General features: G+C 34.6%; 51 protein-coding genes and 1 other RNA gene (2 of these 52 cut by a window edge). 19 read left to right on the top strand and 33 right to left on the bottom strand.

Going from position 1 to position 57,671, the window contains the following annotated elements:
• A protein-coding gene (locus ACFSJT_RS17170; protein ID WP_378321571.1) for an OmpA family protein crosses the window boundary here: on the bottom strand, positions 1–175 show its 5' portion. Its footprint begins 911 nt before the window's first position; only the first 175 of its 1,086 coding nucleotides appear in the window; its start codon is at positions 173–175; its stop codon lies beyond the left edge, outside the window.
• 105 nt (positions 176–280) lie between these two features.
• On the bottom strand, positions 281–1,651 hold the full coding sequence (locus tag ACFSJT_RS17165; protein ID WP_378321570.1) for an MATE family efflux transporter: 1,371 nt from the start codon (positions 1,649–1,651) through the stop codon (positions 281–283).
• A gap of 87 nt (positions 1,652–1,738) precedes the next feature.
• Here ACFSJT_RS17165 and ACFSJT_RS17160 point away from each other — a divergent pair, with 87 nt between their 5' ends.
• Positions 1,739–2,104: a hypothetical protein gene (locus ACFSJT_RS17160; protein ID WP_378321569.1), complete on the top strand. Its 366-nt coding sequence runs from the start codon at positions 1,739–1,741 to the stop codon at positions 2,102–2,104.
• A 166-nt stretch (positions 2,105–2,270) separates the two neighbouring features.
• On the opposite strand, the gene ACFSJT_RS17155 is transcribed toward ACFSJT_RS17160, so the two are convergent.
• The 11 genes from ACFSJT_RS17155 to ACFSJT_RS17105 form a co-directional block, all read right to left on the bottom strand.
• Positions 2,271–2,669 (bottom strand): hypothetical protein, encoded by a 399-nt coding sequence (locus tag ACFSJT_RS17155; protein ID WP_378321568.1) that lies wholly within the window; start codon positions 2,667–2,669, stop codon positions 2,271–2,273.
• Positions 2,670–2,719: 50 nt separating this feature from the next.
• A complete protein-coding gene (locus tag ACFSJT_RS17150) occupies positions 2,720–4,066 on the bottom strand; it encodes a M20/M25/M40 family metallo-hydrolase (protein WP_378321697.1) in 1,347 nt (448 codons plus the stop codon).
• Positions 4,067–4,141: 75 nt separating this feature from the next.
• The gene (locus ACFSJT_RS17145; RefSeq protein WP_378321567.1) at positions 4,142–5,020 is read right to left on the bottom strand and encodes a PPK2 family polyphosphate kinase; all 879 of its coding nucleotides are present in this window, start codon (positions 5,018–5,020) and stop codon (positions 4,142–4,144) included.
• A 66-nt stretch (positions 5,021–5,086) separates the two neighbouring features.
• On the bottom strand, positions 5,087–5,608 hold the full coding sequence (locus ACFSJT_RS17140) for a hypothetical protein (protein ID WP_378321566.1): 522 nt from the start codon (positions 5,606–5,608) through the stop codon (positions 5,087–5,089).
• Between the two features lie 45 nt (positions 5,609–5,653).
• The gene (locus ACFSJT_RS17135) at positions 5,654–6,817 is read right to left on the bottom strand and encodes a sigma-54-dependent transcriptional regulator (protein WP_378321565.1); all 1,164 of its coding nucleotides are present in this window, start codon (positions 6,815–6,817) and stop codon (positions 5,654–5,656) included.
• Complete coding sequence (locus ACFSJT_RS17130) at positions 6,817–7,716, bottom strand: DUF6268 family outer membrane beta-barrel protein (RefSeq protein WP_378321564.1); 900 nt, start codon at positions 7,714–7,716, stop codon at positions 6,817–6,819. Before ACFSJT_RS17130 ends, ACFSJT_RS17135 begins: the two co-directional genes overlap by 1 nt.
• Before the next feature lie 40 nt (positions 7,717–7,756).
• Positions 7,757–8,650, bottom strand: coding sequence for a mechanosensitive ion channel family protein (locus ACFSJT_RS17125; protein WP_378321563.1), 894 nt, complete (start codon positions 8,648–8,650; stop codon positions 7,757–7,759).
• Between the two features lie 4 nt (positions 8,651–8,654).
• Positions 8,655–9,950: an ABC transporter permease gene (locus tag ACFSJT_RS17120; protein WP_378321562.1), complete on the bottom strand. Its 1,296-nt coding sequence runs from the start codon at positions 9,948–9,950 to the stop codon at positions 8,655–8,657.
• Positions 9,943–10,872, bottom strand: coding sequence for an ABC transporter ATP-binding protein (locus tag ACFSJT_RS17115; RefSeq protein WP_378321561.1), 930 nt, complete (start codon positions 10,870–10,872; stop codon positions 9,943–9,945). Before ACFSJT_RS17115 ends, ACFSJT_RS17120 begins: the two co-directional genes overlap by 8 nt.
• A gap of 305 nt (positions 10,873–11,177) precedes the next feature.
• The gene (gene dnaJ / locus ACFSJT_RS17110; protein WP_378321560.1) at positions 11,178–12,284 is read right to left on the bottom strand and encodes a molecular chaperone DnaJ; all 1,107 of its coding nucleotides are present in this window, start codon (positions 12,282–12,284) and stop codon (positions 11,178–11,180) included.
• A gap of 6 nt (positions 12,285–12,290) precedes the next feature.
• Positions 12,291–12,833, bottom strand: a complete 543-nt coding sequence (locus ACFSJT_RS17105) for a nucleotide exchange factor GrpE (protein WP_378321559.1) — start codon at positions 12,831–12,833, stop codon at positions 12,291–12,293.
• 163 nt (positions 12,834–12,996) lie between these two features.
• Here ACFSJT_RS17105 and ACFSJT_RS17100 point away from each other — a divergent pair, with 163 nt between their 5' ends.
• A complete protein-coding gene (locus ACFSJT_RS17100) occupies positions 12,997–13,668 on the top strand; it encodes a YceI family protein (protein WP_378321558.1) in 672 nt (223 codons plus the stop codon).
• A 71-nt stretch (positions 13,669–13,739) separates the two neighbouring features.
• Here ACFSJT_RS17100 and ACFSJT_RS17095 read toward each other — a convergent pair whose 3' ends face one another.
• From ACFSJT_RS17095 to ACFSJT_RS17085, 3 genes are all read right to left on the bottom strand, one after another.
• Complete coding sequence (locus ACFSJT_RS17095) at positions 13,740–14,654, bottom strand: TIGR01777 family oxidoreductase (protein WP_378321557.1); 915 nt, start codon at positions 14,652–14,654, stop codon at positions 13,740–13,742.
• Positions 14,655–14,728: 74 nt separating this feature from the next.
• The gene (mnmC2, locus tag ACFSJT_RS17090; protein ID WP_378321696.1) at positions 14,729–15,412 is read right to left on the bottom strand and encodes a tRNA (5-methylaminomethyl-2-thiouridine)(34)-methyltransferase MnmC2; all 684 of its coding nucleotides are present in this window, start codon (positions 15,410–15,412) and stop codon (positions 14,729–14,731) included.
• An 11-nt stretch (positions 15,413–15,423) separates the two neighbouring features.
• Positions 15,424–15,930 (bottom strand): DUF4920 domain-containing protein, encoded by a 507-nt coding sequence (locus ACFSJT_RS17085; RefSeq protein WP_378321556.1) that lies wholly within the window; start codon positions 15,928–15,930, stop codon positions 15,424–15,426.
• 167 nt (positions 15,931–16,097) lie between these two features.
• Here ACFSJT_RS17085 and ACFSJT_RS17080 point away from each other — a divergent pair, with 167 nt between their 5' ends.
• Positions 16,098–17,186 carry a branched-chain amino acid aminotransferase gene (locus ACFSJT_RS17080; protein ID WP_378321555.1) on the top strand — a complete coding sequence of 363 codons (1,089 nt, stop codon included), beginning with the start codon at positions 16,098–16,100 and terminating at the stop codon, positions 17,184–17,186.
• A 172-nt stretch (positions 17,187–17,358) separates the two neighbouring features.
• Here ACFSJT_RS17080 and ACFSJT_RS17075 read toward each other — a convergent pair whose 3' ends face one another.
• Positions 17,359–17,745, bottom strand: a complete 387-nt coding sequence (locus tag ACFSJT_RS17075) for a pyrophosphohydrolase domain-containing protein (protein ID WP_378321554.1) — start codon at positions 17,743–17,745, stop codon at positions 17,359–17,361.
• A 152-nt stretch (positions 17,746–17,897) separates the two neighbouring features.
• Here ACFSJT_RS17075 and ACFSJT_RS17070 point away from each other — a divergent pair, with 152 nt between their 5' ends.
• Complete coding sequence (locus ACFSJT_RS17070; RefSeq protein WP_378321553.1) at positions 17,898–18,089, top strand: hypothetical protein; 192 nt, start codon at positions 17,898–17,900, stop codon at positions 18,087–18,089.
• Positions 18,090–18,140: 51 nt separating this feature from the next.
• Here ACFSJT_RS17070 and ACFSJT_RS17065 read toward each other — a convergent pair whose 3' ends face one another.
• Positions 18,141–20,186, bottom strand: coding sequence for a dipeptidyl-peptidase 3 family protein (locus ACFSJT_RS17065; RefSeq protein ID WP_378321552.1), 2,046 nt, complete (start codon positions 20,184–20,186; stop codon positions 18,141–18,143).
• A gap of 92 nt (positions 20,187–20,278) precedes the next feature.
• On the opposite strand from ACFSJT_RS17065, the gene ACFSJT_RS17060 reads away from it, so the two are divergent.
• The 4 genes from ACFSJT_RS17060 to ACFSJT_RS17045 all read left to right on the top strand — a co-directional run bounded on the left by ACFSJT_RS17060 (position 20,279) and on the right by ACFSJT_RS17045 (position 23,838).
• Positions 20,279–21,313, top strand: coding sequence for an SRPBCC family protein (locus tag ACFSJT_RS17060; protein ID WP_378321551.1), 1,035 nt, complete (start codon positions 20,279–20,281; stop codon positions 21,311–21,313).
• 415 nt (positions 21,314–21,728) lie between these two features.
• Positions 21,729–22,094 (top strand): fluoride efflux transporter CrcB, encoded by a 366-nt coding sequence (gene crcB / locus ACFSJT_RS17055; RefSeq protein WP_378321550.1) that lies wholly within the window; start codon positions 21,729–21,731, stop codon positions 22,092–22,094.
• Positions 22,095–22,116: 22 nt separating this feature from the next.
• A complete protein-coding gene (locus ACFSJT_RS17050; protein WP_378321549.1) occupies positions 22,117–22,455 on the top strand; it encodes a P-II family nitrogen regulator in 339 nt (112 codons plus the stop codon).
• Positions 22,456–22,716: 261 nt separating this feature from the next.
• A complete protein-coding gene (locus tag ACFSJT_RS17045; protein ID WP_378321548.1) occupies positions 22,717–23,838 on the top strand; it encodes a porin in 1,122 nt (373 codons plus the stop codon).
• Positions 23,839–23,890: 52 nt separating this feature from the next.
• Here ACFSJT_RS17045 and ACFSJT_RS17040 read toward each other — a convergent pair whose 3' ends face one another.
• A complete protein-coding gene (locus ACFSJT_RS17040; protein ID WP_378321547.1) occupies positions 23,891–24,505 on the bottom strand; it encodes a DUF1684 domain-containing protein in 615 nt (204 codons plus the stop codon).
• Between the two features lie 130 nt (positions 24,506–24,635).
• Between ACFSJT_RS17040 and ACFSJT_RS17035 the strand changes: the two genes are divergently transcribed.
• Complete coding sequence (locus tag ACFSJT_RS17035) at positions 24,636–25,862, top strand: MFS transporter (protein ID WP_378321546.1); 1,227 nt, start codon at positions 24,636–24,638, stop codon at positions 25,860–25,862.
• Entirely contained in the window at positions 25,862–26,578 is a 717-nt protein-coding gene (locus ACFSJT_RS17030; protein WP_378321545.1) for a DJ-1/PfpI family protein, read from the top strand. Before ACFSJT_RS17035 ends, ACFSJT_RS17030 begins: the two co-directional genes overlap by 1 nt.
• 805 nt (positions 26,579–27,383) lie before the next feature.
• On the opposite strand, the gene ACFSJT_RS17025 is transcribed toward ACFSJT_RS17030, so the two are convergent.
• Together ACFSJT_RS17025 and ACFSJT_RS17020 are read right to left on the bottom strand one after the other, a co-directional pair.
• Entirely contained in the window at positions 27,384–28,802 is a 1,419-nt protein-coding gene (locus tag ACFSJT_RS17025) for an alpha/beta hydrolase family protein (RefSeq protein WP_378321544.1), read from the bottom strand.
• Positions 28,803–29,025: 223 nt separating this feature from the next.
• The gene (locus ACFSJT_RS17020; RefSeq protein ID WP_378321543.1) at positions 29,026–29,484 is read right to left on the bottom strand and encodes an Lrp/AsnC family transcriptional regulator; all 459 of its coding nucleotides are present in this window, start codon (positions 29,482–29,484) and stop codon (positions 29,026–29,028) included.
• A gap of 124 nt (positions 29,485–29,608) precedes the next feature.
• On the opposite strand from ACFSJT_RS17020, the gene ACFSJT_RS17015 reads away from it, so the two are divergent.
• Complete coding sequence (locus ACFSJT_RS17015; protein WP_378321542.1) at positions 29,609–29,992, top strand: hypothetical protein; 384 nt, start codon at positions 29,609–29,611, stop codon at positions 29,990–29,992.
• Between the two features lie 251 nt (positions 29,993–30,243).
• On the opposite strand, the gene ACFSJT_RS17010 is transcribed toward ACFSJT_RS17015, so the two are convergent.
• The 3 genes from ACFSJT_RS17010 to ACFSJT_RS17000 all read right to left on the bottom strand — a co-directional run bounded on the left by ACFSJT_RS17010 (position 30,244) and on the right by ACFSJT_RS17000 (position 36,611).
• Positions 30,244–31,749, bottom strand: coding sequence for an alanine/glycine:cation symporter family protein (locus tag ACFSJT_RS17010; protein WP_378321541.1), 1,506 nt, complete (start codon positions 31,747–31,749; stop codon positions 30,244–30,246).
• A 93-nt stretch (positions 31,750–31,842) separates the two neighbouring features.
• Positions 31,843–32,961: a helix-turn-helix transcriptional regulator gene (locus ACFSJT_RS17005; protein ID WP_378321540.1), complete on the bottom strand. Its 1,119-nt coding sequence runs from the start codon at positions 32,959–32,961 to the stop codon at positions 31,843–31,845.
• Positions 32,962–33,164: 203 nt separating this feature from the next.
• On the bottom strand, positions 33,165–36,611 hold the full coding sequence (locus ACFSJT_RS17000) for a methylmalonyl-CoA mutase family protein (protein ID WP_378321539.1): 3,447 nt from the start codon (positions 36,609–36,611) through the stop codon (positions 33,165–33,167).
• Positions 36,612–36,907: 296 nt separating this feature from the next.
• Here ACFSJT_RS17000 and purU point away from each other — a divergent pair, with 296 nt between their 5' ends.
• Positions 36,908–37,762, top strand: coding sequence for a formyltetrahydrofolate deformylase (gene purU / locus ACFSJT_RS16995; protein WP_378321538.1), 855 nt, complete (start codon positions 36,908–36,910; stop codon positions 37,760–37,762).
• Here purU and ACFSJT_RS16990 read toward each other — a convergent pair.
• On the bottom strand, positions 37,757–38,713 hold the full coding sequence (locus ACFSJT_RS16990; RefSeq protein WP_378321537.1) for an MBL fold metallo-hydrolase: 957 nt from the start codon (positions 38,711–38,713) through the stop codon (positions 37,757–37,759). The genes purU and ACFSJT_RS16990 overlap by 6 nt on opposite strands.
• A 37-nt stretch (positions 38,714–38,750) precedes the next feature.
• Between ACFSJT_RS16990 and ACFSJT_RS16985 the strand changes: the two genes are divergently transcribed.
• Positions 38,751–39,467, top strand: a complete 717-nt coding sequence (locus ACFSJT_RS16985; RefSeq protein ID WP_378321536.1) for a DUF4197 domain-containing protein — start codon at positions 38,751–38,753, stop codon at positions 39,465–39,467.
• Between the two features lie 151 nt (positions 39,468–39,618).
• Entirely contained in the window at positions 39,619–39,798 is a 180-nt protein-coding gene (locus tag ACFSJT_RS16980; protein WP_378321535.1) for a Lacal_2735 family protein, read from the top strand.
• Positions 39,799–39,809: 11 nt separating this feature from the next.
• On the opposite strand, the gene ACFSJT_RS16975 is transcribed toward ACFSJT_RS16980, so the two are convergent.
• The 4 genes from ACFSJT_RS16975 to ACFSJT_RS16960 all read right to left on the bottom strand — a co-directional run bounded on the left by ACFSJT_RS16975 (position 39,810) and on the right by ACFSJT_RS16960 (position 43,843).
• The gene (locus ACFSJT_RS16975) at positions 39,810–40,589 is read right to left on the bottom strand and encodes an alpha/beta fold hydrolase (protein WP_378321534.1); all 780 of its coding nucleotides are present in this window, start codon (positions 40,587–40,589) and stop codon (positions 39,810–39,812) included.
• An 88-nt stretch (positions 40,590–40,677) separates the two neighbouring features.
• Complete coding sequence (locus tag ACFSJT_RS16970) at positions 40,678–41,466, bottom strand: ABC transporter substrate-binding protein (protein ID WP_378321533.1); 789 nt, start codon at positions 41,464–41,466, stop codon at positions 40,678–40,680.
• A 322-nt stretch (positions 41,467–41,788) separates the two neighbouring features.
• Positions 41,789–42,610, bottom strand: coding sequence for an orotidine-5'-phosphate decarboxylase (gene pyrF / locus ACFSJT_RS16965; protein WP_378321532.1), 822 nt, complete (start codon positions 42,608–42,610; stop codon positions 41,789–41,791).
• Between the two features lie 27 nt (positions 42,611–42,637).
• Positions 42,638–43,843, bottom strand: coding sequence for an NAD(P)-dependent oxidoreductase (locus tag ACFSJT_RS16960; RefSeq protein ID WP_378321695.1), 1,206 nt, complete (start codon positions 43,841–43,843; stop codon positions 42,638–42,640).
• A gap of 112 nt (positions 43,844–43,955) precedes the next feature.
• Between ACFSJT_RS16960 and ssrA the strand changes: the two genes are divergently transcribed.
• Positions 43,956–44,353: a transfer-messenger RNA gene (gene ssrA / locus ACFSJT_RS16955) on the top strand.
• 182 nt (positions 44,354–44,535) lie between these two features.
• Here ssrA and ACFSJT_RS16950 read toward each other — a convergent pair.
• The 4 genes from ACFSJT_RS16950 to ACFSJT_RS16935 are packed head-to-tail and all read right to left on the bottom strand — an operon-like array spanning position 44,536 to position 50,275.
• Positions 44,536–46,419: a glycoside hydrolase family 9 protein gene (locus ACFSJT_RS16950; RefSeq protein WP_378321531.1), complete on the bottom strand. Its 1,884-nt coding sequence runs from the start codon at positions 46,417–46,419 to the stop codon at positions 44,536–44,538.
• A 13-nt stretch (positions 46,420–46,432) separates the two neighbouring features.
• Positions 46,433–48,703, bottom strand: coding sequence for a beta-glucosidase BglX (gene bglX / locus ACFSJT_RS16945; protein ID WP_378321530.1), 2,271 nt, complete (start codon positions 48,701–48,703; stop codon positions 46,433–46,435).
• A gap of 3 nt (positions 48,704–48,706) precedes the next feature.
• On the bottom strand, positions 48,707–49,516 hold the full coding sequence (locus ACFSJT_RS16940) for a sugar phosphate isomerase/epimerase family protein (RefSeq protein WP_378321529.1): 810 nt from the start codon (positions 49,514–49,516) through the stop codon (positions 48,707–48,709).
• Positions 49,517–49,519: 3 nt separating this feature from the next.
• On the bottom strand, positions 49,520–50,275 hold the full coding sequence (locus ACFSJT_RS16935; protein WP_378321528.1) for a phytanoyl-CoA dioxygenase family protein: 756 nt from the start codon (positions 50,273–50,275) through the stop codon (positions 49,520–49,522).
• A gap of 272 nt (positions 50,276–50,547) precedes the next feature.
• Between ACFSJT_RS16935 and ACFSJT_RS16930 the strand changes: the two genes are divergently transcribed.
• The 4 genes in view from ACFSJT_RS16930 to ACFSJT_RS16915 are tightly spaced (at most 12 nt apart) and all read left to right on the top strand, a layout consistent with a single transcriptional unit that may run on beyond the window.
• Positions 50,548–51,417, top strand: coding sequence for an alpha/beta hydrolase (locus ACFSJT_RS16930; protein ID WP_378321527.1), 870 nt, complete (start codon positions 50,548–50,550; stop codon positions 51,415–51,417).
• A 3-nt stretch (positions 51,418–51,420) separates the two neighbouring features.
• On the top strand, positions 51,421–53,862 hold the full coding sequence (locus ACFSJT_RS16925) for a glycoside hydrolase family 2 TIM barrel-domain containing protein (RefSeq protein WP_378321526.1): 2,442 nt from the start codon (positions 51,421–51,423) through the stop codon (positions 53,860–53,862).
• Between the two features lie 12 nt (positions 53,863–53,874).
• Positions 53,875–56,586, top strand: coding sequence for a glycoside hydrolase family 2 TIM barrel-domain containing protein (locus ACFSJT_RS16920; protein WP_378321525.1), 2,712 nt, complete (start codon positions 53,875–53,877; stop codon positions 56,584–56,586).
• On the top strand, positions 56,583–57,671 hold the 5' portion of the coding sequence (locus ACFSJT_RS16915; RefSeq protein ID WP_378321524.1) for a glycoside hydrolase family 2 protein. Its footprint extends 1,185 nt past the window's final position; only the first 1,089 of its 2,274 coding nucleotides appear in the window; its start codon is at positions 56,583–56,585; its stop codon lies beyond the right edge, outside the window. The genes ACFSJT_RS16920 and ACFSJT_RS16915 overlap by 4 nt, the downstream gene beginning before the upstream one ends.

Here is a 57,671-nt window from a genome sequence, read left to right as displayed (position 1 = left end):
AATTCTGCATTTCCATATCAATACGTCTTATGGTCGTATTTACATTTTCAAAACTTGGATTTGGAATAAGATTTTGGGTTCTGCTGTGTTCGAAGTCTTGACTTGTAACACTTTGGATAATCGCTACTGTAAAAACGATAAGCAGTAGACAAAATTTAGAATTTGGGACTCTCATTTTTGTATTTCTGTTTTTTTGGAAAGATAGTTAATTATTAGTTAATACCAAATAAACGTATCAAGTAGGCAAAACGTATTTCTTTCCTGTTTTTATTGAAAAAATTCAATCTTTTTTGATCAAATCTTTAGTTAACTTATTGAATCTGAAATACAATAACAATGCCGAAGTGGTTAGACCTGCTAGTAAGCCAATCCAGATACCTGAACTTTCATATGCGGTATATAGGCCTAAATAGTAGCTTATAGGAAAGCCTACCACCCAATATGCAACAAACGTAATAAATGTTGGTATTTTTACGTCTTGAAGCCCTCGCAAGGCTCCCAAAACAGTCACTTGTATCGCATCTGATATTTGAAATAATGCAGCAATAATAAGAAGCTTGGCGGCAATGCTGATTACTTCAGTATTATCAATAAGGTTGTCTGCATCATCAACATCCAGGTATATTTTGGGTAGTAATTGATTACAAACTATAAAAACCAGAGCAAAAACAATAGCTATTAAAAAGCTTAATAAAAAGATAGAGATAGCAATTCTTCTTAAATCTGTAAATTTCTGAAGTCCTTTTTGATTTCCTACTCGAACCATAGCAGCTACGCTTAATCCCATGGCAACCATAAATGTCATTGATGAAAGGTTTAGCGCGATCTGATTAGCAGCTTGCGGATTTTTACCCAGAATACCTGATAACCATATTGCCGCAGTAAAGATGGCCACTTCAAAAAACATCTGCAATGCAGAAGGGAATCCTAATGCGATGATTTTTTTTACCATTTTACTTTCTATAACAAAGATTTTAATTTGAGTGACATATTTTTTAGACTTTTCCTTCCCTTTAAGTAAAAACCATAGAAATATAACCATAGTAAGCCTTGAGACTAATGTCCCAACAGCTGCACCTACAATTCCCATTTCGGGAAATCCAAACTTTCCAAAGATCAGCAAGTAATTAAGTATGACATTAACCACATTGGCTATTAGTGTCGCATACATTGGATATCGGGTCATCGACAGCCCATCAGAAAACTGTTTTAAGGCTTGAAAACATATTAAAGGTATTAACGAAAAAGCTACAAGATCAAGATACGGTATTGCCAATTCGACCACTTCGACAGGTTGCTTCATTAAATACATTAACGGTTTTGCCAGTAGAATGGCCAGAAACAATACAACTCCCAGAGCAGTACATAAGAAAAGTCCGTTTTTGAAAACAGATTTACCGTTCTTAAAATTATGTTCTGCATCTGCCTCTGCAACCAGAGGGGTAATAGCGGTCGAGAATCCTATCCCAAGGGACATGGCTATAAACATAAAACTGTTTCCTAAAGATACAGCAGCCAGTTCGGCAGTACCCAATTGCCCCACCATGATATTATCTACCAAAGCAACAAGTGTATGCCCGATCATACCCATCATCACAGGAGCGGCAAGTTTAAGGTTATATTGAAATTCTTTGGTGTATTGTTGTAGCATTTTATGATTTTGAAGACGCAAAGGTATTAGAACCCAAGTAAACTAAAATATTCTTATTGTATATTTAACGTTGTTTATTACAAAACCATGTCTGAAACTACTATTGCTGAACAAGAAATTAAAAAAAGAAACAACAGCAGAATTTATTTGATTGTAGCCAGTATTATTTTTGGAATCCTTATATTCCCCTCATTACCTATGGTCATGATGTCTGCTATGATGTTTGACAGTCCAGGGTCTCAAGACAGTCTGCCCACTATTATTTTGGTCATAAGTATGGTCGCTTATCCGGTTGTCACTTGTATAAGTATTATCGCTGCATGGATTTTGTTTGTTAAAAAAAAGAACTATTTGGCTATTATCCTTGTTAGTCTGCCTATCTTAAATATCCTAATCGGAATTGCAGCTATAATTTATATAACTGTTTTTTGCGATGGAAGTTTTGCTTGTTAGTGTGATCTGTTTTTTGGCTAAACCTTTGGCTAAGGTATTGGAGTTGCTATCTAATGTGGGTTGAGCTTTGTATAATATTATTGTATTGTTCAAAAATTATCGATCGTTAGATTAAAGATTTTCGTTTTTAAAGTTTCATACGAATTCTAAAATATTTGAAAGAGTCTTACCAATATCTACTAAAAAAGTCATCATTAATCAAATCTAATTTAAAATATAAGGTATCCTGATAATGATATACGATTAGAGTATCACTAGAAGGCTTCTTTAAAATCCGATACGGCTGTATAACATCATTTAGAGTCAATGTAAAATTTTGATAAGAAATCGTGTCTATAAGTTTATAGCTTTCAAGAATTTTCATTTTACTAATCTCAGGAATTAATTTACAGCCTCCAAAAACAACAACACTATCTTGCAAAGTCAAAAAACCTCTTTCTCTTTTGATATCAAAAACTTGTAAATCAAATTTGGATTCTAGCTTTAAAGTTTTATCCTCTTTCAATAATGAATTTATAACTATTGTAGCACCAAAGATTAATGCATAAACACTAGCAGTTTTCATAAAGAATACTGCTTGCTTATCTATAATTTTAAATTTCACCCCTATGAAAATTACTTCACCCCATAACTATCAAAAAGATATACTAGACTAGCCATGGTCGCTGCTCCCAATTCAAGTTCGCGCTTATTTACGGCATCAAACGTATCGTTTTTGGCATGGTGGTAATCAAAGTAGCGTTGAGAATCAGGTCGCAGTCCGGCGAGTACGATTCCGTCTTTTTTTAGCGGACCAATATCTGCCCCACTTCCGCCTTTGGCAAAATAATGTATCAGATAAGGTTCAAACAATGATTTCCAGCTTTCTACTTGCTCAAAATTAACATCATCACAGTCAAATGAGAATCCACGAGGAGTAAATCCTCCTGCATCACTTTCTAAAGCGAATACATGATTTTCACCTTTATTTTTGGCAACCTCTGCATATTTTTTTCCACCTCTCAAGCCATTTTCTTCATTCATAAACAATACTACCCGTATAGAACGTTTGGGTTTGTATCCAATTTCTTTAAATAACCGCAGTACTTCCATAGACTGTACAATCCCGGCACCATCATCATGAGAACCATCGCCCAGATCCCAGGAATCCAGATGGCCGCCAACTACCATGTATTCGTTTGGGAATTCGCTACCTGTAATCTCTCCTATGACATTAAACGATTCTACATCTTTCCAGGTACGACAATTCATATTCATATGAAACTTCACTTTTGGATTTAATGTAAGCATCGAACTTAATAAATCTGCTCCATTGGTACTAATAGCAGCTGCAGGAATCTTATCCATGTCAGGTAAATCGCCATAGCTCATGGATCCCGTATGAGGAAAATCATCTAATCGTAAATTCATCGAGCGCACGATTACTCCCACAGCTCCAAAATTAGCCGCTTCAGCCGCACCAGAATATCGCTGGTCTACGCAGCCTCCGTAAGCTTTAAAAGTTTCAATCAAGTCTGCTTGCATGGGTCGGTTAAAGAATACTATCTTACCTGTAATCTGATCTGATCCCAATTTGCGCAGATCTTCAATTCCTTTTACTTCTATAATTGGCGCTTTGATCCCACCTATTGGTGTAGGTACAGATCCACCTAATGCACATATTGGCACATTGGTCGTTCTACCGGGTTCGGTTTCGATATAAGCAAATTCAGTTACTCCACGAGTCCATTTTGGGACCATCACTGATTGTAACCAAACTTTATCGATACCTAGTTCTTTTAATTCTTTTTCACCCCATTCTACAGCTTTTTGCGCGTTTACCGAACCAGAAAGACGTCCACCAATCTGATTTGACAAATAATCTAACCAGGCGTAGCTCTTACCATTTAGTAAAGAGGTATCATATAATTTCTTGAGTATTGTAGCATCTTTTTTTGCATCGTTTTGGGCAAAGCAATTCATAGAAAGAATTACAAAAAGAATGGGGATTATTTTTTTTGACATGATATGTTTTAAATTCAACTTTATTTCAATTTTCTATTCGTTTTCTAATTGTTTTTTATACAAATCCAGATTTGCCTTAGTCTTTTCGTCTAGTTCTGGTTCTTGTATATCTTCATATTCTTTTAAGGTATCATATAATGTTCTTGCAACTATATATCTTGCGGTAGGTTTATCATCTGCCGGAATCACATACCACGGTGCATGAGAAAGAGATGTTCTATTTATAGCATCCTGATAACAATCTTGATATTTCCCCCAAAGCTTACGCTCTTTAAGGTCTCCTGCAGAGAACTTCCAATTTTTTTCCTTCTTTTCCAGTCTACGCAGCAATCTATTTCTTTGTTCATTTTTTGACAGGTGTAAATAGAATTTAAAAATTATTGTTCCATTTTGGGCGATGTGCTTTTCAAAATTTTTGATCTGCTCAAAACGAGTATCCCAAAATTTGTCATTAATATCTTCTACAGTATTAACGTGAGGAATATTCTCATTCATTATATATTCAGGATGTACGCGAGTTACCAAAACATTCTCATAGTGTGTTCTATTAAAGACACCAAACTTACCACGTTGTGGCAAGGCAATATAATGCCTCCACAGATAATCATGACCAAGCTCAAGATCTGTGGGCACTTTAAAACTATGAACTATGATCCCCCGGGTATTAAAATCTTTAAATACTTCTCTGATTAAACTATCCTTCCCTGAAGTATCCATTCCCTGTAGACAAACAAGTACAGCATATTTCCCGTGGGCGTACAAAGTATCCTGAAGTTTACCTAATTTTTCGCGAACTTCTTCCAATTCATCTTCAATCTTTTTCTCGCTGGCGTCTAAATTGTAAGTAGTAGGGATTTTTGATAATTCTATAGGATCAGAAACTTTAAAATCTTCGTGACGTATCTTATTCATAATACAATTTGTGTTACCACCCGAAAGATACTAAAGTTTTAGGTTTGTGAAAAGATAAAATTGGCATTACCAGGCATTGAAATCATAGCTAAATCCAACTAAGAAGGTATCATACCTTCTTCCTAAACTCTTTACATTAAGTTCTGCGAAAATATGTACCGGAGTCGATATCTGATGTAGCGCCCTAATTTTTATTTGTGCGCCATGATTAAAATTTCCGGTTCTGAATCCAAGAAAAGCATCATTTTCAATACGTTCGAATTCATCAGAATTGTTGCCCATATATCCTATACCTGCAGTTATAGTCGTTGGATACCAATTAAACATGATCAAGTTTACACCCAGAGCAAATTCATTGAATCCCTCATAATCATCTTCTGCATTTATGGCAAAGGTTCTGCTATATTCCCCCATGAACGTAGTGTAACAATTAAATGCGTATTCTATTCTAGCTCCTACAGCAATTTCGTTCTCTAAACCAAAGCTCTTTACAGCAACCAATCCATAGTTTACAGCACTAGGGTCGTATTGAGCAGAAGCGGTATAAGTACTACACCAGAATGCTATACCAAGTAAGACTCTCTTCATTATTTGGAACATATCTAAAAATCTGTCGAGGAATATTTATTTTCCTTACTTGGCGGCAAAAAGCTTTACATCTTCTTCGCTAACCTCTTTCCCGCCCAGAATTATAAGGCGTTCAACAACATTACGTAATTCTCTAATATTACCGGTCCAGTCGTATTGTTGTAATTGTTTTATTGCTTTTGGCGAAAATGTTTTGATAGGTGATCCTTGTTCTTCAGAAATTTTTTTTGTAAAGTAATCAATGAGTAAGGGAATATCTTCTCGTCTCTCATTAAGAGCAGGTACTTTAATCAAAATCACTGCTAATCTATGGTATAGATCCTCTCTAAACCTATTCTCGGAAATTTCTTTTTTGAGATCCTTATTGGTCGCTGCGAGTACTCTCACGTTAACTTTAATATCCTTATCGCTACCTACCCTTTGTATTTTATTTTCTTGTAAGGCTCTTAATACCTTTGCTTGCGCAGAAAGGCTCATATCACCAATTTCATCTAGGAATATTGTTCCGCCATTGGCTGCTTCAAATTTACCGGCACGATCTTTATTTGCAGAAGTAAATGCTCCTTTTACGTGTCCGAAAAGTTCGCTTTCTATTAATTCTCCAGGTATAGCTGCACAATTTACTTCTATCATAGGGCCAGACGAGCGATCACTTTTTTGATGAATCCAGTGTGCAACCAACTCTTTGCCGGTTCCATTTGGCCCTGTTATTAAAACTCGCGCATCGGTAGCCGCCACTTTTTCAATAATATTTTTGATATCAGAAATCGCTTTAGACTCACCAATCATGTCATAGTTTTTAGACACTTTCTTTTTGAGCATCTTATTTTCTACAACTAATTCTTTTCGATCGAGTGCATTGCGTACAGTATTTAGTAAACGATTTAAATCTGGTGGTTTAGATATATAATCAAAGGCTCCCAATCGCATTGTATTTACTGCGGTATCTAAGTCTCCATGGCCAGAGATCATTACAATTGGAATTTCGGGTTTTATTTTTTTTACAGCCTCCAGTACTTCTACGCCGTCCATTTTTGGCATTTTGATATCACAAAGTATGAGATCAAACTCATCTGCTTTGATCTTTTCTATTCCCGAGAGTCCATCTTCGGCTTCAGAAACCTCGTATTTGTCATTTTCTTCTGATAAAATTTTAACAAGCACTCTTCTTATTGCTGCTTCGTCTTCTATTACTAATATTTTTGCCATTATATTTTTAGTTTAATACCGCTACGAATGTAAAATGTATTTGCATCGTTAATCGACAACACATTTTCCTGATCACTATCTCGTAAGCGAATTTCATTACTCAATGTATATCCTGCATACGTATAGAACAATAAGTGTTCCGTAAAATAATACTCGTATCCTAGTGCCCCCACTATGTTAAGCATTGAAGCATTTTCTGCAACTTTGGTTTCTCCGTTTTGATCAACAAATGTTCTGTTATTCTGTAAATTACCGTAAAATCTGTCTAAACTCACAAAAGTTTGAAGTGTATTCTTTTCGTTAAAAAAATATTTGATGCTCGTTTTTGGAGTTCCCAGAGAATAAGACCAACTAGGATGAAATCTCTTAAAGTAATTAATTATTGGTAATGGAAACGTAATACTTGCCGGTGTTGAATATCGCAGCCCTATAATAAGTCTTGCTGTTATGGGAGTTTGTAAGCTTTTGTAGCTCTTCACAAAAAATACAGAGGTGGTATATCTGAAATCATCACTTTCTATACCAGAGCCTTCAAAATTTGAGGACATTCCGGTTCCTAATTTTGCGCCAAATCGCCAATTATTTTTCATTTTGAAGGTATATCCTATCTCCAAAGAAAAAGTTTGAAAAACATTTAAATCTCCACCTTCTTCAAACGGGAGCATATCCCTAATTCTTAAATCATTATAACGATATTGAGGAGAAATAACTAAATACGTTCCATCATCATCCATTTTGATAGGATAGTTAGCTGAAACACGAAATCTACTGTAGGTATTATCACTATCTGTTTGAGGAATGTACGCATACTCAACCCGAATTAAGTCAGTTACTTGAGATCTTGATTTACAAAACACACAAAGAAACAAACACACAAAGATTAAGTTTTTGTTTCTCATAAGTAGGGCGTATATGTTTTTAGTTTTTTGATAGTGCTATTTATTCTTTTTCTTTTAACAAAGTAACCACACGTTGTGGAAAAGGAATTTGTACCTTATTTTCTCTGAATAATCGATCTATCTCAAAGCGTATTTCACTTTTAGGTATATGGGCTATGAAACTATCACTAATCGTGAATACTAATTTAAAATTTAAAGAACTATCGGCAAAATCGGTAAACAACACAAGAGGAGCAGGATTCTTTAAAACATAACTATTGGACTCTGCAGCTTTGATCAATAATTCTTTAACAAGTTTGGTATCACTCCCGTAAGCAACTCCAACACTTACAGATTCGCGCGTAAGTGTACCATTTTGAGTCCAATTATACAACGTAGATGTTAAATACTTATGATTTGGGATTATTAATACCTTATTGTCTATAGTAACCGTTCTTGTTGTTCTCAATTTAATTTCTTCAACTCTACCTATTTTATCATCTATTTCTATGATATCACCGACATGAACTGTCTTATCCATAAATATAAAAATCCCAGATAAAATGTCTTGTATGAATGTTTGTAAGGCGAGTCCAACACCAACTAATAGAGCTGCCGAAGCCGCAAAGACTCCAGTAATATTGAACCCTATACTATCTAAAGCAAAAAATATCACTATGAGATAGACAAAATACTTAGAAAATGAAAAAACCGATTCAAATTTTTGCTTATCCTGGTTTTCCATTTTACGTGTTATGATTCTTTTCAAAAATCTTAGAAACACAGAAGTAACGATCAAGACAACTATGACAAACAGTAATAATCCAACAGTAAGGACTATAGGCTTTTTTTCGCCTAAATGAAAAATCTCATATTCAAGAAAATCTTTAATGGCACCCCAAATATCTTCTTGGATCACTTCTTTTACTTGTTCTGCAATTTCTTCTTGAATCATTATATTAATATCTTAACCACTTAAATAACTCCTTGTAGCTTGGTTTTTTACCGTACATGAGTATTCCTACTCTATAAATTTTTCCAGCCAGCCATACCATAAATATAATACTTCCTATTAATAGAAGTATAGAAATTAATACTTCCCACCAAGGAACACCAAATGGTATTCGCATTAACATTACAATGGGTGAGGTTAAGGGAATCATCGAAAATACGGTAGAAACTGTACCATGAGGATTCTCTATGACCGAAAAGAAGCCTACGTATATTCCTAACATTAGTGGTAAAATAATGGGTAGCATAAATTGTTGAGAATCGGTTTCGCTATCTACTGCCGCGCCAATCGCTGCATATATTGAACTATACAAAAAATATCCTCCTATAAAATAGATCAAAAATGCAAACACCAAGGTTCCTAAAGGAAGTTTTAAAATATCCTGAAGTAATAATTGTATTTCTTCTTGATTACCATCTAAAGCTATAGATTGTTCAACTCCAGCATATTGAGGGTCAATTCCAAAAACAGAAGTCGCAACTAATAATAATACCGCTCCTAATGTTACCCAAATGATAAATTGCAAAATTCCTGCAAATGATGTTCCCAGGATTTTACCCATCATTAGCTGTAACGGTTTTACTGATGAAATTATAATCTCTATGATACGATTTGATTTTTCTTCGATCACAGAACGCATCACCATATTACCATAAATAATAATGAACATCATTAAAAAATATCCTGCAGCTCCTCCAAAAAACATTTTTACATAATTTGCCATTTTGGAAGTTTTTTCTCCAGAGAAATTCTCAATTTGTATACTTACTTTGGCTCTAGAGTCTTCAATAATATTAAGATCTAAACCTTTTTCTTCAAAATTTTGATTAGTTAACTTATTTGCTATTATTTCTTCTATGTTATTAAGAATAGAAATATTGGGGGCTTCTTCTGCATAAAACTGTACTGATTTTGCCAATTCTCTATTTGATTGTTTTTTTGGAATATATAGTAATCCGTACATTTTTTTGATCACTACTGAGTCTTTAGCATTCTCGAGGGTAAGATCGGTATAGTTGATATAATCTATATTCTCAGAATCCCTAAAATCAGACAAAAATAATCCTGTTTCATCAAAAAATGCAACCTGACGAACCTCTTCATTATTTAAAGTAGCCAACCATGTAATCAGGGAGATCATCCCAACAAAGATTAACGGACTCAAAAAAGTCATCACCATAAATGTTTTGTTACGAACACGAGCAATAAATTCTCTTTTAATTATTAATTTTAGGTTACTCATTTTCTGTGATGGTTTTGATAAATATCTCGTTTATACTAGGTATTACTTCATTAAATCTCATTATTTCAGCTTTTTCTGAGAGATAGGTAAGCAATTGATTTGATGAAGTGTTCTGATCCAGCGTTATTTTTAGCTTTAACTGATCATCTATGGTTTTAAAATCTGCGTGAGTAACACTATACTTATCATTTAAGGTTTTGTATAAGCCGTTATTGTTATCAGTCAAAAGCCCTACTTCAAAAGTATTTGATTTAAATTCTCTCTTAATATCTGAAACTTTGCCCTCTAGTATTTTTTTGGATTTATTGATTAATGCTATGTGATCACATAATTCTTCAACACTTTCCATACGATGAGTAGAAAATATTATTGTGGCACCTTCCTCTCTTAACTGTAATATTTCATCTTTAATAACAGTAGCATTTATAGGATCAAAACCACTAAATGGTTCGTCAAATATTAAAAGTTTTGGCTTATGTAGTACTGTAACAATAAACTGTACTTTTTGGGCCATTCCTTTAGAGAGTTCTTGGATTTTCTTATTCCACCAATGGGTAATCTCAAATTTATCAAACCAATACATTAATCGGTCCTTGGCTTCCTTCTTGCTCAATCCTTTTAGTTGAGCCAAATACAAGGCTTGCTCACCAACTTTCATAGATTTGTACAATCCTCTTTCTTCAGGAAGATATCCAATATCTTTGATATGTTCTGGTCGAAGCGGTTTACCATCTAAGTATACACTTCCTTTATCTGGTAATGTAATCTGATTGATAATCCTGATCAATGTAGTTTTACCTGCACCGTTTGGGCCCAATAGTCCAAAAATACTTCCTTTTGGTACCTGAATGGATACATCCTGCAATGCGGTGAAGGCTCCAAATTGCTTTGTGGCTTGCTGTACCTCTAAAAGATTAGCCATAAATAGAATAAATGTATTTGTAGTTGATTTTAATCCTGAATGATACGAAAACTTAAAAACTTATGCTAATTAATATTCAAAATTGATATTTCTGTCCAGGATGCTTTTAAGGCACAATAAAAATCAAGACTTGATATTAAAAACAAAACCCACCCTAAATACAAGTATTAAGGATGGGAAAAAAATTGCTATGAAAAAGAAAAATTATCACTAACATGTTAGTGATGTTTCAAATATACGAATTTTTCCTAATCAGACGTTAATAAAACTTAAGGATTCCTAAGATAGATATCCATAAGTTTTATTTACGAAAACATATCTTTTACTTTCTCAAAAAATGACTTATCTCCACTATCAGGGCTTGGCCTAAAATGATCGTCTTTAGCCATTTTTTCAAAAAATTCTCGTTGTTCTTTGTTTAAGGTCTTAGGCGTCCATACATTTACATGAACAAGAAGATCTCCTTTACCATAACCATTAAGACTAGGAATACCTTTTCCCCTTAATCTCAAGATTTTTCCACTTTGTACACCTTCTTCAATCTTAATACGAACTTTGCCGGATACCGTGTCAATTTCTCTTGAGGCACCTAAGGCAGCTTCAGAAAAACTGATATATAAATCATAATGCAGATTATTACCTTCTCTTTGCAGTTCTGGATGGTCTTGTTCTTCAATAGCAACTAAAAGATCTCCAGCCACACCATTGCCTGGGGCTTCATTACCTTTTCCAGCTACTTTAAGCTGCATACCATCTTCTACGCCCGCAGGAATTTTAATGCTTACCGTCTCTTCAGACACTTTAAGCCCTTGAGCATCTGCATCAGATGGTCTATAATCAATCGACTGCCCTGCTCCTCCACAAGTAGAACACGTGGTCGCGGTCTGCATCCTACCCAATATGGTATTCGTAATTCTAGTTACTTGCCCGGTGCCGTTACAGGTTCCACAAGTTTTATAGGTAGTTCCCTGCGCTTGTATTTTTCTTTTTACTTTGATCTTTTTCTCTACTCCGTTAGCGATCTCCTCTAAAGTGAGTTTTACACGAATTCGCAAGTTGCTTCCCTTGACACGATGTTGTCTACCACCGCCACCAAAGCCACCGAAACCGCCAAAACCGCCTCCGAAGATATCTCCAAATTGGCTGAATATATCATCCATATTCATACCACCGCCACCAAAGCCACCTCCTTCAAAGGCCTGATGTCCAAACTGGTCATAGCGTGCTTTTTTATCGGGATCACTTAAGACTTCATAAGCTTCAGCAGCTTTTTTAAATTTTTCTTCAGCAGTTTTATCTCCTGGGTTTTTATCCGGGTGGTATTCGATTGCCTTCTTTCGATATGCTTTTTTAATTTCAGCTTCACTGGCACCCTTACTCACTCCTAATATGTCGTAAAAATCTTCCTTCATACCTAATTATTGTCCGGTTACTACTTTAGGAAATCGAATAACCTTGTCCCCAAGTTTATAACCCTTTTCTATAACATCTACGATCTTTCCTTTTAGATCTTCACTAGGTGCAGGAATCTGAGTTATCGCCTCATGATCGTCAGCATTAAATGCATCTCCCGCCGTAACCTCAACTTCTGTTAATCCTTTACTCTTTAAGGTTTCTTTTAACTTATTATGAATAAGTTCAACCCCTTTGATCAGATCTTTATCTTCGGACTTCTCAATTTCTTTTGATGCACGATCAAAATCGTCTAGAACAGGTAACATAGACTGTATTACATCCTGACTTGCTGTCTTAAATAATTCTACGCGTTCTTTAGAAGTACGCTTTTTATAATTTTCAAACTCAGCAAAAAGTCTTAGGAATTTATCCTTTTCCTTCTGAAGTTCTTCTTTGAGTTGCGTTTCTACATCTATCTCTTCTTTCTCTGTTTCTTCTACAGGAGTATCAAGTACTTCTTCTACTTGATCTTTTACATCTTCAGTATTTTTATTTTTCTTACTCATGTAACATGTACCTTTTATAAGTTTTCATTTTGAAATAGCAAAAGTACTGCCATTTTTCAATTAATGTCATAATGTCACTGGGATATTTTAGTAAATATTTAAGAGTATCCTTTTTTAAAAAAAATAATTTTGAAACTTATTTATAAACCATAAACTATTACTTATGAAGATTAATTTATTAACTACACTGTCTGTTTTTTCACTTATGGCTACAATGTTGTCATGTAAAGGTGAAAAACAAAATGAAACTGAAGCAAATGCTGCCGAAGAGGCAAAAGAAGCTCCGGTAACAGCAATTACTTACAAAGTGGACCCTACAGCTAGCAAAATCGAATGGACTGGTATAAAACCTACAGGAAAGCATACTGGAACACTTGACTTGGCTAATGGTATGGTAAAAGTCGAAAATGGAAACGTGCAAAGCGGGTCTTTTAGTATCGATATGACCTCTATCACTGTGACAGATTTGGAAGGTGATGAAAAAGCATCGCTAGAAGGACATTTGAAAGGTGAAGGTGAAGAAAAAGAAGATCATTTCTTCAATGTTGCAAAATACCCGACAGCCTCTTTTGAAATTACCGGAATCACTGAAAAAGAAGGGAAGATGTATCTAGAAGGAAATCTTACTGTAAAAGGTACCAAAAAGAACATATCTTTTCCTGCTACTACCTCTATCGAAGGTGATATCATGACATTAAACACTGAAGTATTTACCATTAATCGTACAGAATGGGGAGTTAATTATGGGTCCAAATCTATATTTGAAAATTTAGGTGATAAATTTATTAATGATGATATAGAATTAAAGATTAGCGTAAAAGCTAACAAAGCTTAGTAAGCTGACACTTTAATCGTAAATTCTCAAAAAGCCGGTACAATTTATAGTACCGGCTTTTTATTTTTTAATCATTCAACATCATCTAATAAGTCACTAACTGCGGGATTGATATTTTCATATATGAACTCAAAACCAGTATCTGAAATTTTGCCACTACACACACGCTGACTAGCAAACAAAAGGATATGCATTTCTCCTAAAATAAGTTGCATCATGAATTTTGGTATTCCTGGTAAAATGATTTTTTTACCAAGCTTATCCGCTATGGTATACGTGAGTTTTTTATTTGAAACCGGATTAAGGGCAACCGCATTATATACACCTGATAATTCTTCTTGCATAATAAACATAAACATTCTGGCAAGATCGCTTATATGAATCCAACTTTGCCACTGTTTACCACTACCAAAAACAGCTCCTAAACCATATCGAATAGGCTTCGCTATCTTAGGAAAAGCCCCACCTTCTTTAGAAAGTACAAGACCAATTCGAAGCAAACTGACTCCTATACCAAGAGTTTTAAATTCCAAAACGGCATCCTCCCATTTGGTAACTACTTTTCCAAGAAATCCTGTATCTCTTTGGGGAGAATCTTCCATATAATAATTTTGGAAGGAATCGGGATAAATACCTATAGCGCTCGCAGAAATTATATGACGAACAGTATGATTTATATTTTTTAAAGATTCTAGAATAAGAGTAGCTGTTTCTACTCTACTACTAATTATTTCCTTTTTATAAGAAGATGTCCAACGCTTTGCAATTGTTGCTCCAACTAAATTAATGATTACTTCAACTCCATCAAAACAATTTGTATCTATCTGATTATTTTTAGGATCCCAAAAATATCCCTTATAACTGGATGTAGTGTTTACTTTACTTTTACTTGTTGTAAGATAATTTACATCAATATTGGATTGATGACATAATTTCACAATTTCCTGACCTATGGTACCCGTCGCGCCAGTAATTAAAACTTTCATTTTCCTTTTTTTTTAGGAAAAATACTATCACCTTTTAACAAATCCTATTTCTTTATTATAGGTTTAACAATCGTTTATTCAAGTGACTTTTTGGTGGCTCTCAACATTTCTCTTTTACCAGGAGGGCCCTGTAGTCGTTCTATTACAAAACCCACTTCTTGCATGGCACGCCTTACACTACCTTTTGCTGAATAGGTAACTAAAACTCCGTTGTTTTGAAGTGCATTATACATTTTCTCAAAGATTTCTACTGTCCAAAGTTCAGGTTGTACTCTAGCTCCAAAAGCATCAAAATATATAAGATGATAGCAATTTTCATCTTTAATATCTTTGAAGAACTGTTTTCTTTTGGTTAACAAAAATTCAGGAGAAATAATAGTGGGTGTCTCCCAAGAAGATTGATGCAGGAGGTCAAAAATCGATTGCTTTTCACAGACTTTAAGTTCTTCTGGATAATTCATAAGTTTAGCCTCTTCGTTAGGCACAGGATAAGCTTCTATCCCGACATAATTAATTTTTTGGCTAAGTTTTGTGGCTTCCAAAAATGTTATAAAAGCATTTAATCCGGTACCAAAACCAATCTCGAGAATCCCCAGGTCTTTATAATCTTGTATCCCCAAGACATGATACAACCCGGTTTCAATAAATACATGCTTTGCCTCATTAATCGCCCCATGTTTAGAATGGTACTGCTCATTTAGCTCTGGCAGATGGATGGTTGTAGAGCCATCTGCAGTTTTAACTATCTCACGTTTTATTTCCCTTTGCATTAATTTTTTATCAAAACCCCATCTGCCACAAAAGAAAAAGTCTTCTTGGGTGTAGTGATTGCAGCAATTTCTTCTTCAGTTTTACCCGCATCGCTGGCAAAATGACGTTGATCTTCGACAGACATTTCACTAACAAAAGCTTTTCCTTGAACTATAACAGTATCCTTTTCAATGTCTTTAGGCACAAAAAAACCATAATCTTTAAATTTTACCATAGTTTCTTCACCATCTTCCAAAGCAACTTTCATCCAACAGCCTTTGGCCTTACAGACAGCGTTCACCGTGCTGGTAAATGCTATATCCACAGTGTCTCCCACTTTAAGATTATTAAATTTCTTTGCCAACTCCTTTTTATAGTATATCTCTTCTGAAGAAACTTTCTCTCCAAACGACTCATAATTCTCAACTGAAATATCATTAACAGAAAAAGAAGCTTCCTTTTTATCATTACAACTTAGGATTATCCATAATAGTCCCACTAAGAAAAGTATGTTTTTAGTCATCATTTCATAAATATTACTGTTGAATAGCAAAATTACGTATTTTAAAAATTCTTATTTTACAAGAAAAGGGTATTTTTGTGGAAGATTACATGTGTTAGTAACTATTGCCTTGATTTTCAGGCAAACTACAAAGATCGTAGATCTTCTAACCTTCAAAATTTAAAATCAGAATGAAAAGTACAACCTCTCAAACAGTAGAAGTTACAAAGGTAAGTGAGTCCAAAATTGGACAAGTAGATTTTGAAAATCTCAATTTCGGAAAAATTTTTACAGATCATATGTTTATCTGTGATTATGTCGATGGACAATGGCAAACACCAAAGATCCAGCCATATGGACCGTTGACTTTGGATCCATCTGCGCGTGTTTTTCATTATGGCCAAGCGGTTTTTGAAGGAATGAAAGCTTATAAAGATGATCATGGTGATACATATTTATTCAGACCAGATGAAAATTTCAAACGTATCAATAAATCAGCAGAACGTTTGGCTATCCCCGTATTTCCTGAAGACTATTTCTTTGAAGGTTTAAACACCTTGTTAAAACTTGATAATGATTGGATCAAACCAGGCTATGGAAATTCTTTATATATTCGACCTTTTGTTATTGCAACTCAGGCAAGTGTTTCTGCATCTGAGGCTGATGAATATAAATTTATGATCATATGCTCTCCTGCACAATCTTACTACAGCGGAGATGTAAGCGTACTAATTGCCGAGAAATTTAGCCGTTCTGCTAGCGGAGGTTTTGGGTATGCAAAAGCCGCCGGAAATTACGCCGGACAATTTTACCCTACAAAACTCGCAAAAGAACAGGGATATCAACAAGTCATTTGGACAGATTCTAATACACATGAGTATATGGAAGAAGCCGGAACTATGAATGTATTCTTTAGAGTGAATGATACTTTGCTTACAGCTCCTATTAGCGATCGTATTTTAGACGGGGTTACTCGTAAAAGTTTAATCGCTATTGCTGAGAAAGAAGGTATTAAAGTTGATGTGCGACCCGTAAAGGTTAATGAAATTGTAGAAGCCGCTAAAAACGGAAGCCTAAAAGAAATCTTTGGTGCAGGTACTGCAGCGGTAGTAAGTCCGATTAAGGCTTTTGGTTATAAAGGAGAACATTACGAATTGGAAAAACAAGAAAATTCTTATGCCTCTCATTTCAAGAAAGCATTAATGGATATTCAATACAACAAAGCTGAAGATACCTTTGGATGGAGATATAAGATATNAGGTTTGAGGTTTGAGGTTTGAGGTTTGAGGTTTGAGGTTTGAGGTTTGAGGTTTGAGGTTTGAGGTTTGAGGTTTGAGGTTTGAGGTTTGAGGTTTGAGGTTTGAAAAATATATATTACATAATACCCACAAAATAGTTTAGAAAACCTTTTAAAAACTATATAAAACTCCCGAATGTACCGGGAGTTTTTATTTATCGGTCCAATATCTCTTTAATATTGGGTTTAAAATAGTTTGGCCCTTTTAGCACTTTTCCATCTTCGCGATAAATGGGATGACCATCTTCTCCCAATTTACTCATATTACTACGTTGAATTTCATTAAAAACCTCTTCTATCTTATGTTGCATCCCATGTTCGATAATAGTCCCACATAGAATATAGAGCATATCACCTAAGGCATCTGCGACCTCAACCAAGTCATTATTCTGTGCCGCTTCTAAATACTCTTCATTTTCTTCTCTCATCAGCTTATAACGTAGTAGGTTTTTTGATTCGCCAAGATCAGCGATAGGTTCGTTCTTATATCCAAGTTTGAACGCGGTATGAAACTCTTGTACAGCAGCAATTTTATCCTTCATGAATTTTTATTGTTTAATATTTTTAATTAATCATACATTATTTGTCATCCCTCATTCTAATTTCTCCCGAAAGGAGAAAGGTCAAAGGTTTGTATAATTAATTTAAAAAGTTTGTATAATGTAATTTATCTTTGTTGTAAAAATAATAATTTATGTTTAGTCAAGGCCAGTTACTATTTGCCATTTTTTTTGTGATTGCTTTTGTCATTTTAATGATTTTCAGTTACCGAAAAGATATCAAACTACACCGCAAATATTATAAAGGGAGCCTTTTTATTCTGATTGGATTTATTATCTTTATTTTACTGTTGTTTGCATTAAAGACGTATTTACAACCAGAATAAAAAAAGAACCGTAATCGATTACGGTTCTTTTTTCAACACTGGAATATATTTTCAATTCACCTCAGGCAAGAAATTATATTTTTTACTATACTCTAACATTTGCGTAGCAAAATCTTTAGGCTGTGTTACCATAATTTTGGTAATCTCTCCATTCTCGTCCATTTCCGGTACTAAAACAGGATTTACAAAACCACTATAAGGTGCAGACGTGAATTGTTCATTACGTTTAAGTACTTCAGCATGTGTCGCTTGATCTACTTTTACACCATATCCTTCTACTAAGGCTTCAGCCGCTTTGTAATCCCCTTCAGACTTTATTCTTTGGGTTTCACGAAGTAATCTACCAAAAATTTCTCTCAACTTTTGATAATCATTGATATTGTAGTAGGTTTTTCCATCTCTGGTTACCTTTTCGATTACATTATCTTTAGCTCCTTGTTCGAAAGCCCATGCACTTACCCATTGTCTGTTTCTCATATGTGCCTCTTCTACATCATCCCCCAGGTTTAAGCGAATTAATTGAGTCATCAATCCATTTCGTATGTACCCGTCATATGCTGCTTTACCAACTTTTTCCCAATCTTCTACCAAACCTAATTCTTGTAGTTTTGGATCCATTAGGTAATATAGTCCCACTAAATCTGCACGACCTTCTTCCATAGTCGATGCATAATTCTTTAGCGTTTCTTTAGTCTCTCCTACTCCGGGGTTTAACTGTCCAGAGGCATGACCTACTACTTCATGTAACGCAGTATGCAATTTGTCTGCTACTTGTCCATACTTTTCTTCTAATTCAAATTCTTCCTCATCATGAACAAACTCCTTTAAACGGCCAGAACCACCTGCATTGTTATACGCCTCAATGATATTACCGAGAGATACAGATTTAGATCCTACCGCAGCTCTAATCCAATTGGCATTAGGTAGATTCACACCGATTGGTGTACTTGGAGAGGCATCACCAGCTTCTCCTGCAACAGCAACCACTTTATATGAAACACCAACTACACTATCTTTTTTATGCTCATCCATTAACGGTGAATTATCCTCAAACCATTGTGCATTTTCAGATAATACAGCCATTTTTTTAGACATATCAAAATCTTTAATTTGCACGATTGTTTCATAAGAGCCTCTGTATCCTAGCGGGTCATTATACACTTCAATAAAGCTATTGATATAATCAATATTTCCTTCGGTAGCAGCAGTCCAAGCCACGTTATAATCATCCCAGGTTTGCAAATCTCCTGTTTTGTAGTATTCAATGAGCAATCCAATGGCATCACCTTGTGCCTGATTTTCAGCTACTTCTTTAGCCTTCTCTAACCATTTGATAATTTCATCGATTGCAACCCCATATAAACCACCAGACTTATACACTCTTTCTTTAAGTTTTCCATTTTCTTTTACGAGCTGAGAATTTAATCCATAAGATAATGGCTTATCAGGGTTAGGAGATTTCATTTTCCCATAAAATGATGCTACATCTGCATTGGTAACCTTTGGACCATAAAAATTAACTGCCGATAACGCAACATTATCAACTCCTTTAGCCTGATTCACTTTCTTAGCATCTTCATTATTAAAGATAACTTCATAAGCTTCTTTGGGAAGCTCTGTACTAGTTGCAGCTAATAGAGAACTAAAATAATCCTGACTAAATTCTGGTTTTATTTTATCATTACTATAATGATGGTGAATTCCGTTTGAGAACCAAACACGCTTTAGGTATGTTTCAAAAGCTTTCCAATCCTCTGAGTTTTTATCTCCTTCATACGTAGTATATACCTTTTCTAATGCCTTTCTAATGGTAAGGTTATAACGATAATTTTGATCCCACATAATATCTCTTCCACTTAAACCAGCTTGTACCAGATAGTATACCAGTTTTTGTTCTTTTAAAGTAAGATTATCCCATCCTGGAATTTGGTATCTTAAAATTTTTAAATCTGCAAACTGCTCTACTTCATATTCAAATTTATCTTGAGCAATTTCCTGCTCTTGTTGATTTATTTGATCCTGAACATTAGGATCTTTTTTACATGCAATCATTGTAAAAACAATCGCAATAAAAAATAATAATTTATTGAGTTTCATATTGAATATTTAATTGTTTGAGCAAATGTAATAAAATAATAGGACGCAAAAATTAGTTATATTAGCTAATCAAACAATCTAAACTAACTAAAATGAAAATAATTAAGTATTTATTTTTTCTATTATTATTGGTGATTATTGGAGGGGCGGTATATGTAGCAACCATAGATGGAGAATTTCAAGTTGAAGAAAGCAGGGTGATTGAAGCTCCTGATGAGCTATTATTTAACACCGTAAATGAATACAAAACCTGGGAAAAATGGGGCCCCTGGATGGATGACTCTGATGATTTAATCATGGAATACCCAGAAAAAACCAGTGGTGCAGGTGCTTCCTATAGCTGGAAAAGCGAAATTCAGGGAGATGGCATGATGGAAACAGAAAAAGCCGTTCCATTTACCAGTATTGATCAAAATATCGTATTTGTGACACCCATGGGCGAGAGCAAAAGCGATGTCTACTGGAAATTTGAAAAAATCGATGGTAAAAAAACAAAAGTAACCTGGGGGATGAAGGGAAAGCAATCTTTTATGGAAAAAGCATTTTGGGTCACGCAAGATAGTACTATATCACAAATGCTTAGACCTATGTATCAAAAAGGACTTGAAAAACTTGATAATTTCACTAAAGAAGAAATGAAAAAATATGCCATTAATGTAGATGGTGTGACAGAGCACGATGGAGGATACTATATGTATAGCGCTACTGCTTCTTCAATCGCAGCCATTCAGGAAAAAATGTCACAAATGCTACCAGCGGTTAATGCATATATGAAACAAAATAACCTACCACAAACGGGTATGCCATTTACTATTTACAATACGTTTAATGAAGAACAGGGCACTTCTATTTTCTCTACCGCTATACCAACAAGAGATAAAGTTGTTACCCCCAAGGACAGTGATGTACTTTGTGATTTCCTTCCAAAACAAAAAGTAGTGAAAACCACTTTAAAAGGTGATTATGCAAATTTAAAAGAAGCATGGGAGGCTGGATATAAGTATATCACAGAAAATGGTTTAGCGCTTAACGAAAACTCGCCTGCATTTGAGGTTTACAGAGTTGAACCAACTTTACAGCCTAATCCAGCAGAGTGGGTTACCGAAATTTATATTCCAATTCAATAAGTAGCTATAAACCTGTCGTGGGCCTGTCCATCTGGCTCATGACAGACTTAACCAAAGTGAAGTAACAACCTAAATTATGATGTTTTTTGACTTCGTTAAAAATAATTATCTAAGAGTACTTTCTAAAACCCGTTGTGCATTTTGATATTTCTAAATCCCAAATTCGTCAATTTGAGTGCTTTGACCCTTGGGAGAAGTGCCCGTCTGCCGGACAGGGCAGGTATCGAGAATAAGGTTTTGGATCAAAAAAGCTATTCTCGATACCCTCCACAGGCGGGCAGGCTAATTTTTCTCCGTTGCACTATGAAAAACCACTCGAACCTGTCCGATCTGTCAGGCGGGTTGACGCTTTTTCTTAATATTAATTCAAAATGTGTTACAGGTTTTCTAAATATCATTATTTAAGTCAAAAAACATGAAGCAAATACTTTTGGTATTTATTGGTGGTGGAACGGGAAGTATAGCCCGTTATCTTATTAGTAAATATCTAAATAGCCCTACAACGGGGATTCCTTATGGGACTTTTACCGTAAATATCTTAGGTTCTTTTTTGATTGGTATTATTCTGGGGCTTGCACTCAAAAACAACACATTATCGCAAAATACTGTCCTTTTTCTTGCTACTGGCTTTTGTGGTGGATTTACTACCTTCTCTACGTTTGCCTATGAAAACCATGTACTTTTGAAGTCAGGAGACTTTATCAATTTTTTCATCTATACTGTTGGATCCTTCATAATTGGATTCCTTTTCGTATTTTTAGGTATGTTCATTACCAAATGAATATAGTGCTTATCAACTACTCATGAAGAAAATTGAAGCTATAATACGTAAATCAAAATTTAAAGCGGTAAAAGATGCTTTGCACGAAATTGAGGTCAATTTTTTTACTTACTGGGATGTTACAGGCGTAGGTAACGAGAAAAAAGGGAAAGTTTATCGAGGAATTTCATATAGTACTTCAGACATACAGCGCAGGTACGTATCTATAGTGGTAACTGATGAATTTGAAGAAAAAACAATTCAGACTATTATCAAAGCCGCGAAGACCGGAGAAGTTGGTGATGGAAAAATATTCGTGTCGGATATACAAAACACTTTCAGGATTAGAACTGAAGAAAAAGGGGATCAAGCGATACATTAGATTTAGGATGCATAGAATTCTTACCTATTTAAAAATTACTTTCATATAGTAACGCTTAACTAATTGGAAGTAAACCCATAAAAAAACTACTTTTAAATTCTCAAAATTTGCACAAATAAAAGTTAAACCCTAATTTTTTATAGGTATAAAATATAAAAAACATAAAAATTAATCATACAACCCTATTTTTTATAGGGATAAAATTCTTTTAACATAGTTTTACGGTTCCAATTAAAAACTTTTACAATAATGAATGTTATTATGAAAACAAAAACCGTAACAAATTTTCTTAAAGTAACCTTTCTTTTTTCTTTAGCTTTTGCAAGCTTAACATCTTTCGCCCAAGAAGCAGAAGAAGAAAAATGGTTCGACAACTTTTCTATTAGTGGATCTGTAGATGGATATTATCGCTATAATATTGGGGCTCCCAACGATAATTCAGTCGCACCAGGAACATCTTTCGCAAACGAGAGTGGCTTTGCATTAGGTATGGCCAACACTATTATTGGATATGAAGGCGAAAAAGTAGGTTTTGTAGCCGATCTTGTTTTTGGTCAAAGAGGAGAAGATGCCGTATTCAACTCTGATGATTCTGCACAAATTGTAAATCAATTATACGTGTATTGGAATGTATCAGAAAAAGTGAAATTTACCTTTGGTAACTTTAATACTTTTTTAGGGTATGAGGTGATTTCTCCAACCGGTAATTTTAACTACTCTACCTCCTATATGTTCTCATATGGACCTTTTTCTCATACAGGGCTAAAAGCAGATTTTACCCTTAGTGATAAATGGTCTGCGATGTTAGCTGTCATGAACCCAACCGATTTTACAGAAAATAATCCTTACGACACCTATATAGTTGGTGTACAGCTAGGATATACCGGTGATAGCGGAAGTGCTTTTCTTAACTTTAGATATGGTAACGAAGGTGAACCTGGAGAAGTTGGACCAACATTTCAAGCCGATTTAACCACCGGATGGGATATTGTCGATGATTTTTATCTAGGGGTAAACGCCACTTACTTATCTACAGAAGATCAAGGTGATGGTGATGCTTCTGGGTTTTATGGAGTTGCTCTTTATCCACAATATAAAACATCAGAAAAATTCACTTTGGGATTACGTGGAGAGTTTTTTGCACAATATAATGGAGGACTTGTATCTATAGATGGAACCGAACTGTCTTCTCCAATAGCATTTGATGATGAAGGTGACGGAGACGTGATTGCAGTAACACTTACTGGAAGTTATGATGTAGGTAATCTAACATTAAAACCAGAATTTAGAATAGACTCTTCTGATGATGCGTTTGTAGATAATGATCTTGAAGTGACCAGCAGTCTATCTTCATTTGTATTAGGAGCTATATATAAATTTTAATTTATTGTTTAATAAATAACATAAAGCGTTCATTAATAATGAACGCTTTATGTTATTTATTATCTGGATGTTTTTTAAATCTTTTGACCCCTACAGCAACTTCAATATCGAGATGATTTTCTTCTGGTGGAATAGGGCAAGAATACCGATCATTATATGCACAATAAGGATTGTAAGCCATATTAAAATCAATAAGAATGGTATCTCCTTCTGGAATTTTTAGATTTATAAAACGTCCTCCTGCATATGTTGAATTTCCATTTGTTAAATCGGTAAAAGGAAGAAACAAGTAATCTTCATATTCTGACTGTGTTTTGAGCCCTTGATTTTGATAAATATTTAAAATAAATGGTGTATCCTGAATTGTAAAATGTGCTTCTCCATATTTTACATACAACGGTTCTCTTCCGGTAGTCGTTTTCATGATAAACGGAGTCTCATATGGCGTACGTACAAACGTTGCCAGAATACAAAAAGAAGTATCGATCTTAAAAAATTCAAGTGCCTTAAATTGCTTCAAATCCTTGAGAGACAAAGGTGATTTTTCTTCAGAAGTATATTCTTTATTCAGATCATCCTGAAACAATAAAATTCTTCTAACATCAGAGGAATCCTGAGCCACAATATTCGAAAAAATAAATAACAATATAAAAAACAGTCTATACACTCCCTATTTTTTTGCAAAAGTACAATTTACAATTAGTTAACTAACGAAATTCTATAAAATTGTATCCAAATAATGAAGAAAAACCTACTTTTATCAACTACTTTACAAAACCAACACAAATCTCACTTCTTTGAAAAGAATTTTACTTCACTATATTAACTCTTTTTCAGGACTATCCAAGGAAGTTTGGTGGCTGGCGCTAATTACTCTTATTAATAGAGCTGGAGCAATGGTCATCCCCTTTCTATCCTTATACCTGACCGATAATCTTCATTTTTCATTCGAACAGGTAGGTTGGATCATGACCAGCTATGGATTAGGTTCTTTTTTTGGAGCTTGGATTGGTGGAAAATTGAGTGATCGAATAGGATATTATAAAGTGATATTGGGTTCATTGTTATTAACAGGTATTTCTTTTTTAATCGTACAGTACTTTTCTGATTTTTGGAGTATTTGTATTGGTTTTTTTGTTTTGATTGCTATCGCAGATGCTGCAAGGCCAGCTTTTTTTGTGGCATTAAGCGCATACAGTAAACCCGAAAATAAAACGAGATCACTTACTTTTATAAGACTAGCTATTAACTTAGGATTTTCGGCCGGACCGGCATTGGGAGGTATAATTATAACTGCCATTGGTTATCATGGTTTATTTTGGGTTGACGGGATCACTTGTATAATAGCCGGATTAGTAATGATACAAACACTACATCCTAAAAAAGCACGAGAACTGGATAAAGAAGTAGTTGTAGAAAATCCGGTTTCGGCATATCAAGATAGCATATATATAATTTTTCTAATCGCCTTAGTTTTATTTGGTTTCATATTTGTTCAGTATTTTTCTACTATTCCACTGTATTATAAAGAGGTGCATCAACTTTCTGAAGAAAAAATTGGTTTATTACTGGCTTTGAACGGTGCCTTAATCTTTTTCTTTGAAATGCCATTGATTGCGTATCTTGAAAAAACCAGTGTTTCTAAAATCGGAAACGTAATTAATGGTTTTATCCTAACAGGAATAAGTTTTGCATTTCTACTAATCACACCATGGACTGGTATTTTGGTCATAGGAATGATTATGGCCACCCTTGGTGAAATGGTCGCATTTCCTTTTGGCAATGCCTTTGCCCTTGATCGGGCAAAAAAAGGAAAACAAGGAGCTTATATGGGGTTATATACAATGTCATTTTCTCTAGCTCATATTTTTGGGCACAATTCAGGAATGCAACTTATTAATTACTATGGGTATAATAACAGCTGGATTTTCATGTTGGTTATCGCTCTAATAGGAACATTTTTACTTTTTCTGGTAAAGCAAAAATTAAATAAGGAAAAAATTACCAATCAAAATATATTCTAATGAAAAAAAAGTTTTTTATTCTACTTCTGTTGGTAGTCGTGAGTTGTACAAAAGCCATTAAGAACGAAAAAGTGTTTCCTGAACTTGCCCCCAATCGGTATAATGTTGCATTTCTTATCATGAATGGCACATATAATACAGAGTTTACTGCACCTTATGATATTTTTCAACATACTCAATATCGTGAAAATATTAAGCAGATGAATGTTTTTACAGTTGCAAATACCGACAAACCCATAGTAACCTTTGAAGGTGTTAAAATTATCCCTGATTATAATTACCAGACAGATTCAATTCCTAAAATTGATATTTTGGTGGTTCCTAGTGCAGAACATCATTTAGATACTGATTTAGAAGATACAGATATGATCAATTTTGTTCAGGAAGTAGACAAAACAGCTACTTATGTAACTTCACATTGTGATGGAGCTTTTGTACTTGCCAAAGCAGGAATACTCTCTAATATAGTTTCTACAACATTTCCGAGCGATATTGATAAAATGAGAACGATGTTTCCAAAACTGGATATTAGAAAAGATGTGTTATTTGTTCATGATGAAAAATACATCACCTCTGTTGGAGGAGCCAAAAGTTTTGAAGCTGCTTTGTATCTATGTGAAAATCTATACGGAACTGAAATCGCCAAATCTTTGGCAAAAGGACTCGTTATTGATTGGAAATTAGAAAATGTCCCTCATTTAGTGATGAAAAAATAGATGCTCATAAAAAAAAGCATCTGCCTTTTGGGGATAGCAGATGCTTTTTTATATTTTGGGGCAAATTATGTACTCTCTTTAGTTTTAGATTTGGGGTCTCTAAGCTAATGTCCTCACACTTAATTTTACCTGATGAACCAAAAATTTTTGTTCGCCTGATTATCGTCATAATCTTTAAAACTAAAAATTTTAAGAACACCTGTACCTTTTTTGTACATTACTAATGTAGAAAAACAAAAGATTAAATGCAAATAAACTCGATGAAATACACAAATATTGCATAAATAGCCGTTATTTAAATATATATGTTTATTACGAAATAACTTTTACTAGTAAAATATATTATCAAGGCTGGAGTGCATACTATAGTATAAAATTCGTTTTGTTAGAGTTACGCTGTCATTTTCAAATAGATCATCCTGCCAGCTTAACATGTGTTTCGATTCCTAAGATCATGATTACAAAACACTATTGCCAAATTAGAAATGTCTAGACAAAAATCATTTGAAAACAAAAAAGCGCTTGTAGAAAGCGCTTTCTATATTCGGGCAAATTACGTACTCTCTTTAGCTTCAAGATTTGAGGTCTTTAGACTAATGTCCTCACACCTAATTTGTCCCTGATGTATTCCAAACTAAGATTTTAAATCTGCATCGTCACGCAGCTCAAAAATATTAATTCTGGATGATACATCAAGTATTTTTAAGATATAGTAAATATAATGTAAAAAAATTATGAATTCCAAAAATACAACGGCAAAAAACGTATTAAATCGATGAAATACACAAAAATTTATGATTTCAATCTAATTTGAAAAGAAATACTTTGAAGTCCCAAGGTATTTTTTGATCAAATCATTATATTCTTTAGACATCCTTAGTGCTAACGTACCCTCAATATTATAAAGAGCATCCATATCAGTGAATTCGTTAACCAGTAGTTTTTCCAAATAAAATAAGGCTGTTTGATAATCCTGATCTTGTGCACTTAAAGAAATAATCTCTCTATAAGACTCAAAATCTTTTTTATCAACTATAGTACTTAGTATAGAAAGAAACATTTTCTTTTCGAAATTTTTTCTCTTTTCAGAAAGAGTCTGTTTATATTCACTTATAGCATTCTTAAGAAATCCTTTCACTCTAAGCACCATGTTTTGGGCATACTTTTCATTCTTTGACGCCAACGTATCAAGTTCTGACATTTGATATTGCCACCAGCCAAGGTTTTCATATTTTTCTTCTGCAACATCTTCCTTCAGCGATAACAGATACGTATATCTAAAGAAACTTTCCTGGTTAGCATATTTAGATTTTAATCGTTTTTGCTTTTTATATCCCCTGCTTTTCTTTATTTGCTTCTCCTTTTCAAGCAGAGAACTAGTATCAAGAAAAAGCCGAAACTTTGCACGCACCCTTTTTAACTCTTCATATGCATTAACGAACCTACCTTGATTCAACTCTTTAACTGCCTCATTCAATTCATGTTGGAATAGATTTCGAACCCAAGTTGAATCCTTAGGTATTCTACCTTTTAACATGGCCTGTAAAGAAAATGTAGAAAGCGGTTTTTTAAGGAGTTTAGGAAAAGGATAGTCCGACGTTCCTTCATAAGTAAGAACATCAGCCTCTATTGCTTTTCTTTTGAGATATTCTTTATTTTTAATAAAATCCCTGTATCGGAAGTTGTTGACGTTTAAAACACCAAAATAGGAAAAATTCTTTGCTATTTTTATTTTAGAATTGTAATAGTGGCTATCGCCAATTGCGATAACTCCAAACACTTCTTCATTATTAAGTGCAGGTAGCAAGCTCATTAGTTTTGCATCTTGGTCTATCCCTGTAACATAAACCCTATCTTTTTGAATCGGAAAAACAGAAAAGATGTAATCCATAAAAGTGGATACATACATCGCTTTTTCTTTAAGATCTTGTCCTTCGGCAAAATTACTTACGGCGACAATATAACCAAACTCTTCAGCTGCTTCTCTATATAATCTTGTTAAATTACTTGCTCTTCTTTGCGAATCAAAACCAAAAAGCACTGGCCAATTCTTATTCATTTCGAAACTCTTTGGCAAGTAAATACTAAAATCATTATTAGTGTTGGGCACCAATAAAGAATCAACAACGATTCCCTTTTTAAGAATCAAGGTATTTTGAGAGTATCCTAATAGGGTTACAAAAAGAAAAACTGCACAACAAAGATTAAAGAATACTATTTTCACGATTTACCCCAAAATTTATTTATAATTACATAGAAATGAGACAGTATCTATACTTTATAAATGTATAAAATCTAATCCAAAATCAAATAAAAAACATCTGAATTCATTCAGATGTTTTTTATGTCTCCCCTGTACTCTCTTTAGTTCACTAAACTAATGTCCTCACACAAGATTGAAATGGTTTTCAATATATTATATGTCAAAACTTATGCCAAAGATAAGTTTATAATTCTTTAGAAATTAACGCATTCACGATTGGATTGTTTTCTATCAAATTAGAAAGTATGATATGCGTTTTAACTTCTCCATATGTTATTAATCTATCAATAAACTCTTGCAAATGAATCTGATCACGTAGTACGACCTCCATAATAATATTTTCATTTCCTGTGATTCGATAACAATTTAATACCTCACTAAACTCTGAAACTTTTAGCAAAAAAGGTTTTAGACGTCCCATAAATGCTCTAAGAGTTATCATTGCTTTAAGTTGATATCCGGTTTTAGTATAAGAAACCTCAGCTTTATAACCTTTCAAAACACCATAATCTTCCATTTTCTTTATTCGCTCTGCCACTGCTGGAGAGCTTAATCCCACTTTTCTTCCAATTTCCGCATTAGATAACCTTGCATTTTGTTGTAAACAATGAAGAATTTCCCAATTTGTATCATCAATTTTCATTTTACTATATTTTTAAATCAAAAGTAGTATTTATAATTAATAATTAAAGCAAATTCTTAATTATACCTTAAATTCAAAATAAAAATTATTGAAAATAGCATTATTTTTGGAGGACTAAATTGTTATGAGATCTAAGCCTAGAAATAAAAGATTATACAAGAAAGCTCTTGAGATATTTACGCTGTCAAGGAGTATTTCAAACTACCTTATCCACGACATGGCATCCTTACAAAATAATGGTAGTGAAGATTCGCATATCTATTTTACTGGAGACATTATCAGACAATCGGATGCATTGGCGCCCAGAATCATTAAAGCTGAAAACCAGACATTCCAGGATGACCGAATTAAACAAGCCAATTATCTTATACATATCACCAACAGGCTATATAAAAATTGTGAACGCCTGGAACAAACTCAAAGTAATGGAAAGGAGTTTTTGACACTTTTAAGAAAAGAATTAAAGAAATTTAAACATCTTCAGCGTCACTGGATAATGACTCTATAACTTTTTCTAATTAGTTTTTAGGATAAATAATCTTACACAAATCATTACAAAACTGTTTTTAACTTTCTAAGTTTTTATAACATCTGCGTTTTTCAAAAGGCTACTATAGTTTAACTCTCCTTCTTTAACAGCGATAATATTTGCATATTTCCTTTCTGTAAATAAAACTGTTAAAGGAATCTTTTTCACGATCAGTCAGGTACTTCTCTGAAAGATAAAAAACATTAAAAAGTACAACCGTCACTGTAGTTCTAACTGGCAATTTTAGAGATACTTTTCTTATATCGCTTTAATTCTTCCATAACTTTACCACTTAACAAAAATAATCCTATCATATTTGGCACCATCATAGCAAAAATCATAGCATCACTAAAGTCTGTAACCGCTGTTAATGTAGATGCAGCTCCAATAACGGTAAAGCAGCAAAAGAGAAATTTATAAAAATACTCTGTACGCTTATCTTTTCCGAAAAGATAACTCCAGGATTGATATCCATAGTAAGACCAGGAAATCATAGAAGAGAAGGCAAAAAGTACTACTGCTAGGGTAAGCAGATACGGAAACCATGAAACACCACTTTCTAACGCAGCTGATGTAAGTAAGACGCCCTGTTCAAAATCGATTTCAGCGCTTGTATCTACTTGTCCTGTAATAATTAAAGCCAAAGCTGTCATCGTACAAACCACCACGGTATCTATAAAAGGTTCAAGCAAAGCTACTAACCCTTCACTAGCAGGGAAATTGGTTTTCACTGCGCTATGAGCAATAGATGCGCTACCTATTCCTGCTTCGTTGCTAAAAGCTCCTCGTCTAAATCCTTGAATGAGTACGCCAATAAAACCTCCAATTATCCCATCAGGATTGAATGCTCCATCCCAAATCGCTACAAACGCTTTTGGAATTTCAGAAATATTAATCCCCAGAACAATAAGTATAGCAAGTACATACATTAGCACCATTACGGGCACAATTTTATCGGTAACACTTGCTATTTTTTTGATTCCCCCTATAATAACGACACCCACTAATATCGCTATAATTACTCCAAATATCCAACCCTGGCCATGCATTACAGAAGTTTCAGGAATAATAACATGCTCGAATAATTTGTATGCCTGATTTATCTGGAACATATTTCCGCCCCCAAAAGAACCGCCAATACACATTACAGCAAAAAGTGCTGCCAGTACTTTACCTAGTTTTGCATACCCCTTCTCACCTAAGCCCTTTTTTAAATAATACATCGGCCCACCGAATACCTTTCCCTGAGCATCAACTTCTCGATATTTGACACCCAGCGTACACTCTACAAACTTTGAAGACATCCCCAATAGACCTATTAGGATCATCCAGAATGTAGCGCCTGGCCCCCCTATCGATAATGCTATAGCCACTCCAGCAATATTGCCCAATCCAACAGTTGCCGAAACGGCAGTAGTTAATGCCTGAAAATGGCTCACTTCTCCCTTAACCGAAATTTTTTCTTCTTCAACTCCATTTTCCAGAGCATCATATTTACCACGAACTACGTGTATCGCAGTAAAGAAGCTTTTAACATTGATACATCTAAAATATATTGTAAAATATAATGCCCCACCGAAGAGTATGATTAAAACCCAAGGAATCCCAACCGTTTCTGTAATTGGAATTTCTGCTAAAACAGCATCTACAAACCAACTGGTAGCATTACCAAAAGCTTCATTAATACGTTCATCAAAAGTTTGTTCTGAAATAATAAGTGATATACGAGATAACATGGTAAAATTTTCTAAGCAAATTGCCAGGAAAATGGTTAATATAAAAGATTACGTAGTATTCAAATTTTAGGTAGAAAATGGTTAAGCATTAGGTTAAACATCACCTTTTAATGACGTATATTTTAAAAAACTATTAGCTCGGGCAAAAATGATTAGCTGCTCCTTTCCACGAGCCCCACTAATATTGAGCATCTTTTTAATCTGATGGATATGCGTCTGAAATCCATCAACACTAATATGCATCTCTTGTGCAATTTCTGTATATGATTTATAGTCTCCAAAATGAGCCAAATACCCCAAAACTTCTTTTTGTCGTTCTGAAAATTCAATTTTAGAACTCTTCTCTAATTCTTTAACGTTCTTTTTTAAAGATTTGATAGTATCCAAATGACTCTCGTTTGCTATTTGCAGTTGTTCGATTGTTCTTTTGAACTTAGTATTTTGAATTTCCAATTTTTGAGCCAAACTTTGTTGTTGTTCTTTTTCTGAAAGAAATTTCCAGCTGTATAGGAGTATTGAAAATAAAAGAATGAATAAAAATTTAAATGAAATAGCAGTAATGCTCCCCAGTATACTCCAGAATTCCTGATCAATAAATTGCAACACTTTATCCTGCGGAATCATTCTATGTGAAACTGCAATGACAATTAAAACAAATAAAACAAAAGTAGGTAAATACATAAATCTCATTTGTCGACCAACAAACGCTTTGTTGAGTTCAAAAAGTAATGAAATAGCTACCACTATAGAAATCGGTATATCTATGAGCCATATAAAGTTGTTACTTATCTTTGGATTTCCATAAGATGACATAATAAAAACAAAGGCGATCATACCTAAAACCCCGCAATAAACACCGACAAATTCCTGAACACTGAAGCGCTGGACTAATCTAACTACAATTCCGGGCTTTCGTTGATGTTCTATAGAAGGGAGTGACAAAATTATGAATAGTGAATTAGCGAGTGAAACCAGAACTCCAAAATAAATTAAAATTTTATTGGTAGTAGGCCATTGTAATCCATTCACGAAGATAAGATTAGCTAGTGCTCCTAGACCCCAAACGAAAATTGCTAATCCAAACCATTTGATTCCTTTGACCGCTTTTTGATCTGCCCCTCGAAGTTTTTCTTTTCTAAAAATTCGCTGAATCACCACTGCTGAAATTAGACAGACAATAGCTGTAACTGTATATTCTATAGTACTAAACACGAAGTATTCCTTTTTCTTTAAAGATAAAGAAACTCTTTGAAATCAAAGAATAGTTCTAAAAAATGTCATTCCTGCATAGGCAGGGATCCAAACAGATACTGTGCTCGATATCACCTCATAAGATAAGTAACTTTCTAAAGGTAATTATAAGTTTGGAATAAGCGACCGCTATGCTTTCGCTATAGCGAAAGCATAGCGTCTGTTTACATATTTCTTCGATACTGTCCTCCTACTTCAAACAACGCAGCTGTAATTTGTCCTAATGAACAAACTTTGGTAGCTTCCATTAACACTTCAAAAATATTCTTATTATTAATGGCAGCTTCTTGTACCTTGTTCAAAATTTCTGTGGAGACATCCTTTTTAGCAATATGGAGGTTATTTAGCGTAGTAATTTGATATTGTTTTTCCTCCTCTGTAGCTCGAATAACCTCGCCTGGAGTCACTGTTGGTGACCCTTTAGAACTTAAAAATGTATTTACTCCAATAATCGGGAACTCACCTGTATGCTTAAGGGTTTCGTAATACAAACTTTCTTCTTGTATTTTACTACGTTGATACATCGTTTCCATGGCACCTAAAACTCCGCCCCGTTCTGTTATCCTATCGAATTCGGTCAAAACAGCTTCTTCTACCAAATCTGTAAGCTCTTCAATAATAAAAGAACCTTGTATCGGATTTTCATTTTTGGCAAGCCCTAGTTCCTTATTAATAATTAATTGAATAGCCATTGCCCTACGCACAGACTCTTCGGTTGGGGTGGTAATGGCTTCGTCATAAGCATTGGTATGGAGTGAGTTACAGTTATCATAGATTGCGTATAATGCTTGTAAGGTAGTGCGAATATCATTAAAATCTATCTCCTGAGCGTGTAATGAGCGTCCAGAGGTTTGGATATGGTACTTTAGCATCTGTGCTCTTGGATTGGCCTTATATTTATGTTTGAGAGCTTTTGCCCATACTTTACGAGCTACACGACCAATCACCGCATATTCGGGATCGATACCGTTTGAAAAAAAGAACGATAAATTAGGACCAAACTTGTTGATATCCATACCACGACTTAAATAATACTCTACATAGGTAAATCCATTAGCCAACGTTAACGCAAGCTGTGTTATCGGATTTGCTCCTGCCTCTGCAATATGGTATCCCGAAATCGATACCGAATAGAAATTACGTACTTGTTTATCGATAAAATACTCTTGTACATCCCCCATTAACCGCAAAGCAAACTCTGTAGAGAAAATACAGGTGTTTTGTGCCTGATCTTCCTTAAGAATATCGGCTTGTACAGTACCCCGAACCGTATTCAAAGTCTCAGTCTTTATTTTTTCATAGACCTCTGCCGGCAACACTTGATCACCAGTAACACCCAGTAGCATTAATCCTAGTCCATCGTTACCTTCTGGCAAATCACCGTGATATTGGGGGCGTTCAACTCCTTTATCTTTATAAATTTTCTTGATTTTAGCTTCAACTTCTGCTTCAAGTCCTTTCTCTTTGATATATTTCTCACAATTTTGATCAATCGCAGCATTCATAAAGAACCCAAGTAACATTGGTGCCGGACCATTAATAGTCATACTCACTGAAGTCATAGCATGTGTAAGATCAAAACCAGAATATAGTTTTTTTGCGTCGTCTAAACAGCAAATAGACACCCCTGCATTACCAATTTTACCGTAAATATCAGGTCTATGATCGGGATCATTTCCATACAAAGTCACCGAATCAAAAGCTGTAGAAAGACGTTTTGCCGGCATTCCTAAACTTACATAATGAAAACGACGATTTGTTCTCTCTGGTCCTCCCTCTCCTGCAAACATACGGGTGGGATCTTCTCCTGTTCTTTTAAAAGGGTATAATCCCGAGGTATACGGAAACTCGCCCGGAACATTTTCTTGCAAACACCACTTTAAAACATCGCCCCACGCTTCATATTTTGGCAAAGCTACCTTAGGAATTTGCGTATGTGACAGGGATTTGGTGTGAGTTTCTATTTTGATTTCTTTATCGCGCACTTTGAAAGTATACACAGGATCCTTATATTTTTTAACTTTATCTGACCATCCTATAATAACTTCCCAATTATACGGATCAAGATTTAACTTCACTTTGTCAAATTGATCGAATAAAAGGTTCAAGAAAACTTTTGTTTGATCATCCTGAACTGGATTCAGGATCTTTTCCTGATCTATTCCTGATTTTGTAAGCATTTCGACTCCACTTGTCGAGATAGACGCAACTGATAATATGGTTTGAAATATTCCGTACAGCTTTTGAGCAACCTCAACCTGGGACTCGACTGTCTGGTCATATACCCTATTATTTTCAGCTATTTCCGAAAGGTATCTTGTTCTGCTAGGAGGGATAACGAATATCTTTTCAGACATTTCTTTAGAAATATGAAAGTCAGATTTCAGGTCAGCACCTGTTTTCTCTACAACTTTATCCATGATCGCTCTATAGAGCGTGTTCATCCCCGGATCATTAAATTGTGAAGCTATAGTACCATACACTGGTAATTCATCTTGTGGTGTATCCCATAGATTATGATTACGCATGTATTGTTTTTTTACATCACGTAAAGCATCTAAAGAACCTCTTTTATCAAACTTGTTGATCGCAACCAAATCTGCGAAATCTAACATATCGATCTTCTCTAACTGTGTGGCTGCACCAAATTCTGGGGTCATTACATAAAGAGAAGTGTCACTATGTTCTAAAATTTCGGTATCAGACTGCCCTATTCCAGAAGTCTCAAGAATAATCAAGTCAAATTCTGCCGCTTTGAGTACCTCTATTGCCTCTGCAACATATTTTGATAATGCCAAGTTAGATTGACGCGTCGCCAAAGATCGCATGTATACCCGCGGAGAATTAATCGCATTCATTCGAATTCGATCACCTAGTAATGCTCCTCCTGTTTTACGTTTAGAAGGATCAACAGATATGATTCCGATGGTTTTATTTGGAAAATCAATTAAGAATCTACGCACCAATTCATCAACCAAAGAAGATTTTCCTGCCCCACCTGTTCCCGTTATTCCTAAAACCGGAGTTTTTGATGTTTTATTCTTTTTGTGGATCTCATTTAACGTATCTTTTGCAATCTCTGGAAAGTTCTCTGCAGCAGAAATCACTCTTGCAATAGCACCTATCTCTTTTTCTGCCAAGTGATCTGCTTCGCCATTAAGACCATTACCTATAGGAAAATCTGCTTGTTCGACCAAATCGTTAATCATTCCCTGAAGCCCTAGTTCACGACCATCATCTGGGGAATAGATTCTGGTAATTCCATAATCCATGAGGTCTTTTATCTCTTCAGGAAGAATTACTCCACCACCGCCGCCAAATATTTTGATATGCTCTGCCCCTTTTTCTTTCAACAGATCATACATATATTTGAAATATTCATTATGTCCTCCCTGATACGAAGTCATCGCAATAGCATTAGCATCTTCCTGAATGGCACAATTAACCACTTCTTCTACACTTCGATCATGGCCCAGGTGAATTACTTCAACTCCTGTAGATTGTATAATACGACGCATGATGTTGATTGCCGCATCATGGCCGTCAAAAAGAGATGCCGCAGTTACAATTCTAACTTTATTCTTTGGTGTATATGGTGCAATTTGTTCCATTGACAATAAATAGTGATTTTTATGATGCTAATTTACGAAATACGCATCAAAAAGGATTATTTTTTTAGAATTATATAATTTATTTAACCCTTCTCAGCGTTTCATTAATTATAGTTCAAAGTTAGTACTATTTCTACGGTTTTTTTTGAAAAATCCATACAGAAATGGCAATTAGATTTCAAATACCCTAAAAACATTTAAAATCCTATGACGTTTAGCAAAAATAGTTGTAAAAGTCATTTCTATAATGGTAAGTTTATCCCGTTAGAATAGATAAACCTAACTATTAAACCAACGTGAAAAAAACTACTATATTAATCAATTGTCCCGATAAAAAAGGAATTATTGCCACAGTAACTAACTTCATCGTAGCAAAAAAAGGAAATACAACCTATGTAGAGCAGCATGTTGATAATGAACTGGAAGAGTTTTTTATGAGATTAGACTGTGAATTTGACCAGGATGAAGAAAAGCTTACGTTATTTAAGGAATCTTTTGACAAACATGTAGCAAGTAATTATAACATGCATTGGGAAATGTATAACACCGATAAAAAACCAAAAATGGCTCTGTTTGTATCGAAATATGATCATTGTCTTTATGATATTTTAGGAAGATACGCTTCTGGAGAATTGCAAGTAAAAATCCCAATAATTATAAGCAATCATAAGGATCTAGAGCCTATTGCTATTGCCTTTAATGTTCCTTTCAAGCATATTCCCGTCAATAGAGACAACAAAGTTGAAGCCGAAGCCGAGCAGCTAAAAGCTCTTAAGGATCATAAAGTTGATTTTATTGCATTGGCCAGATACATGCAAATACTTTCTTCTGATTTTGTTAATCAATTTCCTAACAAGATCATTAATATTCATCATTCATTTTTACCGGCATTTCCCGGTGCCAAACCTTATCATTCAGCTTATGAAAGGGGAGTGAAAATTATTGGAGCCACCAGTCATTATGTGACTTCAGATCTTGATGAAGGCCCAATTATCGAACAAGAAGTGGTACGAGTATCTCATATTCATAATGTACAGGATTTCATTTTGAAAGGACGTGACCTTGAAAAAATTGTTCTATCAAGAGCGATTAAACATCATATAGAACGTAAGGTTTTAGTTTACAATAATAAAACTGTTATTTTTTCATAACTGCAAAATATCACCAAAATTTGCAAAACGATAGCCTTGTTTTTCCAGAAGCAAGCGTTCTTCATTTTTCTTATCTAATGCCGGATTTGAATGATTCAAGTGAATAAAAATAATTTTGGATTTAATCTCTTTGGATTCATTTTTAAATAAATCAACTGTTTCCTCAATAAATGGATGTGGTACTTCTGACATTGGTCTTGGAATCTCGCCATTCTTAAAAAAAGTGGCATCAATAAGGGCATAATCCACTTGTTTTACCTCTTCGATTATGCTTTTTTCCCAAAGAGACCATTTATTGATATCAGGTATAAATAATGTTGATTTGTTTTTACCTATTATTTTGTAACCCACTGTTTCTGAATACTCATCTCTATGAGGTACTAAAAAAGGAATAACTTCTATGTTCTTGGTAATTCTTATTATAGAATCTGCCTGCAAAGGATTTATGTTTACATTGTTCAAACTAACCAATTGAGACCATGGACCATTATTCTCTAAAAATATTTTCATTTTTGGCATTGCATATATTTGGATGTTCTTGGCTCCCATGGCCTCTCTTCCCAAATGCATTAAACCTGTATAATGTCCCATATGCGCATGAGTCAAAAAAATACCATTAATGATAGTTTCGTTATGGAGATGTTCGCCATCCAAAATCGCCAATTGCTGCGGCATATCGGGAGTAGCTTCAAATAAAAATTTCTTGTTTTCTTGACGGTCAATGATCCCTAAAGAAACAACCAATTCTTTCTTGGCTTCTCTATTTTTTACAGACACAAACTCTTGCGTATTGTTGATATGCGGAAAACCTCCATCTTGTGCTGTACCCAAAATAGTGATATATTGATCGGATAAAACAGATAGATTTATGCTGGTCTTGTTTAAATCTTTTTCATTTTTACATGAAATAATTAAAAGAGATACTATTAAAAAAATTACATTTGAATTCATTATTGATCATATATAACCTCAAATCTAATAAGAAATCATGAAAAAGATCCTCATTATTTGCACGCTAATCATACTTTCAAGTTGTGCAGAGCTTCAACAGGTTGTTAATAATCTTCCACAAACTACTGGTGGCGGTTTTGGAATAAGTAATACTGATATTGCCAATGGATTACGACAAGCTCTTGATAATGGAATAGACAAACAGGTGACAAAACTCACTCAAAAAGATGGGTTTTACAGAAATCAATTAGTTAAAATTCTTCTTCCTCAAGAATTGCAGAAAGTTGACAAAACGTTAAGAGATGTAGGATTAAGCAAATTAGCAGATGAAGGCTTAAAAATCCTAAATAGAGCGGCTGAAGATGCTGTAAAAGAAGCTACTCCGATATTTGTAAATGCTGTAAAGGAGATCACGTTTACAGATGCTCGCCAAATTCTTTTGGGCAATAATAATGCAGCAACCACATATCTAAAAAACAAAACAAATAATGCATTATATGCAAAATTTAACCCGGTAATCAACCGATCCTTTTCTAAGGTAGGGGCAGATAAAATTTGGTCTAACATCATTAATAAATATAATGCCTTACCCCTAACCAGTAACGTTAATCCCGATCTTACGGATTATGTAACCCAAGAAGCTTTGAAAGGTGTTTACACAATGATTGCGGTCGAAGAAAAACAGATAAGAACCAAACTGAGCTCAAGAACAACCGATTTACTAAGAAGAGTGTTCGCTCTTCAGGATAATTAGTAGTTTACCATATCATTTTATACAAGAAATTACTTAAACAAGAGTTAAACAATTACCCTAATATTTATTACAAATTTATGTAATGTTAACTCATCATTAAGAGACTTGGCTTACTTTATCAAATACCTTTGTAGTAAAACAAAAGGAAAAAATGTTTGCTTGGTTTAAAAACAGAACTGAACTTCAAAGGTTACAGTATGATTACTGTAAAATGATGAAAAGTGCGTATAAACTAGCACTTACAGATAAGGACAAAAGCGATCAAATACACGAAAAAGCCAACAAATTACTTTCACAGATTAAAAAAATAGAAAGTCAATCTATCTTCTAGTCTATCATGTCTTAATATTGACCTATAAATGTTATAGTTTCTTTGTTAAAGACTTCGGGTTGTTCTACATTTACAACATGTCCTGAGTCTTTTATTACATAAAGTTGCGATAATTTATGTGAAGCTGCAACCTTTCTGACGGATGGCAAAAAGAGATAATCTTCTTCTCCCATAACGTATAAAGTCGGAATTTTAATGTCTTTTGCTCTAAAAAAACGCAATAATGGATTTATTTCTGAAGTGAGCCTAAACCAACGCACAAACTCTTTTTGGTATAACTTCTTTGCTTCATTAGCGAATAGTAATCTGGATTGTTTATGATTTTTTTTGGGCATGATAATGAACGCAAAGAATTTGTAAAGTAGCATATATGGGATTACAGATTTAAACACGATCCCTAATTTCATTAAAACTTGAGACCTGAAGTTTAACTTCATAATAGCGCCCCCCATGATCATGCTTTGGACCCGGCCCGGATGTTTCTCAGCCAAATTCCTGATAAGTATAGTTCCCAAGGAAATTCCGACAAAATGTGATTTTTTGATATGCTCTTTATCAATAACTTCTATAATATCCTCAGTAATAGAATCAAAGGTATATTTAGAATTAAAAGCATCCTTAAGCGCAGGTTTAGAGTTACCATGCCCTCGTAAGTCTAATAAAAGTACATTAAAATGTTTTCTGAATTCACGGACTTGTTTAAACCATATCGAAGAACTTCCTCCCGCTCCGTGAACAAAAGTGACCCAATCTTCATTTGTAGGATGATGGTATAAAGAATAATTTAGCAATGATTCGTTTTTATTTTTTCAAAACTACAAACTTATTTTACATTTATCCTATGGTTAACAGTATTTATAGAAATGTTTAAACCTAAAATTACCTGTGTAAAGTTTTAAAATAAGAAAACGCCTCAACCAATCTGGAACCATACCACGAAAAATACTCACCATCTACCAAAACAATTTCTGCATTGTTGTTGATTTTTTCAATTTCCAAAATATGTTTTTCTGAAAAAGGAAACGGTTCTGAAGATAATAAAATAAGATCCAATTTTTTTAACGAACTAATTTCTTCTGGGGAGACTTCTGGGTAACGGGTTTTATGATGAAATACATTCTCAAAATTATTTAATTGAAGCATGTGATTTATAAATGTGTTATTTCCTACGGCGATCCAGGGATCCTTCCATATAAAATATACTACTCTCTTTTTATTTGGAATATTCTCGATAGACTTTATAAATGATGCCTGCTCTAAAGTTATTTTAGAAATAAGTTGACCCGCTTCCTTCTCTTTCTTAAAGATCTCTCCATATTGCCTAATCATCTCTAAAGCATCTGTAATTGAAAAAATATCAGAAACATGAACGGGATATTCTTTTTGCAGGTTCTCAACCATTTCTTTAGTATTTTCTTCTTTATTACAAAGAATAATATCTGGATTCAGACGTCTCACTTTTTCATAATTGATTCTTTTAGTACCCCCTACTATGGTTTTTTCTTTTCTTATAGTATTTGGATGTATACAAAACTTTGTGACCCCAACAATTATTTCATTTAGACCTAGTGCTACCAAGAGTTCGGTTTGCGAAGGAACCAAGGAAATAATACGTTTAGGAACCTTTAAAAGCTCTATTTTTCTTTGCAATTGATCTGTATATATCATGAACTTAGAATCTTAAAAAGGTACCACTAACACAAATATTAAAAAAATTATAAATTGTTGAAAACTAATAATTTAATATAGGAATTCAAAAGAAAATTTCCTATCTTAGTAAGAGTTTAATATAAAATATCGGGGCTATGAATTCAGTATTACTTGACATTATCATTTATGGTATAATGGCATTTTTTGTAGTGTTCATTGTTTATGGACTTTATGGATATGCAAAACAGGTGTTTAACGCAAATAGACGTTAATAACTCTATTCTTTAATTTAATTTTTTAAAAGAACAAGGATACTTAAAAAAGTATCCTTGTTCTTTTTTTATTTTCCTTCTTGCAGAATTTTTTTCATTTCAGTTTGGAGCACTAATGCCTTCTTTGCTGCAGCTTTTGCATAATCTAATTTATCTGAAGCATAAATAATACCTCTTGACGAATTGATTAATAATCCAACCTGATTGTTGAGGCCGTATTTACAAACCTCCTGTAAACTGCCTCCTTGTGCTCCTACCCCTGGAACCAGTAAGAAACTATCAGGAATAATTTCCCTAATGTCGGATAGATATTCTGCTTTTGTAGCCCCTACGACGTACATTAGGTTTTCAGAATTCTTGTAGGTCTTTGAGATTTCCAGGACATGCTTGTACAATTCTTTTCCTTCTGTATCTTTTGTTTGAAAATCAAATGCTCCTTGATTAGAAGTCAATGCCAATAATATCGTATGTTTATTTTCAAAAGCCAGAAAAGGTTCTACCGAGTCTTTTCCCATATACGGAGCTACTGTGATTGAATCGAATGCCAAGTCTTCAAAAAATGCTTTAGCATACATTGTACTGGTATTACCGATATCGCCACGTTTAGCATCAGCAATTGTGAAAACTTCTGGATAATGAGTATTAATGTATTTTATGGTTTTTTCTAAGGATTTCCATCCTTTTACTCCATATGCCTCATAAAATGCAATATTAGGCTTGTATCCCACTGCCAAATGATGTGTAGCATCAATAATTGTTTTATTAAATTCAAAAATAGGATCCTCTTCTTCTAATAAATGTTTTGGAATTTTATTGAGATCTACATCCAAACCTATACATAAAAATGATTCCTTTTTATATATCTGTTCAACAAGCTCTTGTGTGGTCATCTTTTTTTTATCTTTTTATTAACCAAATTATTCTTTGCCATCTACATAATCCTGAAGGTAGTCAAATCTTTCTGTTAACTTACCCCCTTGTGTTATTCTTGCTTTTTCAAGAACTTCATCTTCATCTCCGTTAAAAAAAGCTGGAATTACGTGTTCTAGAAACATCTCCCCAAAACCTTCACTGGCATCCTTTGGCAATTCACAAGGCAGATTGTCTACCGCCATTACCACAATAGCTTTTGGATCCTTATAATCGACCTCTTTCTCAGTTTCGGGATGATATCCATAAATGGGGTCGGCTATTGTAGAAGGTCTAATTGTGCTGGCAACAGGTCCATCAATATCACAAGAAATATCAGCCACTAATTTGATCTTAAAATCTTTGGATTTGGCATCGTTTCTAGTAAAAATAAAAGGCGCACCATCTCCATAAAAGTGTCCGGCAATATAAATGTCGCTTACTCTTGCAAATTGCATAAAATCACTGGCATACTCTTCTGGATTCTTATAAAAATCATTTTTATCCAGTACGCGACCATCTTTACGTTTATTATAATCCAATACATCAATCTGGACGTAAACTGGTTCTTCAAAAGTTTTATGCAGATACTTATCAACAGAAACTTCTTTAATCTTCATGGCATCCAAAATTTCTTTAGCTCCACCACCTACTTTTCCTTTTCCGGTAAGAACAATTTTTATATTGGGTAACGAAATCCGAGATAATTCTAATTCAAGTGCTTTTTGATCGACAAGGGTATGGGCTTTCGGTAGTGTATACTCGCCATGTTTGAGGCCCCAGGCTCTGAATCCATTATAAGCCCCCACAATACCAGCATATTTACCAAACCCAATTAATCTGAATCCCCTTGGTCCTACAATAACTTCATGATCATATAATTCGATATTTTTCTCGAGAATAGCTCGCAATAAATCTCTGTTATACGGCTGCTTTTTGATAGTATGCGAAAAAAAGAAGTATTTTTTATTTGGAACCAACGCCGAGATAGGTACTTCTTTTACTCCAAGTAACACATCACAATCAGAAATGTCATTAGAGATCTCGAATCCGGCTTTTTTATATTCTGAATCCTTAAAAATTCTTATATCCGAGCTTTCTACTACAAAAGAAGCTTCTGGAAATTTTGATTTTGCATTTTTAAGGCCAACTGGAGAGAAAACAACACGACGATCTGGCGGGTTTTTACGTTCTTTAATGATACCGAACTTAATCATATAGAAATGGTATATTTTTTGTAGTTTAAAATTGCGGCTAAAGATATGATAATTATAGTTATCTTTGCCAACCATTTTTGATGTTAAAAGACATCAAACTATGAATTTTGGGGTCGACTGGTTTTGACAGCGAGATTAATAGGATGGTAAGCACGTCGAGCTATGAAATTAATGCTCGTAAATATCTATTTCATCTTTTTAAACGGCGAGAATAACTACGCCCTAGCTGCATAATCTGAATATAGTAGGATAATGCCTCGGTTCACAAGGTGAACAAGCAGGATACCTCTCAAGAGCCTTGGTTTGCGGCGATTGATCATGAGGTATCGTAAAAGTAAACCTAGAAACAATAGGATCTTGATATTGTTTTGAAACTTAATTGAGAATAAGCGATAAGTTGGCGGTTTTTGGTCTTTCTTATCGACGAAAATTAAACAAAAACTAAACGTGTAGAAAGCTATTGTATTACTTGTTTGGACGAGGGTTCGAATCCCTCCGACTCCACTAGAAATTAACCAAACTTCTTTAAAAGCCCATAAATACTATATTTATAGGCTTTTTAATTTGTATTCAACATCAAATGATATCATATATTATTAAATAAAAGCACGAGATTTAGCTCATAATTTTCATAAAAAAGCTATTCCTAAATCAACCTTAAACACCAAGGTTTAAATTCCTTTTATTCACTAATCAAGATAACTAATTAATCCAATCGCGTAAGTATAAGGTATATCCCAAGCCTCCTGTGTGCTCCATTCTACTAAATTTCGTGTTTCAATATAAGGTTGATCATCTGGTGTACCTATGAATCCATTTAATGCCGCTGATGGAATTTTATAATTCATAAAAGAAGCGGGAATTGGATGTTTGAATCCTACTCCCGTAAATAAACATAACCCATAAGGATTGTAACCCATGCTCCAATTCAAAATACGTTCTGCTGCTTGTTGCCATTCTTTCTTTTGTAGAGCTTTTCCCGCCCGTGCCATTAAATATCCTTGTTGTAAAAACACCTGATTTACCCCATGAGGAATCGGTCTATCACTAAAAACATGAATGAATGTTCTCACAAAATGCCTGTCATTCGCCTTTCTAAAAACTTGATTAGAAGGATAAGGTGGATTTACATATACGCCATACGGAGACAAATGATAAGGATTACTGTTAGCATCCTTAAGCAAATACGAATTGATATAGGTAGTTAGAGCATTTCTTGAATCATTAGTCACGCCTTCAAGTCCTTCAATATCTGCTTCAACCAGACGAAGCAAACCCATTGCAGGTTCAGTAGAAAAAGCAATACTCCTATACCCATCAGCATTATTCTTTTCCGTAAAATATCCACTAAGACCACTTTTACTTTTATATTGTCTTGAAAGTAATTCTACTGCAATGTTTTGAATTTGTTCTTTTTTTATAGAAGAGCTTCCCGCGAGATATAACTCGATAGCAGCAAGTAGTTTTTGTGCTACAAAAAGGGTTCTATGATCGTTAGCAGTAGCTTCTGCGTATTTCCAGGCACGATTAGCCAATACTAGCGCATTATTCTTTTGAGGCGCCTTAAGAATAGTAGAAGCTAACGCTTGATGACGTACATACTGATATTGTACTAGTGGATTATAGTTCGTTCGTACTTGTCGTTCGATACCATTCATAGGGATATTGTCAAAATCTGTATCTCCTGCCGCAGTAACACCAGGATGATTTTCATTCCACCAACTAGAGTCATAATCACCTGCTCTATTTATTCCTCCGCCCACATCTTCATACACTTGTCCATGATCATTAATCATATGATGATAATATTGATTACCCCAGTTCATCTCTTCAATAGCCTTTTGCTTAAAAGCAGGATGCCCAAAGCTTGCTATCTGACCCAACGCATCCAAATTGGGTAGTGTAAGAAACAACCATTTTCGCCAGTCTCCGGCATTGTTCCACCCTCCTGCTACGGGTAAGTAATATGTTGAGTCGATATCTAACCGTGCATCATCTGCATTTTCTTCGGGCCGTATTCCTGGAATTTCAACTCCTGACCTTTGTGTATACAAATATTCTAGGTATCCCCTTTGAAGTCGTTCATATATTTTATCATCGATTTGAAATGGAGTGGTGAAACCATATTCGTTCTCTATTTGATAATTTCCGGATTGTTTAAACTCTGAAAAATCCCCCTTCCAGAAGGTCCCCCATTTGGTTTCTGTCTTAACAAGCTTCCCTGTGTACAGTGCATCCTTTTGACCTGATTTTTTTACTTCATCGGTGTACGGCTCTAGAAACGTATTAATGGGATATCTGAAAACGTTACCAGGAATTTTCCACTGATTCGGAACTTTCTTTTGCTTTCTAGGTAAACGATAGCCAACATAAGTAACATAAAAAGGAATCTCATCAGGAACATTTTTAATCTTATCTCCAGCGTAAAAAACAATTTCTTTTGGTGAATTTTCTCTAAAACCTAATTGTGATGTTGCTAAAAAAGGTTTAGAATAGTCATATTTTGGTTGACAATACCCTACATATTGCGAAAAGAAAAAAATATTCACAAGGACAAAAACTCTTATAGTCATACTACTTTTAAATTTATTGAAGTTCAAAAAAGGTTTCTTTACATTCATCAGAGCTGGTTCCGATAAAAATTTGAAACATTCCAGGATCTACTTCATATTTCATTTCACTATTCCAATACCTCAAATGTTCTTTGGTGATCTTAAAATCAATTGATTTGGTTTCTCCTGGTTGTAATGTTATTTGTTTAAAGTCTTTTAGTTCTTTTATTGGTCTTGTTACACTTGCTACAGGATCGCCAATATACAACTGTACAGTTTCAACTCCATCTTGTGGTCCCGTATTCTTAACAGTTAGAGACGCTGTTAAGGTATCCTCGATGGACATACTTTCTGCACTTAATTGTATATCACTATATTCGAAGGTTGTATAGCTTAATCCGTAACCAAAAGGGTATGCCGGTTCGTTGGGAGAATCGAGATATCGGGTCCAGTTTTTGCCTGTTTTATAAGGTCGACCGGTCTTTTTTTGTAAATAAGATATAGGAACTTGTCCTGTATTTCGAGGAAATGTTATAGGAAGCTTTCCGGAAGGATTATATTTCCCTAGTAATATATCTGCTAAGGCATTACCACCTTCGGTACCAGGCATCCACGCTTCCAGAATTGCAGGGATGTTTTCATTAATCCATGGAAAAACCATAGGTCTACCATTAAATAAAACACAAACAATCGGTTTCCCAGTTTCGGACAATTTTTGAATTAAATTGATCTGATTTTTTGGCATATTTAAATTTGACAATGAAGTGTTCTCTCCGGAATTACGCCAACCTTCAGTTAACGTACAAATGACTATATCGGCTTTAATTGCTGCTTGTACAGCCTTTTGAAACAATATTGAGTTTTCTGTGAGGTCGGCATTCATTCCCGGTTCATAGATAACTTTTGTTGTGGTTCCTTCAAGGGCATTTTTTAAGCCATCCACAACACCGACAACATTTTCCTGTTTACCCCACGCTGACCAGGTGGCCATAAAATTGAGCTTATCAGCATCTACAGGTCCGATAACGGCAATGGTCTTATTTTTTTTGAGCCGTAAAGGCAGCAATTGATCTTCATTTTTTAATAGCACCATACTCCTTTTTGCAATTTCACGAGAATGCGCTATGAATTCTGGCTGTAACCAAACCTTTTCTGGATCCTCTATTTTAAAATATTTGTAAGGGTCTTCAAATAAACCCATCTCAAATTTCATTTTCAAAATTCTACTTGCAGCCTCATCTATAACACTTTCTTTCAATTTTCCTTCTTTAACTAAATTTTCTAAATTTTCTATATAGATCAAGCCCATCATATCAACTTCAGTACCGGCAGTAACAGCTTTTAAGGCTCCTTCTTTTTCAGTGGCAACAGTTCCCCAGTTAACAATTTCTTCTAACGAATTAAAATCTGAAATCACCGTTCCTTCAAAGCCTAATTGTTCCCGAAGAATATCCTTTAATAAATATGGGCTCATATTACCCGGTATTCCATCAAAATCAGTAAAAGCACTCATTACACTAGCTACATCAGCATCTATTGCAGCTTTAAACGGAGGCAATATATACTCGTGTAAGAAACGTTTTGAAATTGTGGTTTGATTATAATCCCTGCCAGCCATGACTTGCCCGTATCCTGCAAAGTGTTTGGCACAAGCAAGCATTGTTTCCGGACTTGAAATATCTCCTTGAAATCCTTTTATTCTGGCCTCTGCAATTCGGGATCCTAAAAAAGGATCTTCTCCTGCCCCCTCCATGACTCTTCCCCATCGGGCATCAAAAGAAATATCTACCATAGGTGCCATATTCCAGGTAAATCCAACCGCTGTACCTTCAATAGAAGCAATTTTCGCAGATTTTTCGATCAATTCTAGATTCCAACTTGCCGCTTCTCCTAATGGAATAGGAAAATTAGTTCGAAAACCATGAATTATATTAATATGAAATAATAAAGGGATTCCAGACCTTGATTGTTCAACGGCTATTTTCTGGTATTTAATTTTATCTTCCATTGGATGCACATTCATGAAACTTCCTACACGACCAGCCTTAATTTCTTTTTCAAGGTTATATTGGGCTTCTTTAAAATTTGTGGCTGTGGTTGGTTGGCCCCGCAGCATATTAAGCTGCCCTATTTTTTCTGCTAATGACATTCTTTGAAGTACTGAATCCACTTTAGATTCAATAGATACCTGAAGTTCTTCTGATTCGCTCATCTTACTCACCTCATTACAAGATAATAGTGTTAACGTTACTATTATTATAGAGATGATTTGAGAATTGAAATAAACTTTAGAAATACTATTCATAATTCATTGTAATTTGCGTTTTAAATATGATTTCATTTTCAAATTAATGTTCCAAATGTCAGCAACAGGTTGTTGTGTGTACGGAAGATTTTGTAAATAAGGTTTAGGTCCAAATTCGCAAGTAATCAATAAGGCTCCCTTTTGATTTTTTTTATATGTATTTAAAATCTGTTGCCACCACTGTAAGTGACGTTCTAATGCATAGCGATGTTCTGGTGCAAAAGGATCATTAACCTGCGGGGCTTCTTCAAAACCAACTCTGGCATGTATATGATGAATGTTGGATGCTAAACTCTTAAGGACATTTTCAAAATTTTCTAAAAGAGACTCAGTAACCACACACCAGTGTGAGTAATCTGCCGTAAGCTTCAATTCTTGTATTTGATCTATGTATTGTTTTGTAATCAAGGGTGCAAAAGAAAATCTACCTCTATGTATTTCATGACTTATCTTGATGCTATTTTCCTTCTCAATACGAATAGCTTCTAACAGTAGTTTCTTATTTTGCTCAAAGGAAAAATAATCGTTACCTGTATGACAATTAATATGAACAGGTTGCAATTTTTGTATCTTTCTTAATTTATTACTAAAATCTTTTTGATACTCATCAAAAGTAGTTCCCTCTGCAAACGGATGCTGGGCCAGAAGTTCTAGATCCTGATCTTTAAAAACAGATTGAATATATTGTAAATCCTGATCTTCTCTTATCGCTATTTCTGCTCCATCGTACCCATTCTTCTTAATTTTATATAGCGCCTCTTCTAAAGGTAACTCACCGATAGACCAAACAGGATAATAAAATTTAATATCCATATGTTACAAGTAAATCAATGGACTATTCCCTTTATTTTCTCCCCTGCAATGATATATTTTGTGGGTTTTATTTCCTGGATGCTCTTGGTTTAATATAAGATCTGTACTAAAATACCGCATGGTATAGCCTGTTCTTCTTTTCGAACTTGTATTTGCTCTGGCACCATGAATTATCCGTGAATCGTGCAAGGAATAGGTATTTTTTGCCAGTTCAAACCAAACTACATCATCTTCATTTATATCTGTAGCAATCTCCTCTTCAAAAGTTGCAGTTCCTTTTTCTATATTTTTATATCTCGAGAATCCATTTTTATGCGTCCCAGGTACAACACCCATACATCCATTTTCTAATGTTGATTCATCTATAGCTAACCACAAAGTGACTACCTTGTCAAACTTATTGAACCTACCTTTCCAGTAGGCACTATCTTCATGCCAGGGCGTACGCTTGCCTATTTTAGGCTCTTTACAAATAAAATGACTACTCCACAACCCGATATTTGGACCAATAATGCCTTCTATAATATTCAATACCTCATCTGCCATTAAAAAATCAAAGAGTCTATCATCTTTAAAGTGCGGAGTGTCTAGCGCATCAGCAGCCAGAGAACCTCTGTTTTTCAAATGTTCTTCAAAAATTGTATATAATTGACCAAACTTGGCTTGTGAAAACAAAGGTTTATGAGTTAATAAATACCCTCTATCGCCATAAAACTGTTTTTCAATAATTGATAAGATGGATGTTGCGTTTGTGCTCATGATCATAGTATTTCAACCGTCAAATTAGAAAAAAAACCGTAATGTGACAATAATGAGTATATATATATTTGCATTATTAAATCTTCAGATTTTCAGTAAAATCGGGTGTTTACTAAGACTTTCAAGAATAGCGAAAGCACATTGATGCAATTTTTGACTAGGTAATTGACAAAATAACATAAAAACTAAGACAGCTAATCATTTAGTTTTGAGAAAGATTTTTGCATTTAAAAAATTACCCCTAAATTATTTGATAGAAAACACTTTCTATTATGAACCTCATGAGGATTAATTTTACCATGGTATTGACGATAATTTTCATCGTGACCAGTTACGCTCAAAATAGAGCTGTCATCGATATTTGGCCAGACAAAGTTCCAGGAGAGCCTGACCCTAAACATCCAGCTGAAGTTGATAAAAGTATAAAGGATACTACGACTATACATTTAACCAATGTAACCAATCCTAATATTACTGTTTTTCAACCTAAACCATTTAAAAATAACGGTATAGGAATCATTATTGCTCCGGGTGGAGGATACTACATTCTGGCCATTGACAAAGAAGGATATGAAGTCGCAGAATGGTTAACAAGTCTGGGTTACACAGCTTTTGTTCTTCAATATCGTGTTCCTAAAAAGGAACAAGGGGCTTTGCAAGATATCCAAAGAGCTATCCGAATTGTTAGAAGCAAAGCGTCTGATTTTAATATTAACATTAATACTATAGGTGTGTTAGGTTTTTCTGCAGGTGGTAGCTTAAGTGCAAGGTTAAGTACCTTAAGTAATAAAAATACATATGACACTATAGATATAATTGACAAAATGAACGGTTCCCCAGATTTTTCAATTCTCATATATCCAGCTTATCTAGACCTTGGACCTTCACAAAGTTTAACACCCGATATTAAAATTAACAACAATACCCCTCCGACATTCATCTTTGCCACAGCCGATGATAAGCATGCGAACAGTGCATTGGTAATGACATCGGCATTAAGGAATAAAGATCTCCCTGTAGAATTTCATCTATTACCCAAAGGGGGACACGGTTATGGTTTGAGAAAAGGAAATGTAGCAGCAGAAACTTGGCCCAAACTTTTAGAGATGTGGCTAGAAACTCATATACTTCAAAAAAATTAGCGTTTGAAAAATCACCAACTTCATATCATAGTTATTCTAATCCTAGTATCAATTGTAGGCTGTTCAAAACAGGAACATTTACCATTTGATAATCAAAGAAACATTTCTTTTAATGCCGAATGGAAATTTTTTGAAGGACATGCAGAAAATGCCGAAGATTTTGATTTTGACGATTCAGATTGGGAAACTGTTCATCTCCCGCATGATTATAGTACAGTAGATGTACGCCAACAAGACTCTATACATGTGGGCCCTTTTGTAAAAAGCATCAAGGATGGAAAAGATGTTGGCTATTTAAGAGGCGGTATCGCCTGGTACAGAAAAGAACTTACACTTTCAGATAAAGAGAAAAATAAACGTGTTATTTTACATTTTGACGGAGTCCAATCAGAAACTACCTTGTGGGTCAATGGTACCAAAGTAGGAGAACACCATTATGGGTATACTGCTTTCTATTTTGATCTAACTTCGTATCTAAAAGAAAACGTACCCAATTCGATCGCTATAAAAGTGGTTACTCCAGAGCAAAGTTCACGTTGGTTCACTGGGGCAGGATTATATCGCAATGTTGGTATTTCTTTTGTACACCCAATTCATTTCAAAACCTGGGGAGCTCAGATCGTGACTTCTCATCTCTCAAAGGATGAAGCAACTATAACTATTGACTCCGAAATCAAAAATACTACTAACCAAGAAGCCAATATCGAAGTAGCTATCGAAATCTTTAATGATCAAAAAGAGTTGGCGCAAAGAACCAATGATACATTAATACATATACCTGCTTTAAAAGAAGATAAATTGAGATTGAAAACACAGGTATCCCAACCTCATCTTTGGAATCTTGATGCACCCTTACTGTATACTGCCAAACTAATCCTTAAAAATAAGGGCAAAATAATCGATGAATATCACCAAGAATTTGGTATTAGATCCTTAGATTTTTCTGCAAAAAAGGGTTTTCTGTTAAACGGCAAAGAAACGTTGCTTAAAGGCGCATGTATTCATCATGATAATGGTTTACTGGGTGCTGCTGCTTATCCCGAAGCCGAAGAAAGACGAGTGAGATTGCTAAAAGAAAATGGGTTTAATGCAATTAGAACCGCACACAACCCTCCATCTAAAGCATTTCTAGAGGCATGTGATCGACTAGGAATGTTAGTTATCGATGAAGCTTTTGACATGTGGATCGAACCGAAAAAACTAAATGGGTACAGCCGTCATTTTGAAAAATCCTGGAAAAAAGATCTCGGGCATATGGTGTTACGAGATCGTAATCATCCTAGTGTGATAATGTGGAGTATAGGTAACGAAATCAAAGAGCGGGCAGATTCAACAGGCCTGGCTATTGCCAGAGAAATGATTTCTCATATTAAAGAATTGGATAGCACCAGGCCCATAACACAAGGAGTAAATACATTTTGGGATCATCCAGGTCGCGAATGGCCAGAAACAGCTTCTACTTTTGAACTGCTCGATGTAGCGGGTTATAATTATAAATTTGATCGTTACGAAGAAGATCATAACGATTTCCCTGAACGAATTATGTATGGATCCGAGTCTATGCCTAATCAAGCATATGAAAATTGGCAACTTGTCGAAAAATTACCGTATGTAATTGGTGATTTTGTATGGACAGGGATGGATTATTTGGGCGAGTCTGGAATTGCACACAGCACGTATCAAACGGAAAAAGATGTTGAAGATTCGTTCACCATGCCCTGGCCCTGGTATATTTCCTGGTGTGGTGATATCGATATCATTGGTAATAAAAAGCCACAATCTTATTACCGGGATGTACTTTGGAAACGTAGTGATCTTGAAATTTTAGTTCACGAGCCCATTCCCAAAGGTACTTATGAATTATTGCACTATTGGGCATGGCCCAAGGAATCCAAAAGTTGGAATTGGCAAGGGTATGAAAACCGTATTCTTCAAGTATCAGTGTATTCCAATTGTCCCGAAATACGACTGGAATTAAATGGAAAAGTAATTGATCAAAAGAAAATAACCAACAAAGATAAACTGACAGCTCAATTCTTTGTGCCTTATCAACCAGGTGAATTAAAAGCAGTTTGTATTTCGGAAAACTCAGAGCTAACACAAATTATCAACACATCGGGTGAGGCAGAAACTCTCAAATTAATACAGGAAAACAAAACTGCCGATGAAAATGATAAGCTTATTTATCTGCAAGTTAGTGCTATAGACAAGAACAACAATTTAGTCCCTAATAGCGCAGCCAAGGTTATGGTTTCACTAGAAGGAGGCCTGGAAATGCTTGCTGCAGGAAACGCATCTCCTCTTATCGAAGGTAGTCTAAAAGATCAATCCTTCAACTTGTATGAAGGTAAGGGTTTAATCATATTAAGAAAAACAAGTGATTCAGAAAACACTACGGTAACCGTTACCTCTGATCAATTGAAAGCGGCTCAAATTAAAATTTAATCCTTGTAGTCTGTGTATAAAAAAAATACATATCGTTTTAATATCATAGACTTACGTCAAAGTAGATTTGTTCTGGTTTTAATGCTGTTTTATAGTTTTTCTGCAATAGTAAGAAGCCAGGAATTCCCTATAAGAATGTCAATTAACAAAGACTGGAAGTTTATCAAAAAAGATATTTCAAACGCCGTAGAAGTTGATCATGATGATTCGCAATGGCAACCTATAAATATTCCACATACATATAATGCTACAGACATCCTAGATGATGAGGAAGGGTATTATAGAGGACCTGCATGGTATCGCAAAAAGCTTTTTATCCCGGCGGCATACAAGCACAAAAAAGTTTCATTGTATTTTGAAGGAGTGTCTGCCAGATGTAACATCTATGTTAATAATCGATACGTAGGTCAACATCTTGGAGGGTACACTGCCTTTGTTTTTGATATTGAAGGGGTATTGGAATTTGGTAAAGACAATATCATTGCTATAAAAGTAGATAATTCTAAAAATCTATCCATTACAATGCCTCCGGTAGGTGGAGATTTTTCAATCTTTGGTGGAATTTATCGCGACGTTCATCTTTTAGTGAAAAATAAAATCTTTTTCAATCATAATTACTATGCCTCGTCTGCAGTATTTTGGAATACGCCTACTCAAAAGAAAAAAGAAGGTGGTTTTTCGATCAAAGGTCAAGTAATGAATCACAGCCCTTATGATAAGAAAATATTTATTCGCCATCGTTTATTTAGCGCGAATCATCAATTACTCAAAACTTTAGAAAAGTCATATGATACTCAAACAGGAATTGCGGTACACTTTCACTTTAATGATCAATTAAAAGCCAATTTATGGTCTCCCTTCTCACCTACGCTGTATGTATTAGTTTCAGAAATTTTAACAGAAGATAAAACGCAAGTTTTAGACAAAATAGAACAAAAGGTTGGTTTTAGATATATTTCGGTAAATCAAACAGAAGGTTTTATTCTTAACAATACCCCGTTGAAACTTCGTGGTGCCGCAACGCATCAGGATTACCATAATCTGGGGTATGCTGTTCCGGATTCGCTACGGGTTAAAGATGTAGCTTTATTGAAAGAAACGGGAAGCAATTTTATTCGTATTTCTCATTATCCACACGATCGATCTGTTTATAAAGCTTGTGACAGCTTAGGTTTATTATCCTGGTCTGAGATTCCGGGAGTTAATTGGATCCCATATGGAAATCCTTTTCTTCAGTACTCTGAAACCATGTTGAAGGAAATGATGTTCCAGAATTACAATAGCCCTTCTGTAGCGATTTGGGGATATCATAACGAAATCTGGGAGCCTCATCTAGAAGCTGTTGCACATGCTCGATCGATGAATAATATCTTAAAAAAAGAAGATTCAGAACGGCTAACAGCAATGGCATTTCAATCCACTTTTTTCAAAAATTACAAAGGAGATTTAGGCAAAGAGATTTTTAACATTGCAGATATTAATGGCTTTAATATCTACGAAGGCTGGTATCAGGGCAGTATGGAAACTATAGGATCTTTTCTTGACAACTTAAAAAAAGAATACAGCCCACACCGACCTATAATGCTCTCAGAATTTGGTGCAGGGAGCGATCCCAGAATTTTCACAGATGAACCCACTATTTTCGATTTTAGTAGTAGCTATCAAACGCTGTTTTATGAACCTTATTTAAGAGAAGGGGCTAAAAGACCCTGGATGATCGGCTATAGCATATGGATTTTATCAGATTTTCAGAGAGATGGTCGTAAAGACGCCGTACCTAATACGAATAACAAAGGGCTACTAACCACAGACCGCAGAAAGAAAGACGCTTATTATTATATTCAGTCGCGTTGGAGCAAAAAACCAATGATACATATTACCGGACATTTGTTTCCTAAAATTGTGAGTCTGACACCATTAAAATTACAAAAAAACATTACGATTTTCAGTAACCTTCATGAGATATCTTTATATCAAAATGATGCACTCATCGGCACTAAAGAGGTTAGAGATGGAAAAGCCCTTTTTGGTATTTCTTTCCAAGAAGGAAAGCATTTTTTGAAAGCCATAGGTAGTGATCAAAATCCAAGCGCTATAGACTCACTTCATCTTCAAGTTAACCTGCTCGTTGATCAAAAAGGTTTTATTGATATTCCCGAGGAGGGACTTTATCTCAACATTGGTCAGACACGTACCTATTTAAAAGATAAAGAAGATCATGTTTGGGTTCCAATTTCAGAAAAAGACACCATTGTAAAGATCATAGGAGGACAACCTTTTATCAAAACATACGAAAAAGAACATGCCTTTGAAAATGTGCGATTGGGTATTTCGGAAAATATAAAGAAGACAGATCTAGACCCTATATTTCAAACCTTTATTGAAAATATAAAACAATTGAACATCCCAATTAAAAAAGGAAAATACAGTGTTCAATTGCTATTTACTGAACCCTTTGTTCTTGATCAAAAAAAACTGTCTGATGCAGAAAAGGCCTGGGGAATACAAAATAGTGACCAAGAAACTGCTAACAGAAAATTCAATATAAGTATAAATGGAGATAATATAATTTCCAATCTAAATCTTGTTAAAAGATTTGGAATACAAACCGCAGGAACTTTATCATTTCAAACTCAAATACAAAATAACGAAGGTTTAAGAATTACTTTGGAAACCGTTGAAGGAAACACAATTTTGAGTGGAATTATTATACAAAAGATATGAAGACGATCACAGAAAACATGACGAGAATCGATCAATTTGAAAAGAAAACATTAAAAAACAACAAACAATTAACCCTTGACTGGAAAGTAGGCTTTGCAAAACAAAAAGAAGACTCTCCTAAAGAATATTATAATGCAATAGTACCTGGAGCTGTACAATTAGACTACGCTAGAGCACATAATTGGCCCAATCTTTTTATGGATGATAATTTCAAGGCCTATGGTTGGATGGAAGATGTTTTTTGGATATATAAAACCAATTTTGAGATAGGAGAATTATCTGAAGACAGTGACCTTTATTTTTATGCCGGTGGTATAGATTATCAATTCGATATCATGGTAAATGGTCGAATTATTTATGAACAAGAAGGAATGTTTACTCCTATTCATATTGCGCTTACTGATCATTTACTTAAAGAAAATGAATTGATTGTAAGAATACACCCCGCTCCCAAAGTAAAAGGAGTGGCGGTAGGACGAGATGAAGCATCTCAATCTGCTAAACCGGCGGTAAGTTATGGGTGGGATTGGCATCCAAGACTTATTCCTTTAGGGATATGGGATAAATGTTATTTAGAACTGAAAAACGATTCATTTATCAAAGATGTATATGTAGATTATACACTAAATGATGACCTCTCAAAAGTTGATTTACAGATCATTCCTGAGATAGTAAATAAAAATTTCAACTACACCTATGTTTGGAGGTTATTAAATAAGGATGGAGTATCGGTTATTGAAAGAGAGACAGATAAAAAAGAAATCATGAGTTTCTCTTTTGACCAACCCCTATTATGGTGGCCTCATGACCATGGAGATCCTTATCTATATACTTCTGTTTTTCAATTAAAAAATCAAAATGGTAAAGTAATAGATGAAAAACAACAACAAGTTGGTTTTAGAAAAGTAAAACTGGTTATGAATCCGGGAACCTGGGAATTGGAAAGAAGACCCATGTCCAGAAGCTATCCTCCCATTACCATTAAAATCAATAACAAAGAAATCTTTAGTAAAGGAACGAATTGGGTTAATCCAGAAATTTTTCCAGGTACCATTACCAAAAAAAGATATGAAGATTTATTGAAT

Origin of the sequence: Aquimarina celericrescens, from assembly GCF_042682765.1 — a bacterium.
Lineage (GTDB): Bacteria > Bacteroidota > Bacteroidia > Flavobacteriales > Flavobacteriaceae > Aquimarina > Aquimarina celericrescens.
Note: the sequence above shows the minus strand (reverse complement) of the source record. Positions and strands in the feature narration are given on the sequence as shown.

What these genes read in the sequence shown, in the direction of transcription:
- ACFSJT_RS16935 (WP_378321528.1), bottom strand. Translation starts at nt 50,275, where the DNA reads ATGAGCACAAACGCAACATCCATCTTATCAATTATTGAAAAACAGTTT.
- ACFSJT_RS17135 (WP_378321565.1), bottom strand. Translation starts at nt 6,817, where the DNA reads ATGGCAAAAATATTAGTAATAGAAGACGAAGCAGCAATAAGAAGAGTG.
- ACFSJT_RS17065 (WP_378321552.1), bottom strand. Translation starts at nt 20,186, where the DNA reads ATGAAACTCAATAAATTATTATTTTTTATTGCGATTGTTTTTACAATG.
- ACFSJT_RS16980 (WP_378321535.1), top strand. Translation starts at nt 39,619, where the DNA reads ATGTTTGCTTGGTTTAAAAACAGAACTGAACTTCAAAGGTTACAGTAT.
- ACFSJT_RS17070 (WP_378321553.1), top strand. Translation starts at nt 17,898, where the DNA reads ATGTTTAGTCAAGGCCAGTTACTATTTGCCATTTTTTTTGTGATTGCT.
- ACFSJT_RS17060 (WP_378321551.1), top strand. Translation starts at nt 20,279, where the DNA reads ATGAAAATAATTAAGTATTTATTTTTTCTATTATTATTGGTGATTATT.
- ACFSJT_RS17145 (WP_378321567.1), bottom strand. Translation starts at nt 5,020, where the DNA reads ATGAATAAGATACGTCACGAAGATTTTAAAGTTTCTGATCCTATAGAA.
- pyrF (WP_378321532.1), bottom strand. Translation starts at nt 42,610, where the DNA reads ATGACCACACAAGAGCTTGTTGAACAGATATATAAAAAGGAATCATTT.
- ACFSJT_RS17085 (WP_378321556.1), bottom strand. Translation starts at nt 15,930, where the DNA reads ATGATGACTAAAAACATACTTTTCTTAGTGGGACTATTATGGATAATC.
- crcB (WP_378321550.1), top strand. Translation starts at nt 21,729, where the DNA reads ATGAAGCAAATACTTTTGGTATTTATTGGTGGTGGAACGGGAAGTATA.
- ACFSJT_RS17150 (WP_378321697.1), bottom strand. Translation starts at nt 4,066, where the DNA reads ATGAATTGCTTTGCCCAAAACGATGCAAAAAAAGATGCTACAATACTC.
- ACFSJT_RS16990 (WP_378321537.1), bottom strand. Translation starts at nt 38,713, where the DNA reads ATGAATTCAAATGTAATTTTTTTAATAGTATCTCTTTTAATTATTTCA.
- ACFSJT_RS17020 (WP_378321543.1), bottom strand. Translation starts at nt 29,484, where the DNA reads ATGAAAATTGATGATACAAATTGGGAAATTCTTCATTGTTTACAACAA.
- ACFSJT_RS17140 (WP_378321566.1), bottom strand. Translation starts at nt 5,608, where the DNA reads ATGAAGAGAGTCTTACTTGGTATAGCATTCTGGTGTAGTACTTATACC.
- ACFSJT_RS17125 (WP_378321563.1), bottom strand. Translation starts at nt 8,650, where the DNA reads ATGATTCAAGAAGAAATTGCAGAACAAGTAAAAGAAGTGATCCAAGAA.
- ACFSJT_RS16985 (WP_378321536.1), top strand. Translation starts at nt 38,751, where the DNA reads ATGAAAAAGATCCTCATTATTTGCACGCTAATCATACTTTCAAGTTGT.
- ACFSJT_RS17045 (WP_378321548.1), top strand. Translation starts at nt 22,717, where the DNA reads ATGAAAACAAAAACCGTAACAAATTTTCTTAAAGTAACCTTTCTTTTT.
- bglX (WP_378321530.1), bottom strand. Translation starts at nt 48,703, where the DNA reads ATGAATAGTATTTCTAAAGTTTATTTCAATTCTCAAATCATCTCTATA.
- ACFSJT_RS17100 (WP_378321558.1), top strand. Translation starts at nt 12,997, where the DNA reads ATGAAGATTAATTTATTAACTACACTGTCTGTTTTTTCACTTATGGCT.
- ACFSJT_RS17000 (WP_378321539.1), bottom strand. Translation starts at nt 36,611, where the DNA reads ATGGAACAAATTGCACCATATACACCAAAGAATAAAGTTAGAATTGTA.
- ACFSJT_RS16950 (WP_378321531.1), bottom strand. Translation starts at nt 46,419, where the DNA reads ATGACTATAAGAGTTTTTGTCCTTGTGAATATTTTTTTCTTTTCGCAA.
- ACFSJT_RS16970 (WP_378321533.1), bottom strand. Translation starts at nt 41,466, where the DNA reads ATGATATATACAGATCAATTGCAAAGAAAAATAGAGCTTTTAAAGGTT.
- ACFSJT_RS17015 (WP_378321542.1), top strand. Translation starts at nt 29,609, where the DNA reads ATGAGATCTAAGCCTAGAAATAAAAGATTATACAAGAAAGCTCTTGAG.
- ACFSJT_RS17010 (WP_378321541.1), bottom strand. Translation starts at nt 31,749, where the DNA reads ATGTTATCTCGTATATCACTTATTATTTCAGAACAAACTTTTGATGAA.
- ACFSJT_RS17075 (WP_378321554.1), bottom strand. Translation starts at nt 17,745, where the DNA reads ATGAAGGATAAAATTGCTGCTGTACAAGAGTTTCATACCGCGTTCAAA.
- ACFSJT_RS17130 (WP_378321564.1), bottom strand. Translation starts at nt 7,716, where the DNA reads ATGAGAAACAAAAACTTAATCTTTGTGTGTTTGTTTCTTTGTGTGTTT.
- ACFSJT_RS17155 (WP_378321568.1), bottom strand. Translation starts at nt 2,669, where the DNA reads ATGAAAACTGCTAGTGTTTATGCATTAATCTTTGGTGCTACAATAGTT.
- ACFSJT_RS17050 (WP_378321549.1), top strand. Translation starts at nt 22,117, where the DNA reads ATGAAGAAAATTGAAGCTATAATACGTAAATCAAAATTTAAAGCGGTA.
- ACFSJT_RS17095 (WP_378321557.1), bottom strand. Translation starts at nt 14,654, where the DNA reads ATGAAAGTTTTAATTACTGGCGCGACGGGTACCATAGGTCAGGAAATT.
- ACFSJT_RS17165 (WP_378321570.1), bottom strand. Translation starts at nt 1,651, where the DNA reads ATGCTACAACAATACACCAAAGAATTTCAATATAACCTTAAACTTGCC.
- ACFSJT_RS16940 (WP_378321529.1), bottom strand. Translation starts at nt 49,516, where the DNA reads ATGGATATTAAATTTTATTATCCTGTTTGGTCTATCGGTGAGTTACCT.
- dnaJ (WP_378321560.1), bottom strand. Translation starts at nt 12,284, where the DNA reads ATGAAGGAAGATTTTTACGACATATTAGGAGTGAGTAAGGGTGCCAGT.
- ACFSJT_RS17160 (WP_378321569.1), top strand. Translation starts at nt 1,739, where the DNA reads ATGTCTGAAACTACTATTGCTGAACAAGAAATTAAAAAAAGAAACAAC.
- ACFSJT_RS17115 (WP_378321561.1), bottom strand. Translation starts at nt 10,872, where the DNA reads ATGGCTAATCTTTTAGAGGTACAGCAAGCCACAAAGCAATTTGGAGCC.
- ACFSJT_RS16930 (WP_378321527.1), top strand. Translation starts at nt 50,548, where the DNA reads ATGAACCTCATGAGGATTAATTTTACCATGGTATTGACGATAATTTTC.
- ACFSJT_RS17105 (WP_378321559.1), bottom strand. Translation starts at nt 12,833, where the DNA reads ATGAGTAAGAAAAATAAAAATACTGAAGATGTAAAAGATCAAGTAGAA.
- ACFSJT_RS17030 (WP_378321545.1), top strand. Translation starts at nt 25,862, where the DNA reads ATGAAAAAAAAGTTTTTTATTCTACTTCTGTTGGTAGTCGTGAGTTGT.
- ACFSJT_RS17120 (WP_378321562.1), bottom strand. Translation starts at nt 9,950, where the DNA reads ATGAGTAACCTAAAATTAATAATTAAAAGAGAATTTATTGCTCGTGTT.